Raw genomic sequence first — 48,009 nt, forward strand, 5'->3', positions numbered from 1 at the left:
CGTCAAGGCAGGCGTTTTCGCAATTTGCGGATCAGTCTGACCTCCGCCTGCAACTACGCCTGTACCTACTGCGTGCCCAACGGCAAACGGCTGGTGGCTGCGCAGGATGAGTTGTCGGCCGAGGCGATGGCACGCGGCGTGGCTTATCTGATCGAAGCAGCCGGCATCGAGCGTCTGCGCATTACCGGTGGCGAGCCACTGGTCAGCCCCAAGCTCGAAGCCTTCATGACCGCCGTCGGGCAGATGGGGCTGGCGGACATCAGCCTGACCACCAATGGCCAGCTGTTGGCGAAGAAGCTGCCGCTGCTGGTGGATGCCGGCATTCGGCGCATCAACGTTTCCCTCGATACCCTGGACGCCGGGGCTTTCCGCAGCATTGCCCGCGGCGGCGATCTGGCGACCGTGCTCGACGGCATGGCCCAGGCCGCGGCAGCCGGCATGAAGATCAAGGTCAATATGGTGCCGCTGCGTGGGCAAAACCTCGATCAGGTGATGCCATTGCTCGATTACTGCCTGGAACGCGGCTACGAGCTGCGCTTCATCGAGTTGATGCGCATGGGGCACTTGGCCAGTGATTCCAACGCCTTCCTGCAACAGTTCGTCAGCCTTCAGCAATTGCTGAGCCTGATCGGCGAACACTACGAATACCTGCAGGCCGACGCGCCGGTCGATGCCACGGCGGTGCGCTACGAGATTCCGGGACAGGGCCACTTCGGCGTGATCGCCAACGAAAGCGTGCCGTTCTGCCGCACCTGCTCGCGTCTGCGCTTGTCGTCCACTGGCTGGCTGCATGGCTGCCTGTCGTCGAGCAATCGCCACTATGTCGGCGATCTGCTGGACAAACCCCGTCATCAGGCATTGCCGGCCTTGCAGCGACTGCTGGTGAAGGCTCTGGGGGACAAGCAGGAAGTGGCGTTCTCCGGTGGCGCGACCATCATGAAAATCATCGGCGGCTGACCGGGTCTTGCGGTGAAGGGCGCTTGCTGTGGCGAGGGAGCTTGCTCCCGCTGGGGCGCGAAGCGGCCCTAAAATTACCAAACGCTCCGCATTCCCTGGAACTTACGACTGCTGCGCAGCCGAACGGGAGCAAGCTCCCTCGCCACAGGTCTGTTCAGACTGAAAATGCACATGACCTGAGCTGGCGCGGAAGCTGCATCCCTCGGCCATTCGCCGGTTTTCCGTCACCGGCTTCTGGAGGGAAGGATGCGTAGCCTGGTTTTGCTGCTGGCCGTTTTGGCACTTGGCGGCTGCATGAATGTCAGCGATATGGCCGAAGGAACTCGCTACCACATGAGCGACGTGGGGCTGCTGGACCATAGCGACAGCCGTCGCGTGAATAACATCCGCATTCAGCCGGACTCCTTCATCTACATCGCCCAGGGCGCCTTCGCGCCACCGGGCATTGCTTCTCCGCGACCTAACGTGGTGGCCGAAGAAGCCTTCAACGGCTTTATCGAATATTTCCCGATGGTCCGCCGCGCCCGCGCGCCGGAAGGCCTCGACGCCGCCATGGGAGAAGCCCGTGCCGCCGGTGCTCACTACCTGCTCTATACACGTTTTGCCAAGGCCGACGACCGCATCGGCAACGCGGACGATTTGATCGACCAGGAGCGCTCGGATCGCCTCGGGATCGACAGTGGCGTCATTCAGATCATGTTGATCGAGACCAGCACCCAGTATTTGATCGATACTGCACGTATCAAGAGTCGTGGCGGTTTACTGACGTTCTACGATAACAGGCCAGAAGATCTTCTGGGCCCGCCGCTGGAGCAATACGCTCGTAGCCTGTTGGGGCTCAGCGATCAGTAATTAAAAGGAGAACGCCATGAGTGGCCCGCAAAAAGCCAATGACCTGTTGGGACAAATCCCCAAAACCAAAGGTTTGCCACCGGTCCACTTGTGGAACCCCGACTTCTGCGGCGACATCGACATGCGCATCTCCCGCGACGGCACCTGGTATTACCTGGGCACGCCGATCGGGCGCAAGCCGATGGTCAAGCTGTTCTCCACCATCATTCGCCGCGACGGCGATGATTACTTTCTGATTACTCCAGTCGAAAAGGTCGGCATCAAGGTCGACGACGCACCGTTCGTGGCGATAGCCGTGGAAGTCGAAGGCGAGGGTGAGGCTCAGGTCTTGCGCTTTACCACCAACGTCGATGAAACCACCGACGCCGGTGTCGAGCACCCCATGCGCGTGGTGATCGACCCGGTGACTCAGGAGCCTGCGCCGTACGTGCATGTGCGCAGCAACCTTGAAGCGCTGATTCACCGCAATGTGTTCTACCAATTGGTAGAGCTGGCGGTGAGCCGTGAGATTGACGGGCAGAGCTGGCTCGGTGTCTGGAGCGGTGGCGAGTTTTTCCCGATCGGACTTGAGCCGTAAGCGCTGAACCCGAGAAACGAAACGGCCCGTTATTGCAGCGGGCCGTTTTTTATGGGCTTACAAACCCTTGCTCTTGAGCCGGGCGGCGTGTTCAAGGTAGAGCATCACCGGGCTCACGTTCCAACTGTTGATCCCGGCCATCTGGTTGACTGCATCAAAGTGGTCCATGGGGTAATCCGAGCGGATCACTTTGCCCAAATGAGAGCTGTAGCGGCCGACCAGCCCATCATTGGCGTGCTTCTCTTTATAAAATAACTGCGACAGCACTTTACAGTTCAAATGGGTCGGGTCGAGGAGTTGCAGGCTTTGAAAGTTCTGCACGATCCCGCTCCAGGAGTAGTAATACACGCCGTTCTCAACTTCGTTGCCTTCCCCGCCCCAAACCTTTGGCAGCCCTTGCGGGTACTTGCGATTGAAGGCGGCCAGGCCTGCGCTGGTCAGCGATTCGAACGCCGCTTGAGGGTCGATGGGGTTTTCCGGATGGCCACTGATCAACGAAATGAAGGTGCCGACTGCGCCTAACAGGGCTAATACCAAGGCTTCGGGTAATTCTCCGGGTGTCAGTGCCTTGTGCAGTTGGTCGGCAATCTCGGAGCCGTGGTTAGGGCAACTGACCGAGGTGACCGACGCAACCTTTTCCGGGTACAGGGCTGCGACGTAGCGTGCGGCCAGCGGACCTTGGCTATGGCCGATCAGATTGACCTTGGCGGCGCCCGTTTCCCGCAAAATACGGTCGACGTGTTCGAGCAGTTTTTCACCGCGTTCCTCATTACCGTTGACGGTTGGAATATTCACGGCAAACACCTGGGCACCAGCACGTTCTAGGGCTTCCTCGATTTCGAAGAAGTACGGATAGCCGGCGATTCTGTCGAAGCCGAAAAGACCGTGAACCAACACAATGGGGTATTTCGTAGACGCATCCATGTCCATGTTCATACCTGGCAATAGCGGATTTTAGTGAAACAGCCTGATCTGTTGCGGGCTAACCGTAGTTTACAAAGTGGGTGGGTTCAAAGCGCCGGGGGAGTAATCGGACGAACAGTCATGCCTGTGTTGGCAAGAACTCCAGAAAAATCCAATTGACACCCAATCATATGATGATTAGCGTGGGCATCCATTGCGAACGGCTTTCGTGTCGTTTCATTTTTATTTTCACCGGGCGGTGAGGTACCCATGTCCAGCAGTTTTCACGCGTCGACGGTTGATTGGCTGGGGTGCTGGATTGCCGCTGGCCAGGTGAAGCCCGGTCAGACCATCAAGGTTGAAGCCGACTTGGGCGAGCAGCTTGGGGTCAGCCGTACGGTCATCCGCGAAGCGATCAAAACCCTGGTCGCCAAAGGCATGCTCGAAGTCGGGCCGAAGGTCGGCACGCGGGTGTTGCCGGTACGGCGCTGGAACCTCTTCGATCCACAAGTCGTCGGCTGGCTGTCGCGCAGCGGTTTGCCGGAAAACTTCGTCGACGACTTGCTTGACCTGCGTCGTACCATCGAGCCGATGGCGGTGCGTTGGGCCTGCGAGCGCGCGACGGTGGAACAAGTGCAAGCCGTGCTTCAGGCCTACAACGCGCTGGAACGAGCCGTAGACAGCGGCATCGATTACAACCGCGCCGACCAGTTCTTCCACGAGTGCATCCTCGCCGCCAGCCACAATCAATTCATCGAACAAATGGTCCCGGCCCTCGGCGCGCTGCTGGCGGTGTCGTTCGAAGTGTCTGCCGCCGACCCGGACGAACTGCGCCGAACCTTGCCGATTCACAAAGACATGGCCGACGCCATCGCCGCCCGGGATGCTGCGCGGGGTGTGTGGGCCTGCATGACCCTGATCGATAACGCCGACCTGGCGATCAAACGGTTTTACCCCCAAGTCATGGCCGACAAGAAGGCAAGCTGACCAGGCTCGCTCCCACATAAAAGCATAAAAAGGAGGTTTCATGACGTGGACTGCGGTTACCGAACACCGTGCGCGACTCGGTGAAGGTCCGTTCTGGGATGCACCGACCCAGGCGCTGTACTGGGTCGATATCGCCGGCCAACAGGCGCTGCGATTGATCGGCGCCAATGTGGAAATCTGGCAGATGCCGGAACACGTGTCCGCATTCATCCCCTGCGAAAGTGGCGATGCCCTGGTGACATTGAGCAGTGGGGTTTATCGGCTGGACCTGAACTCTCCCGGCCTGGAGCCTCGGCTGACCTTGCTCTGTGTGGCCGATCCGCAACCCGGCAATCGCGCCAACGAAGCCCGCTGCGATGCCTTGGGCCGGCTCTGGCTGGGCACCATGCAAAACAACATCGGCGAGCAGGGCGAAGATTTGCCGATCGTGCGCCGCTCCGGTGGCCTGTTTCGCATCGACCGCGATGCTCGGGTCACGCCGCTGCTTCGAGGGCTCGGCATCCCCAACACATTGCTATGGAGCGACGACGGCACAACCCTGTATTTCGCCGACAGCCTCGACGGTACGTTGTACCAACATTTCATCCATACCGACGGCAACCTCGACACCGCCTGCGTCTGGTTTGGCCCCCACGAACGGGGTGGCCCCGACGGCTCGGCGATGGATGCCGAGGGCTATATCTGGAACGCCCGCTGGGACGGCAGTTGCTTGCTCAGGCTGAGCCCGGACGGTCATGTCGATCGGGTGATCGAACTGCCTGTCAGTCGCCCCACCAGTTGCGTGTTTGGTGGCGAAGACTTCAAAACCTTGTACATCACCAGTGCGGCGAGCCCGCTCAACCATCCATTGGATGGTGCGGTGTTGTCGGTTCGAGTCGATGTGCCCGGAAAGCCCTGTCAGAGATTTGCAGGCTAAATCCCAAAATATGGGATGCAAAATTATATATTGAGATTTGTTGGTGGCCGGGTTTATAGTCGGCCCCATCAGTTACACGCACTCACACTTAAAAAAACAAAACAGGTGAAGTGATGCAGCGATATTCCACCGTCCTCCCTTGGGGTGACAGTGCTTCAGGCCGCCCCGGCGCCCGGGCGTTTGCACGCCTGCCTGCCTATTCCAAAAAGCCTTTTGACCGGACATCGACAGATGTCCGGTTTTCGTCGTGCCCTCGAACAGGAGTGTTGATCCATGGCTGAACCCCTTTCCTTGCCACCGGTGCCCGAACCGCCGAAGGGTGAGCGCCTCAAAAACAAGGTCGTGCTGTTGACCGGCGCCGCTCAGGGGATCGGCGAAGCGATTGTCGCGACCTTTGCGTCCCAGCAAGCCAAGCTGGTCATCAGCGATATCCAGGCCGAGAAAGTCGAAAAAGTCGCGGCGCATTGGCGTGAACAAGGCGCGGATGTCGTGGCGATCAAGGCCGACGTATCGCGCCAGCAAGACCTGCACGCCATGGCCAAGTTGGCCATTGAGCTTCACGGTCGCATCGACGTGCTGGTCAACTGCGCCGGGGTCAACGTGTTCCGTGATCCGCTGCAAATGACCGAGGACGACTGGCATCGTTGCTTCGCCATCGACCTGGACGGCGCCTGGTATGGCTGCAAAGCCGTGCTGCCGCAGATGATCGAGCAGGGCATCGGCAGCATCATCAACATCGCCTCGACCCATTCCACTCACATCATTCCCGGCTGCTTCCCGTACCCGGTGGCCAAGCATGGCTTACTCGGGCTGACCCGCGCCTTGGGCATCGAATACGCACCCAAGGGCATTCGCGTCAACGCCATCGCGCCGGGCTATATCGAAACCCAACTGAACGTCGACTACTGGAACGGCTTTGCCGACCCTCATGCCGAACGTCAACGGGCCTTCGACTTGCATCCACCGCGCCGCATCGGTCAGCCAATCGAAGTGGCGATGACTGCCGTGTTCCTGGCCAGCGATGAGGCGCCATTCATCAACGCTTCGTGCATCACCATCGATGGTGGTCGTTCGGTCATGTACCACGACTGAATAACTTGGGTTTCAGGCGCAAAACTACGCCTGAAATACAATCATCATACGATATGACTATTGGCTACATGCTTCGACCGCAGTATTGGCTTTCAACTAACGCTCAAAAAAAATAACAAGGAGTCAGCTTATGAAACGTCGTCGTGGGATCCGTTCCCTGTGCTGTGCCGCTTTGGCGGTCACCGCGGTCAGCCTGAGCAGTACGTTGCTGGCGGCCGAGGAAGTGAAGATCGGTTTTCTGGTCAAGCAGGCCGAAGAGCCCTGGTTCCAGACCGAGTGGGCCTTCGCTGAAAAGGCCGCCAAGGACAAGGGCTTCACCGTCATCAAGATCGCTGTGCCTGATGGCGAGAAAACCCTTTCGGCCATCGACAGCCTGGCGGCGAACGGCGCCAAGGGCTTCGTGATCTGCCCGCCGGACGTCTCCCTCGGCCCGGCGATCATGGCCAAGGCCAAGCTCAACGGTTTGAAAGTGATCGCTGTCGATGACCGTTTCGTCGATGCCGGCGGCAAGTTCATGGAGGACGTGCCATACCTCGGCATGGCAGCTTTCGAAGTTGGCCAGAAGCAGGGCGCCGCCATGGCCGCCGAAGCGAAAAAACGCGGCTGGGACTGGAAACAAACCTATGCGGTGATCAACACCTTCAACGAACTCGATACCGGCAAGAAACGCACCGACGGTTCGGTTAAAGCCCTGGAAGACGCCGGGATGCCGAAAGACCACATTCTGTTCTCGGCCCTGAAAACCCTCGACGTACCTGGCAGCATGGACGCCACCAACTCGGCGCTGGTGAAGCTCCCGAGCGGGGCGAAAAACCTGATCATCGGCGGGATGAACGACAACACCGTGCTGGGCGGCGTGCGCGCCACCGAAAGCGCCGGTTTTGCCGCGGCTAACGTAATCGGCATCGGCATCAACGGCACCGATGCCATCGGCGAATTGAAGAAAGCCAACAGCGGCTTCTTCGGCTCGATGCTGCCGAGCCCGCACATCGAGGGCTACAACACCGCCAGCATGATGCACGAGTGGGTCACCACCGGCAAAGAACCGCCGAAATACACCGCCATGGACGACGTGACGCTGATCACGCGCGACAACTTCAAGCAGGAACTGGAAAAGATCGGCCTGTGGAATTGAGGGTCGGTTGATTTCATTGGCGGCCCCGGCGACGGGGCCGCCTGATCGGTGTGATGAGGTGGGTTATGCACGCACACGTACAAACAGATGAACAGCGCATTGGCGGCAGCCTGCGCTTCAACGGGATCGGCAAAACCTTTCCCGGGGTGAAGGCGCTGGACGGCATCAGCTTCGTCGCGCATCCGGGGCAGGTTCACGCCTTGATGGGCGAGAACGGCGCCGGTAAATCCACACTGCTGAAGATCCTCGGCGGTGCTTACACGCCGAGCAGCGGCGACCTGCGGATCGGCGAGCAGACGAGGGTCTTCAAATCCACTGCCGACAGCATTGGCAGCGGGGTCGCGGTGATCCATCAGGAGCTGCACCTGGTGCCGGAAATGACCGTGGCCGAGAACCTGTTTCTTGGGCATCTGCCGGCAAGTTTCGGCCTGATCAATCGCAGCGTTTTGCGGCAACAGGCACTGGCCTGCCTCAAAGGCCTGGCCGATGAAATCGATCCACAAGAGAAAGTCGGGCGATTGTCCCTCGGTCAGCGGCAACTGGTGGAAATCGCCAAGGCGCTGTCCCGTGGCGCGCATGTGATTGCGTTCGACGAACCCACCAGCAGCCTGTCGGCGCGGGAAATCGATCGCTTGATGGCAATCATCGGGCGCCTGCGCGACGAAGGCAAAGTGGTGCTCTACGTCTCCCATCGCATGGAGGAAGTGTTCCGTATTTGCAACGCGGTAACGGTGTTCAAGGACGGTCGCTTCGTGCGCACCTTCGAGGACATGAGCGCGCTGACCCATGACCAGTTGGTGACGTGCATGGTCGGTCGCGACATTCAGGATATCTACGATTACCGCAGCCGCCCGCGTGGCGCGGTGGCGCTCAAGGTTGACGGTTTGCTGGGGCCGGGTTTGCGTGAACCGGTGAGTTTCGAGGTGCACAAGGGCGAGATTCTGGGTCTGTTCGGCTTGGTTGGCGCGGGCCGCACCGAGCTGTTTCGCATGCTCAGCGGACTTACCCGCAACACGGCCGGACGCCTGGAGTTGCGTGGACATGAACTGAAACTGCGTTCACCGCGCGATGCCATTGCGGCGGGGATTCTGCTGTGCCCCGAGGACCGCAAGAAGGAGGGCATCCTGCCGCTCGCCAGTGTCGCCGAGAACATCAACATCAGTGCTCGTGGTGCTCATTCCACCTTCGGTTGCCTGTTGCGCGGGCTGTGGGAAAAGGGCAACGCCGACAAGCAGATCAAGGCGCTGAAGGTGAAGACGCCCAACGCGGCGCAGAAAATCATGTACCTGTCCGGCGGCAATCAGCAGAAGGCGATTCTCGGTCGCTGGCTGTCGATGCCGATGAAAGTCCTGCTGCTCGATGAGCCTACACGCGGCATCGACATCGGCGCCAAAGCCGAGATCTACCAGATCATCCACAACCTGGCCGCCAGCGGTATTGCGGTGATTGTGGTGTCCAGCGACCTGATGGAAGTCATGGGTATTTCCGACCGCATCCTGGTGCTCTGCGAAGGCACGATGCGCGGCGAACTGACCCGCGAACACGCCAATGAATCCAACCTGCTGCAACTGGCTTTGCCACGCCAACGCGCTGCCGACGTGGCGAACTGAGAGGTGACTATGACCATCCAAAACAACGCTCTGCCAACCCCGCGCAAACCGCTGGACCTACGACGCTTTCTCGATGACTGGGTAATGCTGCTGGCGGCCGTCGGGATCTTCGTGCTCTGCACCTTGCTGATCGACAACTTCCTGTCGCCGCTGAACATGCGCGGTCTGGGCCTGGCGATTTCCACCACCGGGATTGCCGCCTGCACCATGTTGTATTGCCTGGCGTCGGGGCACTTCGACTTGTCCGTGGGCTCGGTGATTGCCTGCGCCGGCGTGGTCGCGGCGGTGGTGATGCGCGACACCAACAGCGTGTTCCTCGGCGTCAGTGCGGCGCTGGTGATGGGGCTGATTGTCGGGCTGATCAACGGGATCGTGATCGCCAAGCTGCGGGTCAATGCGTTGATCACCACGCTGGCGACCATGCAGATTGTTCGTGGCCTGGCTTACATCTTTGCCAACGGCAAAGCGGTGGGCGTGTCCCAGGAGTCGTTTTTCGTCTTCGGTAATGGCCAGTTATTCGGTGTGCCGGTGCCGATTTTGATCACCATCGTTTGCTTCCTGTTTTTCGGCTGGCTGCTGAATTACACCACCTACGGGCGCAACACCATGGCCATCGGTGGCAACCAGGAAGCGGCGTTGCTGGCTGGGGTAAACGTTGACCGAACCAAGATCATCATCTTCGCCGTGCACGGGGTGATTGGTGCATTGGCCGGGGTGATTCTGGCGTCGCGCATGACCTCGGGTCAGCCGATGATTGGCCAGGGTTTCGAGCTGACAGTGATCTCGGCCTGCGTGTTGGGCGGGGTGTCGCTGAGTGGCGGGATCGGGATGATTCGGCATGTGATTGCCGGAGTGCTGATTCTGGCGATCATCGAGAATGCGATGAACCTGAAGAACATCGATACCTTCTATCAGTACGTGATTCGCGGTTCGATCCTGTTGCTGGCGGTTGTGATCGACCGACTGAAACAACGCTGATTTTCCCGGGGGAGCGGGATGCCCGGCACATGGATACTGGATGTGCCGACGCCTTCGCGGGCAAGCCTCGCTCCTACAGTACCGTGCAGATCCCCCTGTAGGAGCGAGGCTTGCCCGCGAAAGCGGTCTGTCTGTCACACAATCCAGCCACAAAATATCCCTTGCTCGCCCTAATCCCTTTCGGTTATCACTTTGTACATGGTTAGACAGGTACGATTTGACAAGAAACAACGGATTATCGATGAGCTTGTCCGGCGCATCGAAAGCGGCCTCATGGAGGACGGCTTGCTATTGCCGGGTGAACATCAGTTGGCTCAAGAATTCAAGGTCAGCCGCGGCACGCTGCGTGAAGCCCTGGCCGAACTGAAACGGCGTCACTACATCGCCACGCAAAGCGGAGTCGGTTCCATCGTTACTTACGACGGCGTAGTGCTCGATCAGAGCAGCGGCTGGGCCCAGGCACTGGCGGACAGCGGGGCGTTGATCAATACCGAAGTGCTGCGACTGGAGGCGGTGACCCGTCCTGACCTGCTGTCGCGGTTCGGCACCGATCAATTCATCACCCTCGACCGTCGCCGGCGCGCCACCGACGGTACGCTGGTGTCTCTGGAACGCGCGTTAATGCCCGCGACCGGAGGCCTGGAAGGCCTGCCGCGAGTGGGACTGATTGATAACTCCCTGACCATCACGTTGGCTGCCTACGGCTATGTCGGCGAGCACGGCGATCAGTGGATCGGTGCCGAACCCTTGAACGCCGAAGACGCCGAACTGCTCGGGCGCCCGGTCGGCACGGTATTTCTCAAGGCCCTGCGCACCACCTACGACCGTCAGAACCGTTTTATGGAGCAGGTCGAAAGCCTGCTCGATCCGGTGCACTTTCGTCTGCATTTGCAGTTTGGAGCTCCAAAATGACCGCGCTCAACCGTGCCCTCGGCGCGTTCTATGGACTGGCCCTGGGCGATGCGCTGGGCATGCCGACCCAATCCCTGAGCCGCGCCGACATCAAGGCGCGCTTCGTTGAAATCACCGATCTGCAAGACGCCGGCCCCGATCAACCGATTGCCGCGAACTTGCCCAAAGGTTCTATCACCGACGATACCGAGCAGGCGATTCTGGTCGCTCGGTTGTTGATCGAGGGCGAGGGCCGGATCGAACCGGCGGTACTGGCCCAACGATTGATCGAATGGGAAGCCGGGATGCAGGCCAAGGGCTCGCAAGACTTGCTCGGCCCTTCGACCAAACGCGCGATCGAAATGATCCTCGCCGGCCACTCGCTGGAAGAGGCGGGGCGCTATGGCACCACCAATGGCGCAGCGATGCGCATCACCCCGGTGGGGATTGCGGCCGATGTCGCCGATCCAGAGCGTTTCATCCGCGCCGTGGTGCAAGCCTGTCAGGTGACCCACAACACCACGCTGGGAATTGCCAGTGCGGCGGCGGTGGCGGCAGTGGTTTCCGCCGGGATCAACGGCATGGACCTGGGTGAGGCGTTGAACCTCGGCCAGCAATTCGCGCAGCAGGCAGAAAGTCACGGCCACTGGGTCGCCGGCGGGCGGATTGCCTCGCGCATCAGTTGGGCGCGGAGTATCGGCATCGACAGCGACAAGGCGTTGCTGGCGGATTTGCTGTACGACGTGATCGGCACTTCGGTGGCCTCACAGGAATCGGTGGTGGTGTCGTTTGCGCTGGCCCAGCAAGTGGCCATCGGCGAGATGACGGCCTTCGAAGCGCTGTGCATGGCCGCGAGCCTGGGCGGTGACACCGACACCATCGCGGCGATGCTCGGCGCCATGCTCGGGGCCTGTCTGGGGCTTGAGAGCTGGCCGATGGCGATGATCGAGCAGGTTAAAGCGGTTAACTCGTTGGAGTTGGAACCGTTGGTAAAAGGACTGTTGGCTTTACGTTGACTGGACTGGCCCCATCGCGGGCTTGCCCGCGATGAACACGCCGCATACTTGAATTTTTCACCCGCAATGGAACGCACAAACACGGGCAGGACGGCCGGCTGTTGTTTTGTCCTCCGAGATTGCCCACACCATAACAATTGCAAGGAGCATTTTCATGAGTTCATCGAACGCCGGGCAAAGCGCCGGACAACTGGAAACCCGTGGTATAGAACCGGTACCGGAGGGGGAGTGCAACGGTCATCCGCTGCAACTGTTCTGGGTCTGGTTCGCGGCCAACATTTCCATTCTCGGCTTGCCGTTGGGTGCCACGCTGGTGGCCTTTCGCGGCCTGGCGATCTGGCAAGCGATCATCGTCGCGATCCTTGGTGCCGCCGGTTCTTTTGCGGTGGTGGGGATCATCTCCATTGCCGGTCGTCGTGGCCGCGCACCGAGCCTGACATTGTCGCGGGCGATCTTCGGCGTACGCGGCAATATCGGCCCGACGCTGGTCTCGCTGATGTCGCGCCTGGGTTGGGAAACGGTCAATACCACCACCGCCGCGTTCGTCCTGCTGTCGTTGTGCTCGATAGTGTTCGGCTCGCCGGTGGAAGCCAAAAGCGCACCGCTGCTGACCCTGGTGTTCATCGCGATTTTCGTGCTGCTGACGTTGTCGGTGTCCGGTCTCGGCCACGCCACATTGTTGGTGATCCAGAAATGGGCAACCTATGTGTTCGGTGCGCTGAATATCCTGGTCGGTGGTTTCCTCTGCGCGACCATCGATTGGAGCGCCGTATTCAATGCCACGCCAGCACCGCTGAGCGCGATGATCATCGGCATCGGCACCATGGCCGCCGGTACCGGGATCGGCTGGGCCAACGCCGGCGCGGACATGTCGCGCTACCAGCACCGCAGCGTCAAAGCGGTGCGCCTGGTGGCGTCGGCGGCGTTCGGTGCGGGGATTCCGCTGGTGCTGCTGATCACCCTTGGCGGTCTGCTGTCGGTGGGTAACAACGATCTGGCCTCGGCCACTGACCCGATTGTCGCGATCCGCGACATGCTGCCGAGCTGGATGGCGGTGCCGTACCTGATCACCGCGTTCGGCGGGCTACTGCTGTCGAACAACCTGTCGGTGTACTCCGCCGGGCTGACCACCTTGACCCTCGGTCTGAAGGTCAAGCGCGTGTACGCGGTGGTGGTCGATATCGTGGCGATCTTCGCCGGCTCGATCTACTTCATGCTGATCGCCGAGAGCTTCTACGGTCCGTTCATTACCTTCATTTCCTTGCTGGCGGTGCCCATCACGGCGTGGGTCGGAATCTTCGTGGTCGACCTGATCCATCGTCATTACTACAGCCCCAAGGACCTGCTGGACGTCAGCCCGAGCAGCGCCTACTGGTATCGCGGCGGCGTCGAATGGCGTGCATTCGGTGCGTGGGCGGTGGCGATTGTGTTGGGTTTCAGCTTCACCACCATTGGCACCACTGAACAAGATGTCTGGTTCCGGGGCTTCCTGTCCGACTCCTGGCTGGGTCACAACGGCCTGGGCTGGATCGTGACGTTCGTGGTGGCTGGCGGGATTTACTGGGTGCTCGGCGGCGCCAAGGACCGTCGTACCGCGTTGCTCGAGCCTGCGCATGTCTAGGCTGCTGCACACCGGCCAGGTCATCATCGACCTGGTCATGGCCGTGGACAAATTGCCTCATTCGGGCGGTGACGTGCTGGCGCAATCCGCCCGTTTCGAGGCGGGCGGCGGTTTCAATGTGATGGCCGCGGCCCGACGGAACGGCTTGTCGGTGGTCTACCTCGGGCGCCATGGCAATGGCCGTTTTGGTGATCTGGCCCGGGAGGCGATGACGGCAGAAGGCATTCGGATCGGCATCGCTCACCGTGCTGAGCGCGACACCGGGTTGTGTGTCGCACTGACTGAAGCCTCGGCCGAACGCACGTTCATTTCCTACATCGGTGCCGAAGGCGAATTGACCGCCGAAGACCTGGCGAGTGTGCCGGCCGAGGCGGGCGACTTTGTCTATGTCAGCGGCTACAGCCTGCTGCATGCCGGCAAGGCTCAGGTGCTGGTGGATTGGGTGCTGGAGTTGCCGGACGGGATCAAAGTGGTATTCGATCCGGGACCGTTGGTGGATTCGCCGGACGCACCGCTGATGAAGGCCTTGCTGCCGCGCATCGATCTGTGGACCAGCAACCGTGTCGAGGCGCTTCGGTTTACCGGGGCGTCGGACACTGCCGAGGCGTTGAATATTTTGGCGGATCAGTTACCGACGGACGCCCTGATGGTGGTTCGCGATGGGCCGCAGGGTTGCTGGATCAGCCAGCATGGCGACCGTCAGCAGGTGCCGGGATTCAAGGTCTCGGCCGTCGACAGCAACGGTGCGGGGGATGCCCATGCCGGGGTGTTTGTGGCCGGGTTGGCGCAGGGCTTGTCGGCGGCTGAAGCGGCACGGCGGGCGAACGCGGCAGCGGCGTTGGCGGTCACTCGTTGGGGGCCGGCGACTTCGCCGGGGGCGGTGGAGGTGGACGCGTTGATCCGCGAAACTTTCAGCGCCTGATCAGCCGCCATCGGCCCTCAAATTCACCCTTAATCCTGACTTTCAACCCGCCTTGCGCAACGCCTCGATCAACTCTTGCTTGCGCATGCTCGAGCGCCCCGGAATCTTCTTCGCCCGGGCTTCCCTCATCAGGCTGTCCACCGTCTGGGTATCGCGTGACGCCTTGCTGTTGCGCGGTTTGCCCTCACGGGTGGCGACGGCACGGCGGGCTGATTCCTTGCGATCGGCAGACTTGGCAGCGGCCGGTTTCTTGCGTCCCGAGCCGCCGGCGCGCTCACCGCCACCCGACTGCTTGTTTACCGTCGCCCAGGCGCGGGCCTCGGCTTCATCTTTCGACACGCCTTTGCGTTCGTAGCTTTCTTCGATGTGTTCGGCCTTGCGTTTCTGCTCGGCGGTGTATTTGTCTTTGCTTCCACGAGGCATGGGATTTCTCCTGGCTATAGGAGCTGGCGCAGGCTTCGCCAGCTCCTGCTCGGTTAGTTATCCAGTTTGCGCGCCGCCTCAACCCCAGCGGCGCTGAGTTTGATCGGCAGGTTCAGCGAGTGCTCGCCGGCTTCGTTGCAGATCACATGACCGTGCTGGATCAGCCCACGCTCCTGCAGCGTCGCAAGGGTGCTGGCCACGACTTTCTCCCCCCGGTAATTGTCCAGAACCTCCTTGCCCAAGCCGCTTGGATGGGCATGCAGCAGGCGGGTCAGGACTTCTTTTTCCAGGTTTTTATCGACGTTCATGGTGACCTCTTGGTTGGGATGGACGAGTGTTGCTCCTCGCTCGCATTGGCGAGCCCTTACTCGATATTGGTCCGTCCCCGACCGGGATTGGTGCCTGATGAACGACGAGCGGTGTGGCTCTGGCTCCTCAGCCGACGCCGATTTCTTCCTTGAACAGCTCCATGAATCCCTTCAAGCGTTGATGGCGAACCTGTGCCAGACGCTGGCCGGTGGTCGTTTGGAAGCCGTCCGCCAGGTGCAGCAATTTGGTCTGGAAATGATCGAGGCAAAAGCGTTTGTCGTCGTAGTCCCGCTCGTCTGCCTCCGGGTCCACAGGGTCGTACAGCGCGCTGCCCATGCGCCCGGCAATGTAGAAGGTACGCGCCACGCCGAGCATGCCAAGCGAGTCGAGGCGGTCGGCGTCCTGGATGATTCGGGCTTCGAGGGTCGTGGGTGTGATGTTGGCGCTGAAGCTATGGGCCTCAATGGCATGGACGACCGCGGTGATTTTTGCGTCAGGCCAATCCATGGCTGTCAGCACTGTCGACGCTTTCTGCGCCGCCAGCCGTGACGCCTGGGAACGCAGCGGCGAGTTCTTCTCCACTGCCACGCAATCGTGCAACAGCACGGCGGCCAGCAGCACCTCAAGATCACCGCTTTCTTCAGCATGAAGCGTGCGCACGTTGTGCCATACCCGTTGCAAGTGCGACAGATCGTGGGCGCCATCCTCGCCAGGTTCCAGCGCATGGGGCAGCAGTTCAGAAGCCAGATTCTGCAGAGGTGCGAAAGCAGCGGTGCTCATAAATGTCCTAAGTATGAAAACGCTTTTGTGGCGAGGGAGCTTGCTCCAATGCCAGTAAGTTAAACCGTAAATGCAATCCGTAGCAGCTGCCGAGCCTGCGAGGCAGCTGCTACGGAGAGTGTGTTACGGCTGAGATTACTTAGCGAATCGACATTAGCCACAAAGGCCCCCTCCATCATTTCAAATGTGACGAGCGCCGCGCGCGGACTTAGTATGGCGTTTTCAACTTTTGACAAGGCACGTCCATGACGATCGAAATCCGCCCGGCAACCCCCAGCGATGCTCCGCAAATCCTCGCGTTCATCACTGAACTGGCCGACTTCGAACGTGCCCGCCACGAAGTCATCGCCAGCGTCGCCGACATCGAGCGCAGCCTGTTCAGCGAAGGCGCCACCGCCCATGGCCTGATCTGCCTGCGCGATGGCCTGCCGATCGGCTTCGCGGTGTTCTTCTTCAGCTATTCCACCTGGCTGGGCAGCAATTGCCTGTACCTAGAAGACCTCTACATCACCCCTGAACAACGGGGCGGCGGCGCCGGTAAAACCTTGCTGCGCCACCTGGCAAAAATCGCCTGTGCCAATGACTGCGGCCGTTTCGAATGGAGCGTGCTGGACTGGAACAAACCGGCGATTGAATTCTACAAATCCCTCGGCGCACAACCGCAGGAAGAGTGGGTGCGGTATCGGATGGATGGGGCGGTGCTAAGGGATTTTGCCGAGGGCGGCTGATCGATTGATGGCGATCTGATACGCATCGGTTGTCTACACCGCTCTAGTCCGGCATTCTGTGCGCCTTTTGCGCGCTCACGGACGACACTTGCAATGCCCTTGGCACTCTTCCTCCACGCCCGTGGAGCCTTTGCTACGTCAATGAGTGACTGGCGATGAGCGGACTTCGGGCGACGATGCGTTTGTATGGCCTGGTGAAAAACCTTGGCTCCACGGACGACCGACATCGCCAGCCGGTGGACATCCTTTGCACTCTCAACCGCACGGGCGGTAAGGCGATCCGGGCGTTCGTCTCGCGTCTGGATGCCGAGTTGATGGCGCGCAGTCGCGGTCTTGAGGAGTACCGCGTTGTCCCGCTTCGCACGTTCGATCCAAATCAGTTGATCCAGGATCATCAGGGCTGGCTGACGCTGCACGTCTGCTGTGGCTTCGTTGTCCTGGCGGATCAATCGTTATTGAACGATGGCACATTGTTGCCCATGGGCTGGTACGTCTACTCCGACATCGGTCAATGGACCGCAGAGCATTACATCGACTTCGGCCCGCAAATGACTAGCCTGCTGCAGACGTCCTATAACCGGATCGGCTTGCGCGACTACAACGCTTGGCTCAATGACTTCGACAGCGTCTCGGATGCGGATATGGAATGGCAAGTCGCCGAAGCCTGGCAAACCCTTCACAACGTTTCATCTCCCGACAGCCATGACGATTGTCACGCGCTATTCGACCCGGTCGATAACCGCTGGCGCTTCGCCGCGGCCGACATTGATATCTATCAGCCTCACCCTGAACCTCAGTAGCAAGGAGCTTTGACTTGAGTGGAAAACCCGCTGCGCGCGTCACCGACCCGACCGCGTGCCCGTTGCCGGGCCATGGCACCAACCCGATCGTGTCTGGTTCCCCGGACGTGTTCTTCGACGGCCTCGGCGCTGCCCGAATGACCGATAAATCCGCCTGCGGCAGCCCGATCACCGGCGCGGTCTCCAGCACGGTATTTATCAATGGCCTCAACGCTGCAACGCTCGATAGTACGGGCGGGCATGGCAACGTGGTGGTTGGAGGCTCCGGCACCGTCATTATTGGGCAAAGCGGGGGAGGCGCCACGTTCAGTGGGTTGTTGCCGATGCCGGTGCATTTCACGGACAGGTTGCAAGTGGTCAATGAGGCGACTGGAGAGCCGGTTCCCTATCACCCCTACACCATTCAGCGTGGGGACGGCAGCGAAGAGCATGGCATCACGGATGCGTCCGGGTTTACCCATACCGTCAGTTCGCATTTGGCTGAAACCATTAAATTGTTTGTGGAGTGACCAAGGATGGCCGGTGAAAACGCGACGGTAGAAACACCCTTGGCAAAAAGAGAGGTGAAAACTCATACGCTTACGTGCAAGACAGATCAGTCTGTCAAGCAGGTTTCTGTTGGCTTACGAGATTTGGTTATATTTTTTATAGGTGGCGCGGGGGATCAAGAAAGCTATTATCTTACTGGCCCTAATAATAACATTGGTTATGTTCGTGATATAGCTATTGCAGATGCAAAAAAGTTGAATGTATTTAATCGCTGTCCTTCGTGGGCTCTCAGCTATAATGCATTTATTAGTGATGAAGACTTAGAAAAGAATGTAATCAGTCGAATACCCAATTGCTCCACAGCGGTTTACATTGTGGGCCATAGTCTCGGTGGATGGAATGGTGCTCATTTATCTAGTATTTTGACCGATAGGGGGTTTAAAGTAAAGATGTTGATGACTTTAGATCCTGTCGGTGAGGGTAAAGTTGTTTACGGTATATCAAACATTTACAGGCGAGAGCCAAAGCCGAAAGCCGAATACTGGGTGAATATTCGAGCAGCTGCTGTCAACTGGAATTTTTCGGATCTGGTGGCAGACTTTGGTGAGCAATGGGAAGTCACGCAAGGTCCGAATGTCATGGGCAGGGTCGATATCAACCATGCGGATGCCAACCTGATGTTTATGCAAGTATTGCCAACCGGAAAGTCGGCTCGTCAGATATTCAATGAGTCTATTTTAAGCTATTTCAGGGAGTGATATCTGTATGCGTAAGCTCTGTCTTTTTTTTGTAATTTTAATGTGCTCGGCCTGTTCTTTAAATCATGGAAAACCTATCGCTACGCTCCATTATTCAAAAGTTGAACAGCTTCGAGATACAGGTATCTATCAAGTTTATTTTACGTCTGATGTGGCGATTCTCGGATTGTTCAAGTCACGAATTGGTGAAGGGCTTGTATGTTCGTTGGAAGATGACATGGATTTCTCTCAAGCGCATCACATTAGACGTTCCGGTTTTGGCTTTGTAGAAAGGGTTGTGGACAGTCCACAAGAAATCTATAAGGCTGACGTTATTTTCAGTGAGTCTGAAAGTGGTAAGGGAGGGGAGAAGTATTTGCAGGGTGAAGCATTAGTCCCGTTGTTGAGAGGGCGTGATTATATTTCTTGTGTGTTTAGAGTTCATACCACCACATACAAGACGTATTTCTCAAACCTCATGTATGTACCAGTCGGAGAGTTGTTGAAGGCTGCCACTAAAAAGTAAAAGTAAAAAACTCCCTGCCAATAAGGCTCGCTGTTTTAAAAGGGCAAGCGGCCTTATCACTCCGTTGCTTCCCAGTTACCGCTCATCAAACTCTTGAAAATCCCGGTCTTCCCTTCATCGAAGGCCGATTTCCAGTACGTATACCCCTGACTGAAATCAGCAATCTCGGCGGTCTAACCCACGCGGTGGGTGAGGCCGAGTTGCAGAGCTTTGGCGAAGAAAATCTAGCTATATTTGTAAATCCCATAATGTGGGAATGATATTTATATATTGAGATTTCTCTGCGTCCAGGTCTATAGTCCAGCTCACTCACTGCCAAAAAACAAAACAGGTGAAGCGATGCTGGCGCAATTGATCGCGCTCGATTGGGGGACAACCTCATTACGTGCTTACAAACTCGGCTTCGGTGGCCAGGTGCTGGAACAGCGTGCGCTGTCGTCCGGGATCATGCAGTTGCCCAAGACGCCGCGAACCATCGCCGGTCAGGCATGCGCCGACGGTTTTGAACTGGCCTTTGATGAGGCTTGCGGTGACTGGCTCGACGCGCAGCCCGACGTTCCGGTGATTGCCTGTGGCATGGTCGGCAGTGCTCAGGGCTGGCGCGAAGCGGCTTACTGCGACACGCCGGCGAATGTCGCCAATCTCGGAACTTCCCTACAAACCGTTCGCAGTCTTCGCGGTGTCGATGTGCACATCGTGCCGGGTGTGATTCAGCGTTCGCACTTGCCCAACGTTATGCGTGGCGAGGAAACCCAGGTCCTCGGCGTATTGCAGAATCTGCCGGGCGAGGCGGGTAGGGATCTGCTGATAGGCCTGCCGGGCAGTCATTCGAAATGGGTGCAAGTGGCCGACGGCTGCATCGTGCATTTCGATACCTTCATGACCGGCGAAGTCTTCGCCGTACTCAGCGAACACAGCATTCTGGGGCGCACTCAGCAGCGCGGTGGGGCTTTTGATGGCGATGCTTTTGACCGTGGCGTGCAAGTGGCGCTGTCGGCGGATGGCGAGATCGGGCCGCTGTCGACGTTGTTCAGTGCCCGCAGCCTGGGGCTGACCGGCGAGCTGAGCGCTACCGCTCAGCCGGACTATCTGTCCGGCCTGTTGATCGGCCATGAACTGTCGGCCCTGGCCAATGTTCAGCGGCGTCGACGCAATAGCGTGCACCTGCCCTCGATCATCCTTATCGGCAATGCCCAACTCTGCACTCGCTACAGCCGGGCGCTCGACGCCTGCGGTTTTACCCGGGTGACCCTGGCCGAGCAGGCCACCGAACGCGGCTTGTGGCAGTTGGCGGTCGCCGCCGGACTGGTCACTGCAAACCCATCCCGTTAAACCTGACTGGAGGTCTGACATGCTCAAGCAAGCATTGGCACAAAACGGTCTGATCGCGATCTTGCGTGGCCTGCGTCCGCAAGAGGCGGCAGCCGTCGGCGAAGTCTTGTACTCGGCCGGATTTCGCGTCATCGAAGTGCCGCTTAATTCCCCCGAGCCGTACGAAAGTATCCGCATCCTGCGCAGCACATTACCCGCCGATTGCCTGATCGGCGCGGGCACGGTGTTGACGCCGGAACAGGTCGAGCAGGTGAAAGCGGCGGGCGGCCAGGTGATCGTCATGCCCCACAGCGATGCCAAGGTGTTGCGCGCGGCGAAGGCAGCAGGGCTGTTCCTGTCGCCGGGCGTGGCGACGCCGACCGAAGCCTTTGCCGCGCTGGCCGAAGGGGCGGATGTGCTGAAGATGTTCCCGGCCGAACAGATGGGCCCAGCCGTAGTGAAAGCCTGGTTGGCGGTGTTGCCGGCGGGGACGGTGCTGTTGCCGGTGGGCGGGATTACGCCAGACAACATGCAGGTGTTTGTCGAGGCCGGCGTCAAAGGTTTCGGTCTCGGTTCCGGGTTGTTCAAACCGGGCATGACGGCTGACGAAGTAGCGGTGCGCGCCAAGGCATATGTCGCTGCATGGAACGCTCTGCGTTAAGACTTTCTGGCGCTGTGAGCGCTGCATCTACAAGAGAGACAATAGAGATGAAAATCACCAAACTCACCACCTTCATCGTTCCGCCGCGCTGGTGCTTCCTCAAGGTCGAGACCGACGAGGGCGTGACCGGTTGGGGCGAGCCCGTGGTCGAAGGCCGCGCGCACACCGTCGCTGCTGCGGTCGAGGAATTGTCCGACTACCTGATCGGTAAAGATCCACGCAACATCGAAGACATCTGGACGGTGCTCTACCGTGGCGGCTTCTACCGGGGCGGGGCGATCCACATGAGCGCGCTGGCCGGTATCGACCAGGCATTGTGGGACATCAAGGGCAAGGCGCTGGGTGTGTCGGTCAGCGATTTGCTGGGTGGCCAGGTGCGGGACAAGATCCGGGTTTATTCCTGGATCGGTGGTGATCGCCCGGCGGACACTGCTCGCGCCGCGAAAGAAGCGGTCAGCCGTGGTTTCACCGCGGTGAAAATGAACGGCACCGAAGAGCTGCAATTCCTCGATTCCTTCGAGAAAGTCGACCTGGCGCTGGCCAACGTTGCCGCCGTGCGCGATGCGGTAGGCCCGAATGTCGGCATCGGCGTGGACTTCCATGGTCGGGTGCACAAGCCGATGGCCAAGGTGCTGATGAAGGAACTCGACCCGTACAAACTGATGTTCATCGAAGAGCCGGTGCTCAGTGAAAACTACGAAGCGCTGAAGGAGCTGGCGCCGCTGACCAGCGCACCGATTGCTCTTGGTGAGCGGTTGTTCTCGCGTTGGGATTTCAAGCGTGTGCTCAGCGAAGGCTACGTCGACATCATCCAGCCTGATGCGTCCCATGCGGGCGGCATCACCGAAACCCGCAAGATCGCCAACATGGCCGAAGCCTACGACGTGGCGCTGGCGCTGCATTGCCCATTGGGGCCGATTGCCCTGGCGGCGTGCCTGCAACTGGACGCGGTTTGCTACAACGCGTTCATTCAGGAACAGAGCCTGGGCATCCATTACAACGAGAGCAATGACCTGCTCGATTACGTGAAAGACCCGCGAGTGTTCGACTACGACAAAGGCTTCGTGAAGATCCCCAATGGGCCGGGCCTGGGCATCGAGATCAACGAGGAATACGTGATCGAACGCGCCGCCGTCGGCCACCGCTGGCGCAATCCGATCTGGCGCCATGCCGATGGCAGTTTTGCCGAGTGGTGAAACTCACGCGGTGATCGTTCCCACGCTCTGCGTGGGAATGCCTCACCGGATGCTCTTGGGTCGCATGGCTGCGTTCCCACGCAGAGCGTAGGAACGATCAACCACCATGACCTCAATAAACATAAGAAGAGGCACCCCCCATGCAACCGCAAACCCTCACCGGGCAGGCGTCGTTGGTGACGCCCAGTCGCAAGCGTTTTTTCATCATGGTCCTGTTGTTCATCACGGTGGTGATCAACTACCTGGACCGCAGCAACCTGTCCATTGCCGCCCCGGCGCTGACCAGCGACCTGGGCATCGATCCGATTCATGTCGGGCTGATTTTTTCCGCATTCGGCTGGACCTACGCCGCCATGCAGATCCCCGGCGGCTGGCTGGTGGACCGGGTGCCGCCGCGCATTCTCTATAGCGTTGCATTGCTGCTGTGGTCGCTGGCCACGGTGATGCTCGGTTTCGCCGCCAGTTTCATTGCATTGTTCGTTTTGCGCATGGCGGTCGGTGCACTGGAAGCGCCGGCGTACCCGATCAACAGCCGCGTAGTGACAACCTGGTTCCCCGAGCGCGAACGCGCCACAGCCATCGGTTTCTACACCTCCGGGCAGTTCGTCGGCCTGGCGTTCCTGACGCCGGTGCTTGCCTGGCTGCAACACCAATATGGCTGGCACATGGTGTTTGTCAGCACTGGTGTGGTGGGCATTCTTTGGGCGGTGATCTGGTACGCGGTGTATCGCGAACCACGGGATTTCAAGGGCGCCAATGACGCGGAAATCGAGCTGATCCGCGAGGGTGGCGGGTTGGTGGATATTCAGGCCGAAGCCGCCAGGGCCAAGGCGAAATTCAGCTGGATCGACCTCGGAATTGTCCTGAGCAAGCGCAAATTGTGGGGCATTTACCTCGGCCAGTTCTGCCTCAATTCGACCTTGTGGTTTTTCCTGACATGGTTCCCGACTTACCTGGTGAAATATCGTGGCATGGACTTCATCAAGTCTGGCTTGCTGGCGTCACTGCCGTTTCTCGCAGCGTTTGTCGGCGTGCTGTGCTCGGGGTTCTTCTCGGACTTTTTGATCCGTCGCGGCTACACCGTAGGCTTCGCCCGTAAGCTACCGATCATTGGCGGACTGCTGATTTCCACCTCGATCATCGGCGCCAACTTCGTCGAATCGACGCCGCTGGTGATTGCCTTCCTCGCGCTGGCTTTCTTCGGCAACGGTCTGGCCTCGATCACCTGGTCGCTGGTGTCGACCCTGGCCCCGGCACGCTTGCTCGGACTGACCGGTGGGGTGTTCAATTTCATCGGCAACCTGGCGGCGATTACCACGCCAATCGTCATCGGTTTCCTTGCCTCCGGTGATTCGTTTGCCCCGGCGATCACCTATATCTCTGTTCTGGCGTTGCTGGGTGCGCTGTCCTACGTGTTGCTGGTGGGCAAGGTCGAGCGTATCAAGTTGTAGTCGCAGCCGTCCGGCGACCATAATGCCGCCCGTTCCCTCGCTCAACGGTAAAGGCTGGATATGCAGGAAGACGCCCCAAAAATCGCCAAGGACGCCGCGCCGACCGGCACCCAGACACTGCTTCGTGGCCTGGGTGTGGTGCAGGCGGTGGCCAGTGGCGCCCGCGATCTCAAGGAAATCGCCCGGCTGATCGGCACGACGCGCAGCACCACCCATCGTCTGGCCAGTTGCCTGGTGGACGAGCGTTATCTGCGGGTCGTGCCGCAGGTCGGCTATCTGTTGGGGCCGAAACTGATCGAGCTGGGTTTTCAGGCGCGCGAAGAGCTGCCGTTGGTGACGCTGGCCGGGCCGTATCTGGATGAGTTGTCGGCATTGACCGGCGACACCATTCACCTGGCGATTCGTGAAGGCGACGAGGTGCTGTACCTGCTCAAGAATCCGGGGCGCAATGGCCCGGAAATGCGTTCGCGGGTCGGCCATCGCATGCCGTTGGCGCGTACCGGGATTGGTAAGGCGCTGATGCTCGATGACTCGCAGGAAGAATGGCAACGGCTGTATGAAATCAGCTTGCCGGTGGGCGGGAAAAATCAGTTCTGGCCGCAGCACCCAGAGCAATCCTGGGAGCAGTTTCAGCAGCGCATGATCGAGTACGTGGCCGGCGGTTACGCCTTCGACCTGGAAGACAACGAACCATCGATTCGCTGCGTGGCGGCACCGATTCGCGATGCCAGCAAGCGCATTGTCGCCGGCATCAGCATCGCCAGCACCGTGCCGTACATGCCGCTGGAAAAAATGGCCGAGCTGATTCCCCTGATCAAAGGGGTCACAGCCCGGCTGTCGGCGGAATTGGGCCTGAAGGTTTAGAGTTTCAGCGTCGCCATGTCGATCACGAAGCGGTATTTCACGTCACCGGCGATCATGCGGGTGTAAGCCTCGTTGATCTGGTGGATGTCGAGCATTTCGATGTCGCAGGAGATGCCGTGCTCGGCGCAGAAGTCCAGTACTTCCTGGGTTTCGGCGATGCCGCCGATCAGTGAGCCGGCCAGCATGCGACGACCCAATACCAGTTTGGCAGCATGCACCGGCGGATCGATCGGCTCGATCAAGCCCACCAGAATGTGCACGCCGTCGAAACGCAGGGTATCGAGGTAGGGGTTGAGGTCGTGCTGCACCGGAATGGTGTCCAGCAGGAAGTCGAATTGTCCGGCGGCGGCCTTCATCTGTTCGGCATCGGTGGACACGATCACGTGGTCCGCGCCTTGGCGACGACCTTCTTCAGCCTTGCTCGCCGAGCGGGTGAACAAGGTCACCTCAGCGCCCATCGCCTTGGCGAACTTGATCCCCATGTGACCGAGACCGCCCATGCCAAGAATCCCGACCTTGTCACCGGCCTTCACGCCGTAGTGCTTGAGCGGCGAGTAGGTGGTGATGCCGGCACATAGAATCGGCGCGGCGCTGGCCAGGTCGAGCTTCTCCGGGATGCGCACGACAAAGTGCTCGCTGACCACGATGCTGTCGGAGTAACCGCCCATCGTGTTGCTGCCATCGACCCGGTCCGGGGTGGCGTACGTCATGGTCGGGCCTTCGAGGCAGTATTGCTCCAGATCGGCCTGGCAGGCTTCGCAATGGCGGCACGAGTCGACCATGCAACCGACGCCGACCAGATCGCCGACTTTGTGTTTAGTAACGTTCGCGCCGACGGCGGTCACTTTGCCGACGATCTCATGGCCGGGCATCAGCGGGTAAACCGCAATGCCCCACTCGTTGCGCGCCTGGTGGATGTCGGAATGGCAGACGCCGCAGTAGAGAATCTCGATTGCGACGTCGTCGGGCCGTGGACTGCGGCGTTCGAATTTCATCGGGGCGAGGGGAGTGGTGGGCGACTGAGCGGCGTATCCGATGGCGGTGTACATGGTGAACCTCGCAAAGCAGTGACAGGTGAGGCGAGCCATTCTGGGCACCGCACGGGTGACCGGCCATGGCGATTCCTCCGGGTGTCATGCCTAATCCTCCGGTATGCACCGTTGATTGGCCGCATTGGCGTTCAGACCTGCGATGATGTTTTCATCCCTTTTTTCGCGACTTTTTTGTGAAGAGCTCTCCATGTTGTTGACCCGTCATCTCGATGCCAATGCCACGCTGGTTTCGCTGATCCAGCGGCTGACCACCCGCGATGGTTTCACGCCTACCACGTTGCCGGGCGTGCAGATTTTGCGGGCCAGTTGTGATTTGGCCCGTGGCCCGCAAATCTACGAGCCAAGCCTGGTCATCATCGCCCAGGGCAGTAAGTTGGCGTATCTGGGGTCGCGTACTCTGGAATACGGTGCCGGGCATTATTTGATTCAGGCGCTGCCGGTGCCGTTCGAGTGCGAGACGTTTTCCGCGCCCGATGGCCCGATGCTGGGCATTTCCATCGCCATTGACCGGGTGTTGCTCGGTGAGTTGGTGTTGGCCATGGGGCTGGCGTCGGGGCGCTGTATCGCGGCGCAGACGCCAGAGTCCATGACTTCGGCGGTGCTCGATGATGCGATGCGGGGTTGTGTTGAGCGGCTGTTGCGCTGTCTGCACGACCCGCTGGAGAGCCAGGTTATGGGACGGGCGCGATTGCGTGAGTTGTTGTTCGTCGCCTTGCGTGGGCCGCAAGCTGATGTATTGCGGGCGCTGGTGGAGCAACAGGGGCAGTTCGCCCGGATCGCGGCCTCCCTGAGCCATCTGCATGCGCATTACACCGAGCCGCTGAACGTCGAAGCCCTGGCCAGTTGCGCCAACATGAGCGCATCGACGTTTCATGAGCATTTCAAACGCTGCACCTTGTTGTCGCCAGTGCAGTATCTGAAGCGTTTGCGCTTGCTCAAGGCCCAGCGCTTGCTGCAGGGCGAAGGATTGGGCGTGGCCCAGGTGGCGCATCGGGTGGGGTATCAGAGCACGTCGCAGTTCAGTCGTGAGTACAAGCGCTACTTCGAGCGTAATCCGGGGGATGAGCGCGCTGCCTGATCCACAGGTTCTTGTGGTGACGCTTGAATTGCGGGCAACAAAAAGGCCCCCGTTCAGGGAGCCTTGTTGTTCAGACGGTCGACTTACATGTTCGGATAAGTCGGGCCGCCGGAGCCTTCCGGCGCCACCCAGGTGATGTTCTGTGCAGGGTCCTTGATGTCGCAGGTCTTGCAGTGAACGCAGTTCTGGGCGTTGATCTGGAAGCGCTTCTCGCCGTCTTCCTGGGTGACCACTTCGTACACGCCGGCCGGGCAGTAACGCTGGGCAGGTTCATCGTACAGCGGCAGGTTCTTGCTGATCGGGATGCTCGCGTCGGCCAGCTTCAGATGGCACGGCTGCTCTTCTTCGTGGTTGGTACCGGAGATGAACACCGAGCTGAGTTTGTCGAAGCTGATCTTGCCGTCCGGTTTCGGGTAGTCGATCTTCTTGCAGTCGGCCGCCAGTTTCAGGCACGCGTAATCCGGCTTGGTGTCGTGCAGGGTGAACGGCAGTTTGCCGCCGAAGATGTTCTGGTCGATCCAGTTGAAACCAGCGCCGAGGATCGGGCCGAACTTGTGCATCGCCGGGCCGAAGTTGCGGCTGGCGAACAGTTCGTCGTAGAGCCAGCTCTTCTTGAATGCTTCGACATAAGTGGTCAGCTCTTGCGTGCCGTCCAGATCGGCGAACAGCGCGTCGGCCACCGCGTCAGCGGCGAGCATGCCAGACTTCATCGCCGTGTGGCTGCCCTTGATCTTGGCGAAGTTCAGGGTGCCGAGGTCGCAACCGATCAGAGCGCCGCCCTTGAAGACCATTTTCGGCAGCGAGTTCAGGCCGCCTTTGCAGATGGCGCGAGCGCCGTAGCTGACGCGCTTGCCGCCTTCCAGGTATTGCTTGAGCACCGGGTGATGCTTGAGGCGCTGGAACTCATCAAACGGCGACAGGAAGGTGTTGCTGTAGGAAAGATCGACGATCAGACCGACCACCACCTGGTTGTTTTCCAGGTGATAGAGGAACGAGCCCCCGGTGTTCTCGGTGCCCATGATGTCCAGCGGCCAGCCGGCGGTGTGGACCACCAGGCCAGGCTGGTGCTTGGCCGGGTCGATTTCCCAGATTTCTTTCAGGCCGATGCCGTAATGCTGGGCGTCGGCTTCGCTGTCGAGGTTGAAACGCTTGATCAGCTGCTTGCCGATGTGGCCGCGGCAACCTTCGGCGAACAGCGTGTACTTGGCGCGCAGTTCCATGCCTGGGGTGTACAGGCCTTCTTTCGGATTGCCTTCGCGGTCAACGCCCAGATCGCCGGTGATGATCCCGCGGACTATGCCGTTCTCGTCGAACAGCGCTTCCTGGGCGGCGAAGCCCGGGTAGATTTCCACGCCCAGGTTCTCGGCCTGCTGGGCCAGCCAGCGGCACAGATTGCCCAGGGAGATGATGTAGTTGCCTTCGTTGTGCATGGTCTTGGGCACAAAGAAGTCTGGAATCTTCTGCGCGCTGTCAGCGCTCTTCAGAACGAAGATGTCATCGCGGGTGACTGGCGTGTTCAGCGGCGCGCCGAGTTCTTTCCAGTCCGGGAACAGTTCGTTCAGGGCCCGTGGTTCGAACACGGCACCGGACAGGATATGAGCGCCGACTTCGGAGCCTTTTTCGACCACGCAGACGCTGATTTCCTTACCGGCTTCGGCGGCCTTCTGCTTCAAACGGCAGGCGGCGGACAGGCCAGCGGGGCCGGCACCGACGATGACCACGTCGAATTCCATGTATTCGCGTTCCACAGGCTATCTCCTACTCAAGGCTCAACAGTTTTTTTTCTAATTGGAGGTTGGGTGTCGCATTCATGAATTCCCCATAGTGCGGCACAGAGGACAATCGATGAACCACCTTTCTCTTTGGGTGGCGCATTATATCTACACCACTCTTAGCGTCCAATACAAACGTTTGTTTGAATCGGCTCAAAGCCAGATAAATCAAAGTCACGCGGCTTATGACTGGCCATTTTGCCGTATTGACCGGAATAGGTGTTCCGGTCAAGATACGGGCGGTTTTGCGCTCGCCGTAGGCTGAATGTAGGTTTCAAGAGCACCTCTAAAGACAGGGCGATGGCAGTACAAGGTGAAGCGCCGCGCAGGTATCGCGCGCAGTTTACACGCCACGGTAATGAATGACTTGTCGGTCACCACTGACGAACGGTCATCAGCCTTGTGAGCAAGGTTCACCCAATACACCTGCCAGCGTTTTTAGAGGTGCCCTTGCGCCGATGAGCATCAACCGCCAGGTTCGCCTAGGCGACTTTCTTTTCACCGGAGAGTAACGAGGAATCCATGAAGGTTCTTGTAGCTGTCAAACGCGTTGTGGATTACAACGTCAAGGTTCGCGTCAAGGCGGACAATTCCGGCGTCGACCTCGCCAACGTCAAGATGTCGATGAACCCGTTCTGCGAAATCGCAGTGGAAGAAGCCGTACGTCTGAAAGAGAAAGGCGTGGCGACTGAAATCGTCGTCGTCTCCATCGGCCCATCCACCGCTCAAGAGCAACTGCGCACCGCGCTGGCTCTGGGTGCCGACCGCGCCATCCTCGTCGAATCCGCTGAAGATCTGACTTCCCTGGCCGTGGCCAAGCTGCTCAAGGCAGTGGTCGACAAGGAGCAGCCACAGCTGGTGATCCTCGGTAAACAAGCCATCGACAGCGACAACAACCAGACTGGCCAGATGCTCGCGGCATTGAGCGGCTACGGTCAGGGCACGTTCGCGTCGAAAGTCGAAGTGTCCGGCGATACAGTTGCCGTGACCCGCGAAATCGACGGCGGCGCGCAGACGGTTTCCCTGAAACTGCCGGCCATCGTCACCACCGACCTTCGTTTGAACGAGCCGCGCTACGCGTCCCTGCCAAACATCATGAAAGCCAAGAAGAAGCCTCTCGAAGTGCTGACTCCGGACGCTTTGGGCGTTTCCACCGCCTCCACCAACAAGACCCTGAAAGTCGAAGCGCCAGCTGCACGCAGCGCGGGTATCAAGGTCAAGTCGGTGGCTGAACTGGTCGAGAAACTGAAAAACGAAGCGAAGGTAATCTAATCATGACTATCTTGGTAATCGCCGAACACGACAACAAAGTGCTGGCCCCGGCCACGCTGAACACCGTTGCTGCTGCCGCCAAGATCGGTGGCGACATCCACGTTCTGGTTGCAGGCCAGGGCGCTGGCGCCGTGGTTGAAGCCGCTGCGAAAATCGCTGGCGTGAGCAAAGTCCTGAACGCTGACAATGCTGCTTACGCGCATCAGCTGCCGGAAAACGTTGCTCCACTGGTAGCCGAGTTGGGCAAGGGCTACAGCCACATCCTGGCTGCCGCCACTTCCAACGGCAAAAACATCCTGCCGCGCGTCGCCGCTCAGCTGGACGTTGACCAGATCTCCGAGATCATCTCGGTAGAAAGCGCCGATACCTTCAAGCGCCCGATCTACGCCGGTAACGCCATCGCTACTGTGCAATCGAATGCTGCAGTGAAAGTGATCACCGTGCGTGCGACCGGTTTCGACCCGGTGGCGGCTGAAGGTGGTTCGGCCGCCGTTGAAGCTGTTGCCGCTGTTCACAACGCCGGCACTTCCAGCTTCGTCAACGAAGAACTGGCCAAGTCCGATCGTCCGGAACTGACCGCTGCCAAGATCGTCGTTTCCGGTGGTCGTGGCATGCAGAACGGCGACAACTTCAAACACCTGTACGCCCTGGCCGACAAGCTGGGCGCTGCCGTCGGTGCTTCGCGCGCTGCGGTTGACGCAGGTTTCGTACCCAACGACATGCAGGTCGGTCAGACCGGCAAGATCGTTGCGCCACAGCTGTACATCGCCGTCGGGATCTCCGGCGCGATCCAGCACCTGGCCGGCATGAAAGACTCCAAAGTGATCGTTGCGATCAACAAGGACGAAGAAGCGCCGATCTTCCAGGTGGCCGATTACGGCCTGGTGGCAGACCTGTTCGAAGCCATCCCTGAGTTCGAGAAGCTGGTCTAATCCGGCGGCTTGACTTATAAAGAGCCCGGCCTTTTGGTCGGGCTTTTTTTTGTTCCGGATTTGAGTGGGGAGAGTGTTGCCATGGATCTGCGCCACTGGTTTGGCTGCTCTTTTTTGCCAGGACTGTGTTTAAGTCTGGCGCTGATACCGGGGCTGTCCAGCGCTGCGGGCAAATGCGAACGCTTGATCGTAACCGGCAGCCCCGACGCACCGCCGTACCTGTGGCAAGACCCGCAAAACCCTAAGCACCTGATTGGCGCCAGCGCTGATTTGTTGCAACAAGTGGCGGGGGAGTTGGGCATCAAGGTTGAGCTGCTTTATGCCGGCAAACGCTCCCAGGCCCTGGATGAAGTGCGCAGCGGGCGCATGGACATGCTGGCCGATGCGCCGTTGATGGTCACTGAACTGGAAAATCTGGATTACATCCATCCTGCGATGCTGGAAAACGATTATCTGGTCTGGACTCGCAACGACTCGTTATTGGTTTACAACGAAGCGCAGGACCTCCACGGTCATCCCGGCGCGTTGTCGGAAAAGGCTCGAGTGAGCCCTTCATTCGGCACTTTCGCCGAGCAGCAATTGACCCTCTTGCGCACACCCAATCTGACTCAGGCCTTTCAGAAATTGCTGCTGGGCGAGGTGGAGTTTGTCCTCGCCGGTCGCTACTCGGGCATGGCCATGGTGCAAACGCTGGGGATGGCCAATGACTTGATGGCCCACTCACAACCCATCGACAAACCCGGCCTGTACCTCGCGGTTTCCCATAACTCCGCCTGTAACGATCCTTGGTTGCGCGGACAGCTGGCCAAAAAGATGACAGAATTGCCCGCCTCCGGACTGACGGAAGCTGCGTTGCTGCGCAATATCGAGCGTTGGAAAGCGCAAGGCTCACAGCCGCAGCCACAACCTGTCAGTACCCCAAAACAGTAGGGATTTTTAGTGAGTATTCGACCTCTTTTCGCTGCCCTGGCCGTTCTGGCTCTGGCGGGTTGTGCAGCCGATCCGGCGCCGAATGAACAAATACGCCTGACCGAACAGGCCCTCGAACAAGCCAAGGCCGTGGGCGCTACCGCCGAGGAAGTGCCGGAGCTGAAACTGGCCCAGGACAAGTTCAACCGTGCCAAGGGCAACATGGCCGACCAGTCCTTCAAGAATGCGCGCATGCGGGCCGAGCAGGCCGAGCTGGACGCGCGCCTGGCCGAAGCCCGGGTTCTGACCCTCAAGAGTGAGGCGCAGTTGAACGTGCTCAATACCCGCATCGCCCGCCTGCGCAAGCAACTGGGAGATGCTCAATGAACCTGAAGACCAAAGCACTCGGCGGCTTGATCCTGGTCGGCTGCGCAAGCCTTTATGGCTGCGCCGGTCAACACAGCGAAGTGGCGTTGCAGCAGGCCGGTGCCGACTTCCAGAAGGTCAAGGAAGACTCCAACGTGTTGCGTATCGCGCCCAAGGACGTGATCCGTGCCGGCGAGTCCCTGGCCCGCGCCGATCGACTGTCCAGCTACTGGGGCAGCGGTTCGGACGTGGCCCATTACGCCTACCTGAGCCAGCGCTACAGCGAAATCGCCCGGGAACATACCAATCAAGTGCTCAACGAAGAGCGCGCAGCGAAGCTCGAACTCGAGCGTCAGCGCCTGCAATTGGCGCTGCGTGAGTCCAAGTTGCTTAGCGTGCAGCAACAGGGCAAGTGGCTCGAAGAGCAGATCGTGGCGTTGGCGACCACCCAGACTGACCGTGGTCTGGTGATGACCCTGGGTGATGTGCTGTTCGATACCGGTGAAGCGGAGCTGAAGAGCTCGGCGAACCGCGTGGTGTTGAAAATCGTCCAGTTCTTGCAGCTCAACCCTAAGCGTGTGGTGCGGATCGAGGGTTATACCGACAGCACTGGCGGTAAACAGGAAAACCTCAAGCTGTCCCGCGACCGGGCGCAATCGGTGGCTGATGTATTAACGGACCTGGGCATCGACGACAAACGCATCCAGGTTGAAGGGTACGGCGATGAGTACCCGGTGGACGCCAACGCTTCCGAGCGCGGTCGTGCGCAGAACCGTCGGGTGGAAATTGTGTTCTCCGACGAAAAAGGCCAGCTCGGCGCGGCCCGTTAAGGGCTGCGTCACTGGAAAAACCCGGCCTGCTCAGCAGCGCCGGGTTTTTTTGCGCCCGTCAAATGCGTCGTAAAACAGTACAGCTTTTGCTGACACCGCACTGTATGGTCGACTATTGTAGTAACTGTCCCAGTACACTTCTAAACTGTTCCGGTATTGTTTCACACAAGAATAAAATGCCCGTGAAATCGAGTGCTGCGTCATGACCAATCTCTTGCTCTATCAACGTATTGCTCAGCAACTGGCCGAAGACATCCGCCGTGGCGTCTATCAGCCGGGAGAGCGCGTGCCTTCAGTGCGCAAGATGAGCTCGCAGCTCAACGTCAGCCATGCGACGGTGTTGCAGGCCTACGCCAACCTTGAAGATCAAGGGCTGATCCGTGCCCGGCCGCAATCCGGTTACTACGTGCACCAGACACCCGCCCTGACGGCACCGACCCCGGACATCGCCCGGGTCGAGCGCCCAGGCCTGGTCACCCGCAGCAGCATCATTCAGCAAGTCCTGGTCGAATCCCGCCGTGAGGGGGTCTTCCCGTTGGGCGCGGCTGTACCGAGTGTCGATTATCTGCCGGTGCGGGCACTGCATCAGCAACTGGCCAAAGTCACCCGTTTCCATAGTCCGCGCGCGTTCAGCTATATGTTCAGCCCTGGTTTCGAGCCGTTGCGTCGGCAAGTGGCGATCCGCATGCGCGATGCCGGCGTGGTGGTTGATCCGTCGGAAGTGGTAATCACCCACGGCTGCGTCGATGCATTGCAGATGTCTCTGCGCGTATTGACCCGGCCGGGCGATCTGATCGCCGCCGAGTCGCCGACCTATTACGGGTTGCTGCAACTGGCCGATCTGCTGGGGCTGAAAGTCATCGAGATCCCCAGCGATCCGGCCACCGGCATGAGCCTCGAAGCCTTGCAATTGGCGGCCAACCAGTGGTCGATCAAGGCACTGGTGCTGACCACGCGCCTGAGCAATCCCTTGGGCGGCACCATGCCCGAAGAGCGGCAGAAACAATTGCTGCGCCTGGCTTCGGATTTCGATATCCAGATCGTTGAAGACGATATTTATGGCGAGCTGATGTTCGAGCAGGGGCGCACCAAATCGCTCAAGGCCTATGACCGGCTGGATCGGGTGATTTATTGCTCCAGCTTCTCCAAAACCCTGTCGCCCGGCGTGCGGATCGGCTGGATGATTGCCGGCAAGTACCAGCAGGAAATTCAGCGCTTGCAGACGTTCAGCACGCATTCGGCCTGCAGTGTCACGCAAATGGGCATTGCCGCCTATCTGGAGAACGGCGGGTACGACCGGCATTTGCGTTACATCCGTCAGGAGTACCGCAAGAACCTCAGCGCTTTCCAACTGGCAGTGCAGCAATACTTCCCGGAAGGCACACAGATGACCCGGCCTACCGGCGGTTTCATTCTGTGGGTCAGTTTGCCGGGGCGGGTCAATACGCAAGAGTTGCATGTGCGTGCGCTGCAGCAGGGCATCAGCATTGCGCCGGGGCTTATTTTCAGTAACACCGAGCAATTCAATCACTGCATTCGCCTGAACTGCGGCATCCCCTGGAACCGCGAGGCCGAGCGTGCATTGATGACACTGGGGCTGCTGGCGACGCAATTGTGTCAGGAGACAACGAGCGGTTTTTGACTTGCGGGGCAGTTATGAACTGCCCGCTTGTCTTGTCGCCTCCAACAGGCGAGCATATAACCTTCTGCCGTTCGCGTCGTTGGGTCCATGAAGCCGATTTTTCCTTCTGCCTGGTTATTGATCTGCCTGTTGATGACTTGTCATGCGGAAGGTGTCATGGCGGCTTCCGTTCAGGAAAAACCGACAGCCGCCGCAACCGCGAAAAAACCGGCGACGGCTATAAAAACCGCTCCGGTCAAAAAAAAGGCTGCCCCGGTCAAAAAGCGTTCTCCCATTGCTTCCAAGTCAAAACCAGCCAGCGAAGTGTTGAAAACCAACCTCCCTCCCGCCAATCTCGACTTGAGCTTGCCCAAGGATAAGGTCGATGAATTGAAACCGGTCGGCACGGTACCGTTGCCTCGACACGATGCGGTGTTGCCGCAAATGTTCGGTGGCAAAAGCAGTCCGTTTCAGCTGAACGGTCGCCTGATCAGCAACGAAATGCAGCTGCAACGGCGCAATGAAGAGCGCCGGGACGTTGAAGGCGCGGCACTGGAATTCGAGTTCAAGCAGTAAATTTCCCCCAGTTCGTGACCCGCGAAACAGACGCTTTGTCGGAGACTGGTCAGTCACGTTCGTTTGAGCGTAAAAACCCGGGCCCGGGTAATTTAAAACAACTGTTTTAGCCGTTACTCTGTGCCGCGTCCCTTTAACACATTGCTCGTCGCGAGGAGCTTGTCGTCATGAGATGCCGTGAAGGCTGTGGCGCCTGTTGCATTGCCCCTTCCATCAGTTCGCCGATTCCCGGCATGCCCAATGGCAAAGCCGCCGGAGAACGATGCGTACAACTGTCTGCCGATAACCTGTGCAGCATTTTCGGCAAGCCGGAACGCCCCGCGGTGTGTTCGGCATTTGAGGCCGATGTCGAGGTTTGCGGAAGCAGCCGCGACGAAGCGATCAAATTGCTGGGCTGGTGGGAGCAAATGACGGCCGCGTGATGTGTTCAACGAACGGAACTTCAACAATAAGGAATAAGACTATGGGTTCGCTGCATCGTATCGCTGTGCTGTGTGGTTTGACGGTTTTGCTGGCCTCCACGGCCCAGGCCGAAGACTGGAAAACCGCCAAGGACGAAGATGGCATCAAGGTGTCCTTGAGTGAGGTGGCCGGTTCCCAATACAAGGCTTACCGTGGTGTAACGATCATGAAGACCACCATGGCCGAACTGCGTGCACTGCAGGAAGATGTTCCGGGAGCCTGCGCCTGGATTCACGAGTGCAAGGTCCAGAAGCTGCTCAAGCACGAAGGCAACCAGAGCTGGACCTACACTCAGTTCAATACACCCTGGCCGGTCACTGCTCGCGATTCGGTGTTGCATGTCACTACCGTTGACGGCGCTGATGGCAGCCTGACCCGCGAGCTGGAAGGGCAGCCGAAGTACCTTCCGGAAGAAAAGGGTTTTGTACGGGTCGCCCAGGTCAAGGGTTTCTGGAAGTTCGTGCCTAAAGGCGATCAAGTCGAAGTGACTTATCAGGTTCACACTGATCCAGGCGGCAGCGTGCCGTCGTGGTTGGCCAACAAGTTCGTGGTCGATGCGCCGTTCAATACTCTCAAAGCCCTGAAAGAACGCGCCGAGAAGTAGCCGCGTATCCAGTTGATGCGGCCTGTTCAACAACGCCCCGATCAAATCGGGGCGTTTCATTTCTACCAGGGGAGGGGAGTTATTTTGTTTCCGGATATGCGTTGAACGAAATTTTCACAATCTCTCCAAGACAATTCGCCTCAACGAATCAACCCCGCAACTTTGCGCCCACGCCGCTTGTCCCTGACCGCTATGAGCGGCAGTTTGGCTGTCGGGCAGTAATCAATGGCAATGCCGCGGTTGATCGTGCAACATTTGCGCACCGCGCACGCCCCGGGGCCGAGGATGGCCAACAGAGGGCAAGGCGCCACTGTATTTTTGTAACTTCAACTTCCAATGGGTCCTAAAACGACATGGCAAACCCGGACGCCCTGAATCAGCAGCGAGCTACTAGTCGCCTGCTGCAACCGACCGTCAAATCGCATCTGGCCTACACGCTGTTGTGCGCCCTGATCATGATGGTCATGTTCAGCCTGCTGCGCGTCGCGCTGCTGGTCTACAACCGCTCGATGATCCTCGACACACCGGCTTCGACCTTCCTGGAAGCGTTCGCCAATGGCTTGCGTTTCGACCTGCGCCTGGTGGTTTACCTCAGCGTTCCGCTGCTGCTGGCCCTGTTCAGCGCCCGGGCCATGGCGGCCCGCGGGTTCTTCCGGCTCTGGTTGACTGTAGCCTCGAGTATCGCGCTGTTCCTCGGCCTGATGGAGATGGACTTTTACCGCGAGTTCCACCAGCGCCTCAACGGCCTGGTCTTCCAGTATGTGAAAGAAGACCCGAAAACCGTGATGAGCATGCTCTGGTACGGTTTTCCGGTAGTTCGCTACCTGTTGGCCTGGGGTGTGGGCACGTTGATTCTGACCCTCGCGTTCAAAGGCGCCGACCGCGCCACACGTCCTCGCGGGCCGTTCAGCGGTGGCAGCATCGGCACGCGCCAGGTCGCTCCGTGGTATGCGCGCGGCGTGGTGTTCGTGGTCTGCCTGATGGTCTGTGTGGTCGCGGCGCGTGGCACCCTGCGCCAGGGCCCGCCGCTGCGTTGGGGTGACGTCTACACCACCGACTCGAATTTCGCCAACCAGTTGGGCCTCAACGGCACGCTGTCGCTGATCGCCGCGGCCAAGAGCCGGATGTCCGAAGAGCGCGACAACATCTGGAAAGCCACACTGGAACAACCTCTGGCCCAGCAGACCGTGCGCGATATGCTGCTGACTCCGAGCGACAAACTGGTGAACCCGGAGACCGCCGCGGTGCGTCGCAACTACACCCCCGACGCCAACAAGACACTGCCGATCAAGAACGTCGTGGTGATCCTGATGGAAAGCTTCGCCGGTCACTCGGTGGGCGCTCTGGGACGTCCGGGCGAGATCACGCCTTCCTTCGACAAACTGTCGAAAGAAGGTCTGTTGTTCGACCGTTTCTTCTCCAACGGCACCCATACCCACCAAGGTATGTTCGCCACCATGGCCTGCTTCCCGAACCTGCCAGGTTTCGAATACCTGATGCAGACCCCGGAAGGCAGCCACAAACTGTCCGGCCTGCCACAGTTGCTCAGCACTCGTGGCTACGACGATGTGTATGTTTATAACGGCGACTTCGCCTGGGACAACCAGTCGGGCTTCTTCAGCAACCAGGGCATGACCAACTTCATCGGGCGCAATGACTTCGTCAACCCGGTGTTCTCCGACCCGACCTGGGGCGTGTCTGACCAGGACATGTTCAACCGTGGCCTGGAAGAGTTGAAAGCCCGCGACGGCAAGGACAAGAAACCGTTCTATGCCTTGCTGCAAACCCTGTCCAACCACACGCCATACGCCTTGCCGACACCATTGCCGGTGGAGCGCGTGACCGATCGTGGCAGCCTCAACGAACACTTGACCGCCATGCGCTACTCCGACTGGGCATTGGGTCAGTTCTTTGAAAAGGCTCGCAAAGAGCCGTACTTCAAGGAAACCCTGTTCGTGATCGTCGGCGACCACGGTTTTGGCAATGAACAACAGATCACCGAAATGGACCTGGGCCGCTTCAACGTGCCGATGCTGATGATCGGGCCGGGCATACAGGAAAAATTCGGTCAGGTCGACCACACTGTGGGCACCCAGATCGACATCGTGCCGACCATCATGGGCCGCGTGGGTGGCGATGTGGTCCATCAATGCTGGGGGCGTGACTTGCTGAACCTGCCGGAAGGTGACAAGGGTTTCGGCATGATCAAGCCGTCGGGCAGCGATCAGACGGTCGCCTTGCTCACCGCGGACCGCGTGCTGGTACTGCCTAAAGAGATGCCGCCAAGGTTGTATCAATACGAACTGGGCGCTAACCCGAAAGGTGAAGTGATCCCGGCATCGGCTGACGAAGCGGCGCTCAAGCAGAAGCTCGAGTCGTTCATCCAGACGGCTACCAAGAGCCTGTTGGACAACACCGCCGGTGTGGTTGACGGCAAACCGGACTAAGTTTTTCCGGAATACAAAAGAGGCCCTTCGCAGGGCCTCTTTTTTTTGCCGGTAGAATCTCTATATCTTGCCAAGCAGCAATAGGATTAACAGCACCACCAACACCACGCCGATGATACCGGACGGGCCATAACCCCAACTTCTGGAGTGCGGGAAGACCGGCAGGCCGCCTATCAGCAACAGGATAAGAATAACGATAAGAATTGTGCCCATGTCTATTTCCTTGTTGGAAGCGTTGTGGGTTTGACCTGGCGTTTTAGCCATCAGCTGGACTTGTATTAATCCTAGCTGCTTAAAAAATCCGACTCATGGCTATGAAGAAAAATTCCAAGTTTTTTTAATGTTTTTGGAAAGTATGTTTATTTCTTTTGCTCTGTTTCGAAGTTGAAACAACCGCACCGCGCCGTGGTTCATCGCTGGCCATTCAGCACTCTGATGGAGCGTGGGTCGCGCATTATCCTTCGCTACACTCGGTGCATCTTCCCCGGAACAACAAGGCTGTTTGCTATGCAAAATCGCATGATGATCACTGGCGCGGGCTCAGGCCTGGGTCGCGAAATCGCGCTGCGCTGGGCGCGTGAAGGCTGGCAGCTGGCCTTGTCGGATGTCAGTGAGCCCGGCCTGCAGGAAACCCTCAAGTTGGTGCGCGAAGCCGGCGGTGACGGCTTCATTCAGCGCTGCGATGTGCGCGACTACAGTCAGTTGACCGCCTTCGCCCAAGCCTGCGAAGAGAAACTCGGCGGTATCGATGTCATCGTCAACAATGCCGGCGTGGCCTCGGGCGGGTTCTTCAGTGAACTGTCGCTGGAGGACTGGGATTGGCAAATCGCGATCAACCTGATGGGCGTGGTCAAGGGCTGCAAGGCCTTCCTGCCGCTGCTGGAGAAAAGCAAAGGCAAAATCATCAACATCGCCTCGATGGCGGCGCTGATGCAAGGGCCGGCCATGAGCAACTACAACGTGGCCAAGGCGGGTGTGGTGGCGTTGTCCGAAAGTTTGCTGATTGAACTGGCCCATGAGGAAGTCAGCGTGCATGTAGTTTGCCCGTCGTTCTTCCAGACCAATCTACTGGACTCCTTCCGTGGCCCGACCCCGGCCATGAAAGCCCAGGTCGGCAAATTGCTGGAAAGCTCACCGATCACCGCTGCTGACATTGCCGACTACATCTATCAGCAGGTCGCCGCTGGCGAATTCTTGATCCTGCCTCACGAGCAGGGCCGTATGGCCTGGGCGATCAAACAGAAAGACCCGCAATTGCTCTACAACGAAATGACTGTGATGGCCGACAAAATGCGCGCCAAGGCCAAACAAAACGCAGGCTGAACTTGCCTGTGCGCAACACCGTCGTTAGGGTGGCCGCCAACCGGCCATCCCAACGAGACGTCTGCATGCTCAATTACCTGTGGTTTTTCCTCGCCGCGCTGTTCGAAATCGCCGGCTGCTTCGCTTTCTGGATGTGGCTGCGCCAGGGTAAAAGCGTGTGGTGGGTCATCCCGGCCTTGCTCAGCCTGACGTTGTTCGCGCTACTGCTGACCCGGGTCGAAGCGAACTACGCCGGTCGCGCCTATGCCGCCTACGGCGGCATCTACATCATCGCGTCGGTTGGTTGGCTGGCGGTGGTCGAGCGGATTCGACCATTGGGCTCGGACTGGATCGGCGTGGCGCTGTGTGTACTCGGGGCGACTGTCATTTTGTTTGGTCCGCGCCTTACCGCTTCCTGACGGATCGATCCTTCATTCAAGCGGTTTGTCAGACACGTCCGTCAGGGTGATGCAGCCTGCATTGTAGGGCGGGACTGTTTTGCGGTCGTTGCATTGAAGACCCGCTCTGCGCAGGGCATCTTCAGGGACCGGTAACCCTGAAGGATGAATGCCATGCTTGTACTCAGTCGCGTTGTGGGCGAATTGATATCCATTGGTGACAACATTTCCGTGCGGGTGCTCGCCGTCAACGGAAGCAGTGTGCGCTTCGGTGTTGAAGCGCCACAGCAGGTCAACGTACACCGCGCCGAAGTCTACGAGCGCATCCAGATCAAACAGGCAAAAGCCAAGGCTCGTTAAGGGCTTCAGTCGAACAGGTGCTTGGGCACGTCGTGCTTGAGCATCAACTGGCATTGCTCGCTTTCCGGATCGAAGACGATCAGCGCCTGGCCCTTGGTCAATGCCTGACGCACACGCAACACACGGGTTTCCAGCGGCGTGTCATCGCCGTTGTCCGTGCCGTCACGGGTCACGAAATCCTCGATCAGGCGGGTCAGGGTGTCGACTTCAAGTTGGTCGTGGGGGATCAGCATAAGGCACCTCGGTTAAACATTGGCGCGATGCTACGGCGGATATGAACACATCACCAGTGTTCGCCTCAGCTTTCTGTGCGCTGTCCCAGCAGGCTATCCACCGACGGTACCCGGGTATCGCTTTCCATCTGCGTCTCGTGCTCGATCTGGTGACTGAACCGCTCCAGCGATCCCGTGGCTGGTTGTGCATCGCTGGCGAATACCGGCGGGCTGAGAATGTAGGCGCCGAGCAAACGGCTGAGAGCGGCAAGGCTGTCGATGTGGGTACGTTCGTAGCCGTGGGTGGCGTCGCAACCGAAGGCCAGCAGGGCGGTGCGAATGTCATGGCCGGCGGTGACGGCCGAGTGAGCATCGCTGAAGTAATAGCGGAACAGGTCCCGACGTGCCGGCAGTTCGTTGTCAGCGGCCAGGCGTAGCAGATGCCGCGACAGATGATAGTCATAAGGCCCGCCGGAATCCTGCATCGCCACGCTCACCGCGTGTTCGCTGGAGTGCTGGCCGGGCGCGACCGGCGCGATGTCGATGCCGACGAATTCGCTGACATCCCAGGGCAGGGCAGCCGCCGCACCACTGCCGGTTTCCTCGGTGATGGTGAACAGCGGATGGCAGTCGATCATCAACTCTTCGCCGCTGTCGACAATCGCTTTCAGTGCCGCCAGCAGTGCGGCAACGCCAGCCTTGTCGTCGAGGTGACGGGCGCTGATGTGGCCGCTTTCGGTGAACTCCGGCAACGGGTCGAAGGCGACGAAATCGCCGACGCTGATCCCCAGCGAATCGCAATCGGCGCGGGTGGCGCAATAGGCGTCCAGGCGCAATTCGATGTGATCCCAGCTGATCGGCATTTCATCCACGGCGGTGTTGAACGCGTGCCCGGAAGCCATCAGCGGCAACACGCTGCCGCGGATCACGCCGTTGTCGGTGAACAGGCTGACGCGGCTGCCCTCGGCAAAACGGCTGGACCAGCAGCCGACAGGCGCCAGGGTCAGGCGTCCGTTGTCCTTGATCGCGCGAACCGCCGCGCCAATGGTATCCAGGTGAGCGGAGACTGCTCGGTCCGGACTGTTCCTCTTGCCCTTGAGAGTCGCGCGGATAGTGCCGCGACGGGTCATTTCAAAGGGAATGCCCAGCTCTTCAAGGCGCTCGGCGACGTACCGCACGATGGTGTCGGTGAACCCGGTGGGGCTGGGAATGGCGAGCATTTCCAGCAGGACTTTTTGCAGGTAATCGAGATCCGGTTCGGGAATTTTGCTGGTCATGGAAACTCCTGATGGTGTTGGTACAGACAACACATCACTAAGGGACTGCCGGCTGACTATGTGCAAACAGCAAATCTACAAACCGCTCGGCCGTCGGCTGCGGTTCATGGTTGGCCAGGCCGGCTCGTTCATTGGCTTCGATAAACACGTACTGCGGCTGGTCGGCGGCCGGTACCATCAGGTCGAGCCCGACCATCGGAATATCCAGCGCTCGCGCCGCGCGCACCGCCGCGTCCACCAAGGCTGGATGCAGAATCGCCGTGACGTCTTCAAGGATGCCGCCGGTATGAAGATTCGCCGTGCGCCGTACGAACAAGTGCTCGCCGGCCGGCAGAATGCTGGCGTAGTCATAACCCGCCGCCTGCAAGGTGCGTTGGGTCTCCTGATCCAGCGGGATTTTGCTTTCGCCGCTGGTTGCCGCCTGACGGCGACGACTCTGGGCTTCGATCAGCGCACCGATGGAATGCTGACCATCGCCCACCACTTCCGCCGGCCGGCGAATGGCAGCCGCGACCACCTCGAAGCCGATCACCAGAATCCGCAAATCGAGGCCTTCGTGAAAACTTTCCAGCAGCACTCGACTGTCGAATGCACGGGCGTTTTCGATGGCTTGCTGGACCTCCTCAATGCTGCGCAAATCCACCGCCACCCCTTGACCCTGTTCACCGTCCAGCGGTTTGACCACCACCCGTTCGTGCTCGTCGAGAAACGCCAGATTGTCGTCCGCGCTTCCCGCCAGTTGTTGTGCGGGCAGTTTGAGGCCGGCGTTTTTCAGCACCTTGTGAGTCAGGCTTTTGTCCTGGCACAAGGTCATGCTGATGGCGCTGGTCAGATCGCTCAGGGATTCGCGGCAACGCACCCGACGACTGCCGTGGATCAAGGTAAACAGACCGGCTTGCGCGTCATCCACCTGCACCTCAATACCGCGCCGATGAGCCTCTTCGACGATGATCCGCGCATACGGATTGAACTCGGCTTCGGGGCCGGGGCCGAGAAACAACGGCTGGTTGATACCGTTCTTGCGCTTGATCGCAAAGGTCGACAAGTTGCGAAAACCGAGCTTGGCGTAAAGATTTTTCGCCTGACGGTTGTTGTGCAGCACCGACAGGTCCAGGTAACTCAGCCCACGGCTCATGAAGTGTTCGATCAAGTGCCGCACCAACACTTCACCGACGCCTGGGCGGGAACATTGCGGATCCACCGCCAGGCACCACAGGCTGCTGCCGTTTTCCGGATCGTTGAATGCCTTGTGGTGATTGAGGCCCATGACGCTGCCGATAATCGCGCCGCTGTCCTCGTCTTCCGCCAGCCAGTACACCGGGCCGCCCTGATGATGGGGCGTCAGCAAACCTGCATCGATCGGCAGCATGCCGCGGGCCTGATACAGCTGATTGATCGCCTGCCAGTCCGCCTCGCTTTGTGCCCGACGAATGCGAAAACCGCGAAACACCCGGGTGGCCTGACGGTAATCGCTGAACCACAGGCGCAAAGTATCGGACGGGTCGAGAAACAGTTGCGCCGGTTCCAGCCCCAGCACTTGCTGGGGGGCGGCGACGTACAAGGCGATGTCCCGCTCACCGGGTTGCTCATTGAGCAACTCTTGGGCGAGGCTCGCCGCATCGGGAAAGGTATGGCCGATTAACAACCGGCCCCAACCGCAATGCACGGCGATGGGCACGGCGCTCAATGCGCTGCCGTCTTCGGCCAGGCGTGCCTGCAAGCGTTCGTAGGAGGGCGCCTGACCGCGCAACAGGCGTTGGCTGTAAGCCGTGGCGTGGGGTTTCATCGATCAGATTCCTTGTTCACTGAGCCACAGGTTCAGGGTCGCCAATTGCCACAGCTTGGAGCCGCGCAACGGGGTCAACTGGCCTTGCGGATCGGTCAGCAGGCGGTCGAGCATGGCGGGGTTGAACAAGCCGCGATCCTGACTCGGATCGAGCAGCAGTTCACGCACCCAATTCAGCGTATCGCCCTGCAAATGCTTGAGGCCAGGCACCGGGAAGTAACCCTTTTTACGGTCGATCACTTCACTGGGAATGACCAGCCGCGCTGCTTCTTTCAACACTTGCTTGCCGCCATCCGGCAGTTTGAATTTGCCCGGCACCCGCGCTGATAATTCCACCAGGCGATAGTCGAGAAACGGCGTGCGCGCTTCCAGTCCCCAGGCCATGGTCATGTTGTCGACCCGTTTGACCGGGTCGTCCACCAGCATCACCGTGCTGTCCAGGCGCAGGGCTTTGTCCACCGCCGCGTCGGCACCGGGTTGTGCGAAATGTTCCTTCACGAAGTCGCCGGCGGCATCGTTGGCTGTCAGCCATTTCGGCTGCACTGTGGCGGCATAGTCGGCATGGCTGCGGTCGAAAAACGCATCGCGATACGCTGCATAGGGATCGCTCGCGCCGTCCACCTGCGGATACCAGTGATACCCGGCGAACAACTCGTCCGCGCCCTGGCCGCTTTGCACCACTTTGCAGTGCCTGGCCACTTCCCGGGACAGCAAGTAGAAGGCGATGCAGTCATGGCTGACCATCGGCTCGCTCATGGCGCGGAACGCCGCCGGCAGTTGCTCGATGATCTCTTGCTCGTCGATACGCAGTTGATGGTGCCGGGTGCCGTAGTGTTTGGCGATCAAGTCCGAATACTGAAATTCATCACCGCGCTCGCCGCCGGCATCCTGGAAACCGATGGAAAAGGTCGACAAGTCTTCGGCCCCGACTTCGCGCAACAGCCCCACCAACAGACTGGAATCGACGCCACCGGACAGCAACACACCGACGTCGACCGCCGCCCGTTGACGGATCGCCACCGCTTCACGGGTGCTATCGAGCACGCGGTCGCGCCAGTCTTCGAGGGTCAGATTCAGTTCGTCGGCGTGTGGGCCGTAGGGCAGGGTCCACCAGGTTTTCTGCTCGGTGGTGCCGTCCGCTTCGATGCGCATCCAGCTCGCCGGCGGCAGCTTCTCGATTCCCGCCAGCAAGGTGCGCGGGGCCGGGACCACCGCGTGGAAGTTCAGGTAATGATTGAGCGCCACTGGATCGAGGATCGGGTTGATGTCGCCGCCCTTGAGCAATGCCGGCAATGCCGAGGCAAAGCGCAGGCGCTGGCCGGTGCGCGACAGGTACAGCGGCTTCACACCGAGACGGTCGCGGGCGATGAACAGACGCTGGGCGTCACGTTCCCAAATGGCGAAGGCGAACATGCCGTTGAGCTTGGGCAACAGCGCTTCACCCCAGGCGTGAAAGCCCTTGAGCAGCACTTCGGTGTCGCCACCGGAGTAGAAGGCATAACCGAGGCTTTCCAGCTCGGTGCGCAGTTCCGGGAAGTTGTAGATAGCGCCGTTGAAGGCCAGGGACAGGCCCAGTTGGTTATCGATCATCGGCTGCGCCGAGCCGTCCGACAGGTCCATGATTTTCAGGCGCCGATGGCCCAGGGCAATCGGGCCTTGGCTGTGGAAGCCCCACGCATCAGGGCCGCGAGGGGCCAGGTGATGGGTGATTCGTTCAATGGCTGCGAGGTCCGCAGGTTGATGGTCGAAACGTAATTCTCCAGCTAATCCGCACATAAGTCCTTACCGGTTTTTCCGTTGGGGAGGGTCAATCGATACCCGCCAAAAACGGCGGGTACCCGGAAACTGACCCGGCTGAATCCCTGGAGTTTTAGACCGATAAGTTATAAGTCGGTGTATCAGACTTTTCCGCGAATCAACTGGCGCAAGGCAAAACGGTTGGGATGGCAGGCCTCGGCCACGGCTTTGGGCAAGGGCAAAGGCTCGTTCTCAAGCCATGCCGCCAACAGTTCGCCGGACAATGGCGCGGTGATCAAACCGCGAGAACCATGACCGCTGTTGACGTAAAACCCATCAAGCCACGGGCAGGGCACATCGGGCACTTGCCGGGCATCTTTGCTCAGCGCGGCATAGGCATTGGCGAAGCTGGCCTGATCGGCCAACGGTCCGACAATCGGCAGGTAATCGGGACTGGTGCAGCGGAACGCCGCGCGCCCTTCAAGCTGCTGCGGGTCCAGGTCTTGAACATGCAGGCGGGTGACCAGGTCGGTGGAGATTTCTTCGAGCAACGCCAGGTTGCCGAGGTGCTCGGCGACGGTCGGGGTCAGATCATCACTATTGAAATCGAAGCTGGCGCCGAGGGTGTGTTCGCCCAGACGAGCAGGCGCCACATAGCCTTCGGCGCAGACAACGGTCGCCAGGCTCTGGCTTTCAGGGGTTTGCGCCAGTCGGGTGATCTGGCCGCGAATGCGTTTGAGGGGCAGCTCGGCGCTTTGGGGAAAACGCTTGATCTCGGCGGCGCCGGCCAGAATCACCACAGGCGCGCTGGCCAGCAGTGTCTCGCCGTCCCAGGCCTGCCATTGATCCTCCACCTTGCGCAGTTCCAGCACCTCGCGATGGGGCAGCCACTGAATGTTCGTTGAAGACGCCTGCCACTGGCACAACGCAGGAGGATGAACCCAGCCGCCTTCGGGGAAGAACAGGCCGCCGTGCTCCAGTTCGATGCCGGCCCGGGCCTGTGCTTGCGGTTGATCGAGCAGGTGTACCAGGCCTGGCGAAAAAGCCGCGGCCAATTGCGCCTGACGTTCGGCTTCCTTGGCATTGAAGGCCAGTTGCAAGACCCCGCAATCGTCCCAGTCGACGCCGCGCTGCAACTGTTCCAGCAGGCGCCGGGTGTAACCAAAACCGCTGACGATCAATTGCGACAGCGAGGTGCCGTGGGCCGAAAGCTTGAGGTACAGCACACCCTGAGGGTTACCCGAGGCTTCCTGCGCCAGTGCTTCGTGGCGCTCCAACAGGCTCACTTGCCAACCCCGCGCGGCGAGACTGGCGGCGCTGGCGCAACCGGCCAGCCCGGCACCGATCACCAGGGCGCGGCGCTCGCCGGTCGGCGGGGTTGGGCGAGCGAACCAGGGTTTAGTCGCGGCAGGTGATGCGGTCTCTTCAGGCCAGCCAAGAAAGGTGCCCCGCAGGATCTCCCACTTGTGACCGATGCCTGGCGTGCGTTTCATCTTGAAGCCTGCGGCGTTCAACAGACGGCGTACCCAGCCGGTGCTGGTAAACGTGCTGATGGTAGAGCCGGGTGCCGCCAGACGCGCCAGTTCGGCAAACAGCTCGGCAGTCCACATGTCGGGGTTTTTCGCCGGGGCGAAACCGTCGAGGAACCAGGCGTCGATCTGAGCGTCCAGTTGTGGCAACTGCTCCAGTGCATCGCCAATCAGCAGGGTCAGTGTGACGCGGCCATTGCCCAGCACCAGGCGCTGGAAACCTTGATGAATCGCCACGTATTGCGCCAGCAATTGATCGGCGAACGGCTTGAGATCCGGCCATAACGCCAGGGCCCGTTGCAGATCGGCGGTGCTCAGCGGGTACTTTTCGACACTGACAAAATGCAGCCGCGCACCGGCCACTGCGTGCTGTTCGAACAACTGCCAGGCACAGAGAAAATTCAGTCCGGTGCCGAAACCTGTTTCGCCAATCACCAGACGCCCGCCCGCCGGCAATGCGGCGAAGCGGTCGCGCAAATCGTTTTGCTCCAGAAACACGTAACGGGTTTCTTCAAGGCCTGACTGGTCGGAAAAGTACACATCATCGAACACCCGCGAACGCGGGCGACCTTGGTCGTCCCAGTCGAGCTGGGCGTGGGGCAATACAGGTTTCATGGCAGGCTCGGCAACGGCAAGACCGCCATTCTAGCCGATCGCCAGCGGGGTGCTTGATCCATAACCTGTAGGAGCGGGGGGGGGGGGGGGGGGGGGGGGGGGGGGGGGGGGGGGGGGGGGGGGGGGGGGGGGGGGGGGGG

49 protein-coding genes (1 of these 49 cut by a window edge) are annotated in these 48,009 nt (G+C 59.6%); 37 read left to right on the plus strand and 12 right to left on the minus strand.

What is annotated here, in order from left to right; translation table 11 throughout:
- The 3 genes from AC07V0_RS23800 to AC07V0_RS23810 form a co-directional block, all read left to right on the plus strand.
- Positions 1-957, plus strand: partial view of a GTP 3',8-cyclase MoaA gene (locus AC07V0_RS23800; RefSeq protein ID WP_018926212.1) — the 3' portion only. It extends 12 nt beyond the left edge of the window; the window shows 957 of its 969 coding nt (coding positions 13-969); its start codon lies beyond the left edge, outside the window; it ends in the stop codon at positions 955-957.
- Between the two features lie 246 nt (positions 958-1,203).
- A complete protein-coding gene (locus AC07V0_RS23805) occupies positions 1,204-1,809 on the plus strand; it encodes a DUF4823 domain-containing protein (RefSeq protein WP_064616596.1) in 606 nt (201 codons plus the stop codon).
- Positions 1,810-1,825: 16 nt separating this feature from the next.
- A complete protein-coding gene (locus tag AC07V0_RS23810) occupies positions 1,826-2,386 on the plus strand; it encodes a DUF1285 domain-containing protein (RefSeq protein ID WP_086944603.1) in 561 nt (186 codons plus the stop codon).
- 57 nt (positions 2,387-2,443) lie between these two features.
- Here the strand turns inward: AC07V0_RS23810 and AC07V0_RS23815 are convergent, their stop codons facing one another.
- Positions 2,444-3,316 carry an esterase/lipase family protein gene (locus AC07V0_RS23815; RefSeq protein ID WP_019582740.1) on the minus strand — a complete coding sequence of 291 codons (873 nt, stop codon included), beginning with the start codon at positions 3,314-3,316 and terminating at the stop codon, positions 2,444-2,446.
- 243 nt (positions 3,317-3,559) lie between these two features.
- On the opposite strand from AC07V0_RS23815, the gene AC07V0_RS23820 reads away from it, so the two are divergent.
- The 10 genes from AC07V0_RS23820 to AC07V0_RS23865 all read left to right on the plus strand — a co-directional run bounded on the left by AC07V0_RS23820 (position 3,560) and on the right by AC07V0_RS23865 (position 14,457).
- The gene (locus tag AC07V0_RS23820) at positions 3,560-4,276 is read left to right on the plus strand and encodes a FadR/GntR family transcriptional regulator (RefSeq protein WP_018926208.1); all 717 of its coding nucleotides are present in this window, start codon (positions 3,560-3,562) and stop codon (positions 4,274-4,276) included.
- A 40-nt stretch (positions 4,277-4,316) separates the two neighbouring features.
- On the plus strand, positions 4,317-5,192 hold the full coding sequence (locus tag AC07V0_RS23825; RefSeq protein WP_018926207.1) for an SMP-30/gluconolactonase/LRE family protein: 876 nt from the start codon (positions 4,317-4,319) through the stop codon (positions 5,190-5,192).
- Between the two features lie 273 nt (positions 5,193-5,465).
- Positions 5,466-6,284 (plus strand): SDR family oxidoreductase, encoded by an 819-nt coding sequence (locus AC07V0_RS23830; protein WP_018926206.1) that lies wholly within the window; start codon positions 5,466-5,468, stop codon positions 6,282-6,284.
- A 130-nt stretch (positions 6,285-6,414) separates the two neighbouring features.
- On the plus strand, positions 6,415-7,419 hold the full coding sequence (locus AC07V0_RS23835) for a substrate-binding domain-containing protein (protein WP_018926205.1): 1,005 nt from the start codon (positions 6,415-6,417) through the stop codon (positions 7,417-7,419).
- Between the two features lie 65 nt (positions 7,420-7,484).
- Positions 7,485-9,029 (plus strand): L-arabinose ABC transporter ATP-binding protein AraG, encoded by a 1,545-nt coding sequence (araG, locus tag AC07V0_RS23840; protein WP_019650447.1) that lies wholly within the window; start codon positions 7,485-7,487, stop codon positions 9,027-9,029.
- Between the two features lie 9 nt (positions 9,030-9,038).
- A complete protein-coding gene (gene araH / locus AC07V0_RS23845; protein WP_018926203.1) occupies positions 9,039-10,007 on the plus strand; it encodes an L-arabinose ABC transporter permease AraH in 969 nt (322 codons plus the stop codon).
- 198 nt (positions 10,008-10,205) lie between these two features.
- Positions 10,206-10,919 carry a GntR family transcriptional regulator gene (locus AC07V0_RS23850; RefSeq protein ID WP_026286427.1) on the plus strand — a complete coding sequence of 238 codons (714 nt, stop codon included), beginning with the start codon at positions 10,206-10,208 and terminating at the stop codon, positions 10,917-10,919.
- A complete protein-coding gene (locus AC07V0_RS23855; protein WP_192350905.1) occupies positions 10,916-11,914 on the plus strand; it encodes an ADP-ribosylglycohydrolase family protein in 999 nt (332 codons plus the stop codon). The genes AC07V0_RS23850 and AC07V0_RS23855 overlap by 4 nt, the downstream gene beginning before the upstream one ends.
- A 154-nt stretch (positions 11,915-12,068) precedes the next feature.
- Positions 12,069-13,535 (plus strand): purine-cytosine permease family protein, encoded by a 1,467-nt coding sequence (locus AC07V0_RS23860; RefSeq protein ID WP_018926200.1) that lies wholly within the window; start codon positions 12,069-12,071, stop codon positions 13,533-13,535.
- Positions 13,528-14,457, plus strand: a complete 930-nt coding sequence (locus tag AC07V0_RS23865) for a PfkB family carbohydrate kinase (protein WP_192350907.1) — start codon at positions 13,528-13,530, stop codon at positions 14,455-14,457. Before AC07V0_RS23860 ends, AC07V0_RS23865 begins: the two co-directional genes overlap by 8 nt.
- Before the next feature lie 42 nt (positions 14,458-14,499).
- Here the strand turns inward: AC07V0_RS23865 and AC07V0_RS23870 are convergent, their stop codons facing one another.
- From AC07V0_RS23870 to AC07V0_RS23880, 3 genes are all read right to left on the minus strand, one after another.
- On the minus strand, positions 14,500-14,880 hold the full coding sequence (locus AC07V0_RS23870; RefSeq protein WP_018926198.1) for a Rho termination factor N-terminal domain-containing protein: 381 nt from the start codon (positions 14,878-14,880) through the stop codon (positions 14,500-14,502).
- Between the two features lie 53 nt (positions 14,881-14,933).
- Positions 14,934-15,188 carry a hypothetical protein gene (locus AC07V0_RS23875; protein WP_018926197.1) on the minus strand — a complete coding sequence of 85 codons (255 nt, stop codon included), beginning with the start codon at positions 15,186-15,188 and terminating at the stop codon, positions 14,934-14,936.
- Positions 15,189-15,315: 127 nt separating this feature from the next.
- Complete coding sequence (locus AC07V0_RS23880) at positions 15,316-15,969, minus strand: HD domain-containing protein (protein ID WP_111455359.1); 654 nt, start codon at positions 15,967-15,969, stop codon at positions 15,316-15,318.
- Between the two features lie 245 nt (positions 15,970-16,214).
- Here AC07V0_RS23880 and AC07V0_RS23885 point away from each other — a divergent pair, with 245 nt between their 5' ends.
- The 10 genes from AC07V0_RS23885 to AC07V0_RS23930 all read left to right on the plus strand — a co-directional run bounded on the left by AC07V0_RS23885 (position 16,215) and on the right by AC07V0_RS23930 (position 24,732).
- Positions 16,215-16,697: a GNAT family N-acetyltransferase gene (locus AC07V0_RS23885; RefSeq protein ID WP_018926195.1), complete on the plus strand. Its 483-nt coding sequence runs from the start codon at positions 16,215-16,217 to the stop codon at positions 16,695-16,697.
- A 155-nt stretch (positions 16,698-16,852) separates the two neighbouring features.
- Positions 16,853-17,497, plus strand: a complete 645-nt coding sequence (locus tag AC07V0_RS23890; RefSeq protein WP_192350909.1) for a hypothetical protein — start codon at positions 16,853-16,855, stop codon at positions 17,495-17,497.
- A gap of 14 nt (positions 17,498-17,511) precedes the next feature.
- Complete coding sequence (locus AC07V0_RS23895) at positions 17,512-18,006, plus strand: PAAR domain-containing protein (RefSeq protein WP_064616611.1); 495 nt, start codon at positions 17,512-17,514, stop codon at positions 18,004-18,006.
- Between the two features lie 6 nt (positions 18,007-18,012).
- On the plus strand, positions 18,013-18,744 hold the full coding sequence (locus AC07V0_RS23900; RefSeq protein WP_192350911.1) for an alpha/beta hydrolase: 732 nt from the start codon (positions 18,013-18,015) through the stop codon (positions 18,742-18,744).
- 7 nt (positions 18,745-18,751) lie between these two features.
- A complete protein-coding gene (locus AC07V0_RS23905) occupies positions 18,752-19,249 on the plus strand; it encodes a hypothetical protein (RefSeq protein WP_177325186.1) in 498 nt (165 codons plus the stop codon).
- A 339-nt stretch (positions 19,250-19,588) separates the two neighbouring features.
- The gene (locus tag AC07V0_RS23910) at positions 19,589-20,581 is read left to right on the plus strand and encodes a 2-dehydro-3-deoxygalactonokinase (protein WP_192350913.1); all 993 of its coding nucleotides are present in this window, start codon (positions 19,589-19,591) and stop codon (positions 20,579-20,581) included.
- A gap of 19 nt (positions 20,582-20,600) precedes the next feature.
- Positions 20,601-21,221 (plus strand): 2-dehydro-3-deoxy-6-phosphogalactonate aldolase, encoded by a 621-nt coding sequence (locus tag AC07V0_RS23915; protein WP_192350915.1) that lies wholly within the window; start codon positions 20,601-20,603, stop codon positions 21,219-21,221.
- Positions 21,222-21,268: 47 nt separating this feature from the next.
- Positions 21,269-22,417 carry a galactonate dehydratase gene (dgoD, locus tag AC07V0_RS23920; RefSeq protein WP_192350918.1) on the plus strand — a complete coding sequence of 383 codons (1,149 nt, stop codon included), beginning with the start codon at positions 21,269-21,271 and terminating at the stop codon, positions 22,415-22,417.
- Between the two features lie 140 nt (positions 22,418-22,557).
- Positions 22,558-23,868 (plus strand): MFS transporter, encoded by a 1,311-nt coding sequence (locus tag AC07V0_RS23925; protein WP_019582752.1) that lies wholly within the window; start codon positions 22,558-22,560, stop codon positions 23,866-23,868.
- A gap of 60 nt (positions 23,869-23,928) precedes the next feature.
- Positions 23,929-24,732, plus strand: a complete 804-nt coding sequence (locus AC07V0_RS23930) for an IclR family transcriptional regulator (RefSeq protein ID WP_018926186.1) — start codon at positions 23,929-23,931, stop codon at positions 24,730-24,732.
- Here the strand turns inward: AC07V0_RS23930 and AC07V0_RS23935 are convergent.
- Positions 24,729-25,781: an NAD(P)-dependent alcohol dehydrogenase gene (locus AC07V0_RS23935; protein ID WP_018926185.1), complete on the minus strand. Its 1,053-nt coding sequence runs from the start codon at positions 25,779-25,781 to the stop codon at positions 24,729-24,731. The two genes, AC07V0_RS23930 and AC07V0_RS23935, sit on opposite strands and share 4 nt — an antisense overlap.
- 190 nt (positions 25,782-25,971) lie before the next feature.
- On the opposite strand from AC07V0_RS23935, the gene AC07V0_RS23940 reads away from it, so the two are divergent.
- A complete protein-coding gene (locus AC07V0_RS23940; RefSeq protein ID WP_192350920.1) occupies positions 25,972-26,862 on the plus strand; it encodes an AraC family transcriptional regulator in 891 nt (296 codons plus the stop codon).
- A gap of 83 nt (positions 26,863-26,945) precedes the next feature.
- Here AC07V0_RS23940 and AC07V0_RS23945 read toward each other — a convergent pair whose 3' ends face one another.
- Positions 26,946-28,610 (minus strand): electron transfer flavoprotein-ubiquinone oxidoreductase, encoded by a 1,665-nt coding sequence (locus tag AC07V0_RS23945; RefSeq protein WP_192350923.1) that lies wholly within the window; start codon positions 28,608-28,610, stop codon positions 26,946-26,948.
- Between the two features lie 546 nt (positions 28,611-29,156).
- Between AC07V0_RS23945 and AC07V0_RS23950 the strand changes: the two genes are divergently transcribed.
- The 10 genes from AC07V0_RS23950 (at position 29,157) to AC07V0_RS23995 (ending at position 38,653) form a co-directional block, all read left to right on the plus strand.
- Complete coding sequence (locus tag AC07V0_RS23950) at positions 29,157-29,906, plus strand: electron transfer flavoprotein subunit beta/FixA family protein (RefSeq protein ID WP_007903904.1); 750 nt, start codon at positions 29,157-29,159, stop codon at positions 29,904-29,906.
- A 2-nt stretch (positions 29,907-29,908) separates the two neighbouring features.
- Complete coding sequence (locus tag AC07V0_RS23955) at positions 29,909-30,838, plus strand: electron transfer flavoprotein subunit alpha/FixB family protein (RefSeq protein ID WP_019582611.1); 930 nt, start codon at positions 29,909-29,911, stop codon at positions 30,836-30,838.
- A gap of 81 nt (positions 30,839-30,919) precedes the next feature.
- On the plus strand, positions 30,920-31,768 hold the full coding sequence (locus AC07V0_RS23960) for a substrate-binding periplasmic protein (RefSeq protein WP_111454908.1): 849 nt from the start codon (positions 30,920-30,922) through the stop codon (positions 31,766-31,768).
- A gap of 9 nt (positions 31,769-31,777) precedes the next feature.
- Complete coding sequence (locus AC07V0_RS23965; RefSeq protein WP_064616625.1) at positions 31,778-32,134, plus strand: DUF4398 domain-containing protein; 357 nt, start codon at positions 31,778-31,780, stop codon at positions 32,132-32,134.
- Positions 32,131-32,943, plus strand: coding sequence for an OmpA family protein (locus AC07V0_RS23970; protein ID WP_192350925.1), 813 nt, complete (start codon positions 32,131-32,133; stop codon positions 32,941-32,943). Before AC07V0_RS23965 ends, AC07V0_RS23970 begins: the two co-directional genes overlap by 4 nt.
- A 202-nt stretch (positions 32,944-33,145) precedes the next feature.
- Positions 33,146-34,585 (plus strand): aminotransferase-like domain-containing protein, encoded by a 1,440-nt coding sequence (locus AC07V0_RS23975; RefSeq protein ID WP_018929883.1) that lies wholly within the window; start codon positions 33,146-33,148, stop codon positions 34,583-34,585.
- An 87-nt stretch (positions 34,586-34,672) separates the two neighbouring features.
- Positions 34,673-35,140 carry a hypothetical protein gene (locus tag AC07V0_RS23980; RefSeq protein WP_026286700.1) on the plus strand — a complete coding sequence of 156 codons (468 nt, stop codon included), beginning with the start codon at positions 34,673-34,675 and terminating at the stop codon, positions 35,138-35,140.
- A 167-nt stretch (positions 35,141-35,307) separates the two neighbouring features.
- Positions 35,308-35,562, plus strand: a complete 255-nt coding sequence (locus AC07V0_RS23985; protein ID WP_007942053.1) for a YkgJ family cysteine cluster protein — start codon at positions 35,308-35,310, stop codon at positions 35,560-35,562.
- 41 nt (positions 35,563-35,603) lie between these two features.
- Positions 35,604-36,206 carry an START domain-containing protein gene (locus tag AC07V0_RS23990; RefSeq protein WP_192350926.1) on the plus strand — a complete coding sequence of 201 codons (603 nt, stop codon included), beginning with the start codon at positions 35,604-35,606 and terminating at the stop codon, positions 36,204-36,206.
- A gap of 353 nt (positions 36,207-36,559) precedes the next feature.
- Positions 36,560-38,653 (plus strand): LTA synthase family protein, encoded by a 2,094-nt coding sequence (locus tag AC07V0_RS23995; protein WP_018929880.1) that lies wholly within the window; start codon positions 36,560-36,562, stop codon positions 38,651-38,653.
- Between the two features lie 60 nt (positions 38,654-38,713).
- On the opposite strand, the gene AC07V0_RS24000 is transcribed toward AC07V0_RS23995, so the two are convergent.
- The gene (locus AC07V0_RS24000) at positions 38,714-38,872 is read right to left on the minus strand and encodes a DUF3309 family protein (protein WP_172901242.1); all 159 of its coding nucleotides are present in this window, start codon (positions 38,870-38,872) and stop codon (positions 38,714-38,716) included.
- Positions 38,873-39,160: 288 nt separating this feature from the next.
- Here AC07V0_RS24000 and AC07V0_RS24005 point away from each other — a divergent pair, with 288 nt between their 5' ends.
- From AC07V0_RS24005 to csrA, 3 genes are all read left to right on the plus strand, one after another.
- Complete coding sequence (locus AC07V0_RS24005) at positions 39,161-39,976, plus strand: SDR family oxidoreductase (protein WP_018929879.1); 816 nt, start codon at positions 39,161-39,163, stop codon at positions 39,974-39,976.
- 65 nt (positions 39,977-40,041) lie between these two features.
- Positions 40,042-40,374 carry a YnfA family protein gene (locus AC07V0_RS24010; RefSeq protein WP_192350929.1) on the plus strand — a complete coding sequence of 111 codons (333 nt, stop codon included), beginning with the start codon at positions 40,042-40,044 and terminating at the stop codon, positions 40,372-40,374.
- Between the two features lie 153 nt (positions 40,375-40,527).
- Entirely contained in the window at positions 40,528-40,713 is a 186-nt protein-coding gene (csrA, locus tag AC07V0_RS24015; RefSeq protein ID WP_064616631.1) for a carbon storage regulator CsrA, read from the plus strand.
- A gap of 5 nt (positions 40,714-40,718) precedes the next feature.
- Here the strand turns inward: csrA and AC07V0_RS24020 are convergent, their stop codons facing one another.
- From AC07V0_RS24020 to mnmC, 5 genes are all read right to left on the minus strand, one after another.
- Positions 40,719-40,946 carry a YheU family protein gene (locus AC07V0_RS24020; RefSeq protein ID WP_003199186.1) on the minus strand — a complete coding sequence of 76 codons (228 nt, stop codon included), beginning with the start codon at positions 40,944-40,946 and terminating at the stop codon, positions 40,719-40,721.
- A 65-nt stretch (positions 40,947-41,011) separates the two neighbouring features.
- On the minus strand, positions 41,012-42,202 hold the full coding sequence (locus tag AC07V0_RS24025) for an osmoprotectant NAGGN system M42 family peptidase (RefSeq protein ID WP_064616633.1): 1,191 nt from the start codon (positions 42,200-42,202) through the stop codon (positions 41,012-41,014).
- Between the two features lie 37 nt (positions 42,203-42,239).
- Positions 42,240-43,988 (minus strand): N-acetylglutaminylglutamine synthetase, encoded by a 1,749-nt coding sequence (gene ngg / locus AC07V0_RS24030; protein WP_018929875.1) that lies wholly within the window; start codon positions 43,986-43,988, stop codon positions 42,240-42,242.
- A gap of 3 nt (positions 43,989-43,991) precedes the next feature.
- Positions 43,992-45,764: an N-acetylglutaminylglutamine amidotransferase gene (locus AC07V0_RS24035; protein ID WP_192350931.1), complete on the minus strand. Its 1,773-nt coding sequence runs from the start codon at positions 45,762-45,764 to the stop codon at positions 43,992-43,994.
- A 122-nt stretch (positions 45,765-45,886) separates the two neighbouring features.
- On the minus strand, positions 45,887-47,869 hold the full coding sequence (mnmC, locus tag AC07V0_RS24040) for a bifunctional tRNA (5-methylaminomethyl-2-thiouridine)(34)-methyltransferase MnmC2/FAD-dependent 5-carboxymethylaminomethyl-2-thiouridine(34) oxidoreductase MnmC1 (protein WP_192350933.1): 1,983 nt from the start codon (positions 47,867-47,869) through the stop codon (positions 45,887-45,889).
- Between the last annotated feature and the right edge of the window lie 140 nt (positions 47,870-48,009).

This window comes from Pseudomonas sp. GW821-FHT01E10 (assembly GCF_059422365.1).

What these genes read in the sequence shown, in the direction of transcription:
- AC07V0_RS23805 (WP_064616596.1), top strand. Translation starts at nt 1,204, where the DNA reads ATGCGTAGCCTGGTTTTGCTGCTGGCCGTTTTGGCACTTGGCGGCTGC.
- AC07V0_RS23810 (WP_086944603.1), top strand. Translation starts at nt 1,826, where the DNA reads ATGAGTGGCCCGCAAAAAGCCAATGACCTGTTGGGACAAATCCCCAAA.
- AC07V0_RS23815 (WP_019582740.1), bottom strand. Translation starts at nt 3,316, where the DNA reads ATGGACATGGATGCGTCTACGAAATACCCCATTGTGTTGGTTCACGGT.
- AC07V0_RS23820 (WP_018926208.1), top strand. Translation starts at nt 3,560, where the DNA reads ATGTCCAGCAGTTTTCACGCGTCGACGGTTGATTGGCTGGGGTGCTGG.
- AC07V0_RS23825 (WP_018926207.1), top strand. Translation starts at nt 4,317, where the DNA reads ATGACGTGGACTGCGGTTACCGAACACCGTGCGCGACTCGGTGAAGGT.
- AC07V0_RS23830 (WP_018926206.1), top strand. Translation starts at nt 5,466, where the DNA reads ATGGCTGAACCCCTTTCCTTGCCACCGGTGCCCGAACCGCCGAAGGGT.
- AC07V0_RS23835 (WP_018926205.1), top strand. Translation starts at nt 6,415, where the DNA reads ATGAAACGTCGTCGTGGGATCCGTTCCCTGTGCTGTGCCGCTTTGGCG.
- araG (WP_019650447.1), top strand. Translation starts at nt 7,485, where the DNA reads ATGCACGCACACGTACAAACAGATGAACAGCGCATTGGCGGCAGCCTG.
- araH (WP_018926203.1), top strand. Translation starts at nt 9,039, where the DNA reads ATGACCATCCAAAACAACGCTCTGCCAACCCCGCGCAAACCGCTGGAC.
- AC07V0_RS23850 (WP_026286427.1), top strand. Translation starts at nt 10,206, where the DNA reads ATGGTTAGACAGGTACGATTTGACAAGAAACAACGGATTATCGATGAG.
- AC07V0_RS23855 (WP_192350905.1), top strand. Translation starts at nt 10,916, where the DNA reads ATGACCGCGCTCAACCGTGCCCTCGGCGCGTTCTATGGACTGGCCCTG.
- AC07V0_RS23860 (WP_018926200.1), top strand. Translation starts at nt 12,069, where the DNA reads ATGAGTTCATCGAACGCCGGGCAAAGCGCCGGACAACTGGAAACCCGT.
- AC07V0_RS23865 (WP_192350907.1), top strand. Translation starts at nt 13,528, where the DNA reads ATGTCTAGGCTGCTGCACACCGGCCAGGTCATCATCGACCTGGTCATG.
- AC07V0_RS23870 (WP_018926198.1), bottom strand. Translation starts at nt 14,880, where the DNA reads ATGCCTCGTGGAAGCAAAGACAAATACACCGCCGAGCAGAAACGCAAG.
- AC07V0_RS23875 (WP_018926197.1), bottom strand. Translation starts at nt 15,188, where the DNA reads ATGAACGTCGATAAAAACCTGGAAAAAGAAGTCCTGACCCGCCTGCTG.
- AC07V0_RS23880 (WP_111455359.1), bottom strand. Translation starts at nt 15,969, where the DNA reads ATGAGCACCGCTGCTTTCGCACCTCTGCAGAATCTGGCTTCTGAACTG.
- AC07V0_RS23885 (WP_018926195.1), top strand. Translation starts at nt 16,215, where the DNA reads ATGACGATCGAAATCCGCCCGGCAACCCCCAGCGATGCTCCGCAAATC.
- AC07V0_RS23890 (WP_192350909.1), top strand. Translation starts at nt 16,853, where the DNA reads ATGAGCGGACTTCGGGCGACGATGCGTTTGTATGGCCTGGTGAAAAAC.
- AC07V0_RS23900 (WP_192350911.1), top strand. Translation starts at nt 18,013, where the DNA reads ATGGCCGGTGAAAACGCGACGGTAGAAACACCCTTGGCAAAAAGAGAG.
- AC07V0_RS23905 (WP_177325186.1), top strand. Translation starts at nt 18,752, where the DNA reads ATGCGTAAGCTCTGTCTTTTTTTTGTAATTTTAATGTGCTCGGCCTGT.
- AC07V0_RS23910 (WP_192350913.1), top strand. Translation starts at nt 19,589, where the DNA reads ATGCTGGCGCAATTGATCGCGCTCGATTGGGGGACAACCTCATTACGT.
- AC07V0_RS23915 (WP_192350915.1), top strand. Translation starts at nt 20,601, where the DNA reads ATGCTCAAGCAAGCATTGGCACAAAACGGTCTGATCGCGATCTTGCGT.
- dgoD (WP_192350918.1), top strand. Translation starts at nt 21,269, where the DNA reads ATGAAAATCACCAAACTCACCACCTTCATCGTTCCGCCGCGCTGGTGC.
- AC07V0_RS23925 (WP_019582752.1), top strand. Translation starts at nt 22,558, where the DNA reads ATGCAACCGCAAACCCTCACCGGGCAGGCGTCGTTGGTGACGCCCAGT.
- AC07V0_RS23930 (WP_018926186.1), top strand. Translation starts at nt 23,929, where the DNA reads ATGCAGGAAGACGCCCCAAAAATCGCCAAGGACGCCGCGCCGACCGGC.
- AC07V0_RS23935 (WP_018926185.1), bottom strand. Translation starts at nt 25,781, where the DNA reads ATGTACACCGCCATCGGATACGCCGCTCAGTCGCCCACCACTCCCCTC.
- AC07V0_RS23940 (WP_192350920.1), top strand. Translation starts at nt 25,972, where the DNA reads ATGTTGTTGACCCGTCATCTCGATGCCAATGCCACGCTGGTTTCGCTG.
- AC07V0_RS23950 (WP_007903904.1), top strand. Translation starts at nt 29,157, where the DNA reads ATGAAGGTTCTTGTAGCTGTCAAACGCGTTGTGGATTACAACGTCAAG.
- AC07V0_RS23955 (WP_019582611.1), top strand. Translation starts at nt 29,909, where the DNA reads ATGACTATCTTGGTAATCGCCGAACACGACAACAAAGTGCTGGCCCCG.
- AC07V0_RS23960 (WP_111454908.1), top strand. Translation starts at nt 30,920, where the DNA reads ATGGATCTGCGCCACTGGTTTGGCTGCTCTTTTTTGCCAGGACTGTGT.
- AC07V0_RS23970 (WP_192350925.1), top strand. Translation starts at nt 32,131, where the DNA reads ATGAACCTGAAGACCAAAGCACTCGGCGGCTTGATCCTGGTCGGCTGC.
- AC07V0_RS23975 (WP_018929883.1), top strand. Translation starts at nt 33,146, where the DNA reads ATGACCAATCTCTTGCTCTATCAACGTATTGCTCAGCAACTGGCCGAA.
- AC07V0_RS23980 (WP_026286700.1), top strand. Translation starts at nt 34,673, where the DNA reads ATGAAGCCGATTTTTCCTTCTGCCTGGTTATTGATCTGCCTGTTGATG.
- AC07V0_RS23985 (WP_007942053.1), top strand. Translation starts at nt 35,308, where the DNA reads ATGAGATGCCGTGAAGGCTGTGGCGCCTGTTGCATTGCCCCTTCCATC.
- AC07V0_RS23990 (WP_192350926.1), top strand. Translation starts at nt 35,604, where the DNA reads ATGGGTTCGCTGCATCGTATCGCTGTGCTGTGTGGTTTGACGGTTTTG.
- AC07V0_RS23995 (WP_018929880.1), top strand. Translation starts at nt 36,560, where the DNA reads ATGGCAAACCCGGACGCCCTGAATCAGCAGCGAGCTACTAGTCGCCTG.
- AC07V0_RS24005 (WP_018929879.1), top strand. Translation starts at nt 39,161, where the DNA reads ATGCAAAATCGCATGATGATCACTGGCGCGGGCTCAGGCCTGGGTCGC.
- AC07V0_RS24010 (WP_192350929.1), top strand. Translation starts at nt 40,042, where the DNA reads ATGCTCAATTACCTGTGGTTTTTCCTCGCCGCGCTGTTCGAAATCGCC.
- csrA (WP_064616631.1), top strand. Translation starts at nt 40,528, where the DNA reads ATGCTTGTACTCAGTCGCGTTGTGGGCGAATTGATATCCATTGGTGAC.
- AC07V0_RS24020 (WP_003199186.1), bottom strand. Translation starts at nt 40,946, where the DNA reads ATGCTGATCCCCCACGACCAACTTGAAGTCGACACCCTGACCCGCCTG.
- AC07V0_RS24025 (WP_064616633.1), bottom strand. Translation starts at nt 42,202, where the DNA reads ATGACCAGCAAAATTCCCGAACCGGATCTCGATTACCTGCAAAAAGTC.
- ngg (WP_018929875.1), bottom strand. Translation starts at nt 43,988, where the DNA reads ATGAAACCCCACGCCACGGCTTACAGCCAACGCCTGTTGCGCGGTCAG.
- AC07V0_RS24035 (WP_192350931.1), bottom strand. Translation starts at nt 45,764, where the DNA reads ATGTGCGGATTAGCTGGAGAATTACGTTTCGACCATCAACCTGCGGAC.
- mnmC (WP_192350933.1), bottom strand. Translation starts at nt 47,869, where the DNA reads ATGAAACCTGTATTGCCCCACGCCCAGCTCGACTGGGACGACCAAGGT.